The organism is Caballeronia sp. ATUFL_F2_KS9A, from assembly GCF_023630765.1.
GTDB lineage: Bacteria > Pseudomonadota > Gammaproteobacteria > Burkholderiales > Burkholderiaceae > Caballeronia > Caballeronia zhejiangensis.
Genome location: NZ_JALQEK010000020.1, coordinates 54,943 through 111,824 on the forward strand (window position 1 = coordinate 54,943; position 56,882 = coordinate 111,824).

Sequence of the window (56,882 nt, forward strand, 5' to 3'; positions counted from 1 at the left end):
GAAGCCGCGCCGCCCGCCACGCTCGACTGCCAGCGCCGCATCTGGGCGCTGGCGGAGCACGCGCGCCTGATGCCGCACGTCGTCGAAGTGGTGCCGGGCATGAACAATCTGACGATCGTGTTCGATCCGCTCGAAGCGGACTACGAAACGCTCGCCGCGCAACTCGAAAGCGGCTGGGACGCGGCCGAGACGCCCGACATGGACAGCGCCGAAATCGAGATTCCGGTGCGCTACGGCGGCGCCGACGGCCCCGATCTCGCCGCGCTCGCGCAGCACACGGGCTTGTCCGTCGATGACGTGGTGAAGCGTCATACGCAAACCGAGTACGTCGTGTTCTTCCTCGGCTTCCAGCCGGGCTTCGCGTATCTCGGCGGGCTCGATCCCGCGCTCGCGATGCCGCGCCGCGCCGAACCGCGTCTCGAAGTGCCGGCGGGATCGGTCGGCATCGGCGGGGCGCAGACGGGCATCTATCCGGCGGCGTCGCCGGGCGGCTGGCAATTGCTCGGGCGCACGGAGCTGAAGCTCTTCGATCCGGCCAGAAATCCGCCGACGCTCATGCAGCCCGGCGACCGCGTGCGCTTCAAGGCGCTGGAGGTACGCGCATGATCGACGTGATTCGCGCGGGCGTGCTCACTTCCGTCCAGGATCTCGGCCGGCGCGGCTACCGGCATCTCGGCGTGAGTTCCGGTGGCGCGCTCGACGCGCTGTCGCTGGAAATCGGCAATCGCATCGTCGGTAACAAGGCGGATGCGGCGGGCATCGAGATCACGTTCGGGCCGACCGTGCTGCGCTTCAAGCATGCGACGCGCATTGCCATCACTGGAACCGATTTCGGCGCGACGCTCGACGACGAACCGGTGTATTCGTGGTGGAGCCTGCCGGTGCGCGCGGGCCAGGAGCTGACGCTGCGCGCGGCGAAGCGCGGCATGCGTTGTTATGTGGCGATCGCAGGCGGCATCGACGTTCTGCCGATGCTCGGCTCGCGCTCGACCGATCTCGGCGCGTGCTTCGGCGGCCTCGGCGGACGCGCGCTGCGCGACGGCGATCGCCTGCCGGTCGGCGTGCCGCAGCCGCACAAGGGCATCGCGTTTTCGCCGGAAGAACCCGCGTTCGGCGTGAAAGCGCCCGCGTGGTGCAAGTTCGTGCTCGTCGACGAACCCGTGCGCCGCGGACGCCATTCGCCGAGCCTCGCGTGGGCCGCCCCGATTCGCGTGCTGCGCGGCCCGGAATACGCGAGTTTCAGCGACGCCGCGCAACAGGTTTTCTGGAACGAGGAATGGACGATCACGCCGAACAGCAATCGCATGGGCTTTCGCCTCGCGGGCACGGCGCTGGAGCGGCGCGAAAAGATCGAGCTGCTGTCGCACGCGGTGTTGCCCGGCACGATCCAGGTGCCGCCGAACGGCCAGCCGATCATCCTGATGGGCGACGCGCAGACCACGGGCGGCTATCCGAAGATCGGCGCGGTCATCAAGGCTGATTTGTGGAAGCTCGCGCAGGTGAGGTTGAACGGCGGCGTGCGCTTTATCGAGACGTCGGCGGAAGAGGCGCGTCACGCGCTCGCCGACGAACGGCAATACGTAAGCCAGGTGGAAACGGCGATCGCGATGCACGAGGAACGCATCGCGCGCGCCGGCTCTTAGCAGCAGGGCGAAAGCCGCGCGAACGACGCGGCGCATACATCCAACATCCAACGGAACGAGTGCGAAAACATCATGGAAATCGATCTCAATGCCGATCTCGGCGAAGGTTGCGGCACCGATGAGGCGCTGCTCGATCTCGTGAGTTCCGCGAACATCGCGTGCGGCTGGCATGCGGGCGGCGCCACGGCGATGCGCGATTGCGTGCGCTGGGCCGTCGAGAAAGGCGTCGCCATCGGCGCGCATCCGAGCTTCAACGATCCCGAGAACTTCGGCCGCAAGGAAATGGACCTGCCGCCGGAGGAAATTTACGCGGGCGTGCTGTATCAGCTCGGCGCGCTTTCGGCGATCGCGCAGGCCGAAGGCGGACGCATCGCGCACGTCAAGCCGCACGGCGCGCTGTACAACCAGGCGGCGAGAAGCGCGGAAATCGCCGATGCCATCGTCTCCGCCGTGCACGATTTCGATCCGTCGCTGCTCGTCTTCGGTCTCGCGAACAGCGGGTTCATCGAAGCGGCGCGGCGCGCGGGCTTGATCGCCATCGAAGAAGTGTTCGCCGATCGCGGTTATCGCGCGGACGGCTCGCTCGTGCCGCGCAAGGAGCCGGGCGCGCTGCTCGATGACGAAAACGTCGTGCTCGACCGCACGCTCGCGATGGTGCGCGATCAGCGGGTGCAGGCCGTGTCCGGCGAATGGGTGCCGCTCAACGCGCAGACGATCTGCCTGCACGGCGACGGCGCGCACGCGCTCGAATTCGCGCGGCGCATTCGCGGCGCGCTGGCGGATGCGGGCATCGAAGTCCGCGCCGCGCACGCCGACGCCTGAGCCGTCAACGCAGGTTCGAACGCCCCGCAACGCCGGGGCGTTTTAGCAAGGAAGTAGTGAATCCACGCGCCCGGTACGAGGCGTGACGTCAATATTGTTTGGAGAACTCATGGCAACCCCTGTCAATCTATGGCCGCTCATCGGTGTGGCCGTCATCATCGCGGGCTTCGTGCTGCGCTTCAATCCGATGCTGATCGTCGCGGCCGCGGCGATCATCACCGGCTTCGCGGCGCATTTTCCCATCGAGAAAATCCTGACCGCGATCGGCACCGGCTTTCTCAAGACGCGCAACATTCCGCTCATCATCCTGTTGCCGCTGGCGGTGATCGGTTTGCTCGAACGGCACGGCCTGCGCGAGCGCGCGCAAATGTGGATTTCGAGCATCAAGGCCGCGACAGCCGGGCGTCTGCTGATCGTCTATCTGTTCGTGCGTGAACTCACGGCGGCGGTCGGCCTGACGGGACTCGGCGGCCATCCGCAGATGGTGCGCCCGCTGCTCGCGCCGATGGCCGAAGGCGCCACCGAAGCGCGCTACGGCAAGCTCTCGGATGCGACGCGCTTCAAGCTGCGCGCGTACTCGGCGGCGACCGACAACGTCGGCCTGTTCTTCGGCGAGGACATTTTCGTGGCGTTCGGCGCGATCGTGCTGATGGTCACGTTCCTGAAGGAAGCGGGCATCGTCGTGGAGCCGATGCACGTCGCCGTGTGGGGCATTCCGACGGCAATCTGCGCGTTCCTGATTCACGGTTTCCGTCTGTGGCTCCTGGACCGCAGGCTCGCGCGCGAACTCGACGCGCTCACGCGCAACGTCGCGGGAGAAAAAGCATGACGCTCACGATCAACTATCTGTTCTATCTCGTCGGCATCATTCTGCTGGTCGTCGGCGGGATGATCCTCACGGACAAATCGCATCCGCGGCGTCTGACCGCTGGCGGATTCTGGCTGATCTACGCGTTGATCTTTCTCGTCGGCGACTGGCTTCCGGTGACGGTCGTCGGCGTGCTCGTCGTGGCGATGGCGCTGATCGCGGGTTTCGGCGGCGTCACCGGCGCGAAGCCGAAGATGCTTTCCGAAGACACGCGCCGCCGGAGCGCCGCGCGGCTCGGCAACAAGCTCTTCGTGCCCGCGCTGACGATTCCCGTCGTCACCGTGATCCTCACGCTCGGCGCGAAATACCTCGTGTTCGGCGGCGTGCCGCTGATCGAGCTGAAGAACGTGACGCTGATCGGCTTCGGCATCGGCTGCGTGATCGCGCTGGCCATTGCCTGCGTGATGACGCGCGACACGGTCGGCCAGTCGATGCGCGAAACGCGCCGTCTCATCGATGCGCTGTCGTGGGCTGCCGTGCTGCCGCAGATGCTCGGCATGCTCGGCCTCGTATTCTCGGATGCGGGCGTAGGCAAGGCGGTCGCGCATGTGACGACGGCTTACGTCAACATGGATTACCGGCTCGTCGCGGTGGCGGTGTATGTCCTCGGCATGGCGCTTTTCACGATGGTCATGGGCAACGGCTTCGCCGCGTTTCCGGTCATGACGGGCGGCGTCGGCGTACCGATTCTCGTCGGCGTATTCCACGGCAATCCCGCGACGATGGCCGCGATCGGCATGTTCTCCGGCTACTGCGGCACGCTGATGACGCCGATGGCCGCGAACTTCAACATCGTGCCTGCGGCGCTGCTGGAGTTGCCCGACAAGAACGCGGTCATCAAGGTGCAGGTGCCGACGGCGGTGACGTTGCTAGTCGCGAATATATTCTTGTTGAACTGGCTGATGTTTATTTGAGCGAATATTTTTATGGCGCATCTCGAGTGCGCGAATATTCGAGCGACGTTCGTCAATCAATAAAATTCGATAATCGGTTTAATGAGCGCACTCAGGAAACACCCTGAGTGCGCTTTTTTTATTTTCCAATACCCGGCTCTGGCTGTGAGCCTCCAACCGCCTGCGTTTTGAGGCAATGGATCATCGCCTTCCGAGGGTGGATCACGTTTATGAATTGCCCGAAGAGGCATGCGTCAATCATTAAACTTTGAAAAATCGCATCCATATTTCAAATATGGGTAATTAGGACGATGCTTATATCTGCCGTGTAATGGCTAATGGAGACTGTTTCACTCATGAATCTGGTTCTCCATATATTCGCCATTCACGATCGACAGGCGAGCCGGTATTCCGCCTTTGTCCGCCATGCGATTGCCGAGCTATTTCCAACTAAATAACGCACCTTCCGGCCGTGATTTACCGCTGCGACTTGTCGAAAGCGTCTTCGTCGTAGTCTGCGCAATAACCGTCCATAAGCAGACCGAGGGAAGCTCATTCGCAGCGTATCGGAGCACCGTCGTCGCACTCGCGATCATTTTCGCGTGGTGCGCAATGGACGTGCGTGGAACGTCTCGTGCCGCGCCCCGCGTAGGCGCGCTTCTGTCGGCGCTCGGGTGGGTGTTCTGCGAAGCGCTCGCCATCGGCACGGTGAAGCTGATGCATCCGGACTACCAGCCCTCGCTCGGTGCATTCGCAGGTCTGGGCGTGATGACCGCGCTCGGAATCTTTGTACTCAGGATCGCCGGTTCGCGTGGGGCGCCAATCTATTCGGTGGCTGTCGCGGGGTGCCGCGATCATTGCGCCTTCCTCGTGCGCAGCCTCGACGCCATCCGCAAGCCAATCTACCGCATCGAAGCGCAATTCGAGACGGGGGCGCCAACAGAGGCTCCGCTGAACGGCGTGCCGCGCTTTTTCGATCTCGACGCCTTTACATCGCATGTGCGTACGCGGCGGATCGACGAACTGTGGCTCGCCCTGCCGCTCACCGATGAGAAATCGCTGCGCCGCGTGCTCCATGCGTTCCGCAACGAACTGGTGAATATCCGGTTCATTCCGGATGTGACCAGCCTGTCGCGCTTCCAAAGCAGCACGGCCGATGGCAACGGCCTGCTCGCGATCAATCTCGTCGCCTCGCCGCTCAACGGTGATACGCCCGCCATCAAGACGATCTTCGATCGCGTGTTCGCCACGTGCGCGATTCTCGGAACCTTGCCGCTGCTGATCGCGATCGCGCTCGCCGTCAAGCTCTCGTCGCCGGGACCGGTGCTGTTCAAGCAGCGACGCCGCGGCGCGAGCGGGCAGCCGTTCGAGATCTACAAGTTCCGCACGATGCACCTGCACGCGGCAGACGACGGCGTCGTCCAGGCCACGCGCGGCGATCCGCGTGTCACGCGCGTCGGCGCGTTTCTGCGTCGCACGAGCCTCGACGAGCTGCCGCAATTTTTCAACGTGCTGCGCGGCGAGATGTCGGTCGTGGGGCCGCGTCCGCATGCGATCGAGCATGACGATCTCTATCAGGACATCGTCGACGACTACATCCATCGGTATCGCATCAAGCCGGGCATCACCGGCTGGGCGCAGATCAACGGATTTCGCGGCGAAACCGATTCGGTCGACAAGATGCAGCAGCGCATCGAACACAATCTCTATTACCTCGGCAACTGGTCGTTCGCGCTCGATATGCGCATCGTCCTCGCGACCATCGTGCGGGGTTTCGTTCATCGCAATGCGTATTGATGCGCAGGCCTTATCCATGAAGCAATCAACCGAACGCGTTCGCCCGGCGACCGGGCGCGCTTCGTTTCTACCAACGACGCTGACGATCGCGCTGACGTGCGCGCTGAGCGCGTGCGCGTTCGCGCCCGGCTTTCACATGAACGAAGCCGGATCGCAGGTCGAAGCCACCGCGGCGACGCCCGCGATCGCCGTTACGGAGCTCGATCTCGCGCTCGTGAAGCGCTACGCCGCGCAACGCAAGACGCGTCAGGATCAGCAGGCGAAGCAGCTTTTCGGCACGCCGGGAACGTACACGGTCGGACCGGGCGACGTGCTGCAGATCGTCGTCTGGGATCATCCGGAATTTGCCGCAGCGCTCGGCTCCGTACAGAGCCAGACGAGCGCGAAGGCAAGCGACCCCGCGCCCGGTTTCGTCGTCGATCAGCAGGGCAAGTTGCGCTTCCCGTATGCAGGGTCGCTGGCGGTCGCCGGGCTGCGCACCGATGAAATCCAGCAAAGGCTGACCAGCGCGCTTTCGACGTATCTCGTCAAGCCGCAAGTCACCGTGCGAATGGCTTCGTATCGCTCGCGCCAGGTCTTTGTCGACGGCCAGGTCCATAACCCCGGCGCGCTTGCGCTGACCGATGTGCCGCTCAGCTTCTACGACGCGATCGCGCGCGCCGGCGGCTTCAGCGACAACGCCGATCAGAGCGATGTCGTGCTGGTGCGCGGCGGCGCCTCGCACCGGATCGACGTGCCGCAACTGCTCGCGCAAGGGCTCAACCCGTCGACGCTGTATCTGAAGTCCGGCGACTTGCTGCGCGTGGCATCGCGCGACGACAACGTCGTCTATGTGATGGGCGAAGTAAGCAGGCCCGGCCGCGCCGCACCGCGCCGCGACGGCCGCATGTCGCTCGCCGATGCGCTCGCGCAGGCGGGCAGCATCAATCCGAACACGGCGGACACCGCGCAGATGTTCGTGATCCGCCCGGACGACGACGCACCGCAAGTGTTTCACCTCGACAGCCGTTCGCCCGTGTCGATGCTCGTGGCGAACGAATTCGAGCTGCAGCCTAAGGACATCGTCTATGTCGACGGCAGCGGCCTCGTGCGCTTCAACCGCGTGATCAGTTTGCTGATGCCGCTGGTCAACGCCGGCCTCACGGCGGGAGTGCTCGCGAAATGATCCGCTCCGTGCTGATGGTGTGCGAGGGGAATATCTGCCGCAGTCCGCTCGCGGCGGCGATGCTCGCGCGCGAGTTGCCGCACCTGCCGGTCGTTTCGGCGGGAACGCGCGCGCTCGCCGGGCATCCAGCCGATCCGGCCATCGCCGACATGGCCGATGCGCACGGCATCCCGCTCGACTCGCACGTCGCGAGACAGCTCGACGGCGCTCTCGTCCGCGAAGCCGATCTGATTCTCACGATGACCCTGGAACAGCGCCGCTGGATCGAGTCGACCTGGCCATTCACTCGCGGCAAGGTCTTCCGCCTTTGCGACGAAACGGGCGCGGACGTGGCCGATCCCTACAAGCGCCATCGCGCGGTGTTCGACCTGGCTTTCGCGCAGATCCGCGCGGGCGTCTCGCAATGGAGCCGCGCATTGGCGGTGCAACGATGAAAGACATTCAAGTCAAACCATCACAGACCTATTCCGACACGACAGGCAACGACGAAATTCGCCTGTTCGAGATTCTCGGCGTCCTGCGCGAGAGCCGCGGGCTCATCGCGGCCGCGACGGCGTGCACGTTTCTGATCGGTTCGCTGTACGCATTCCTCGCCACGCCGACCTATCGCGCCGACGCGCTGATCCAGGTCGATGACGACAGCGGTACGGGCTCGCTCAACGACAAGCTCGGCGATCTCGCGGCGTTGTTCCAGAACAAGGCCAGCACCGATGCGGAAATCGAACTGATGCGCTCGCGCGCGGTGATCGGCGACGCGGTCGCGCGTCTGCACCTCGATATCGATGCGAAGCCGCGTTATGCGCCGCTCGTCGGCAAGCCGTTCGTCCGTTTCCTGGCCGGCGACGGCCTCAACGGCGCGCCGCCCGGCCTGGGCGGTTATGCGTGGGGCGGCGAGCGCATCGCCGTGTCGAAATTCGACGTGCCGGCGCGCTGGCACGGGAAGCCCTTCACGCTGATCGCGGGCGACGCGGGGCGCTACGAACTGCAATCGGCCGACGGCGCCACCATCCTGCGCGGAACGGCTGGCCAGCCGGCGTCCGCGCGAACGGGCAACGACAGTGTCGAACTCACCGTGACATCGCTGCGCGCGCGGCCCGGCACGCGCTTCGACGTGACGCGCCTGTCGACGCAGCGGACCATCGCCGATCTGCAGCAGGGCCTCAAGATCGCGGAAAAGACGAAGCAGTCCGGAATCGTCGGAATGACGCTCGACGGCGCCGATGCCGAAAGCATCACGCAGACGGTCAACACGATCGCGACGCTCTACGTGCAACGAAACGTCGACCGGAAATCGGCACAGGCGCAGCAGATGCTCGCGTTTCTGGGCGATCAGTTGCCGCAATTGCGCGCCGATCTCGACCAGGCCGAAGCACGCTACAACGAATTTCGCGCGCAGCACGGTGCCGTCGATCTGGAAGAGCAAAGCAAGCTGCTGCTTCAAACCGTCGTCGAAAACAAGACGAAGATCATCGAGCTTCAGCAGCAGCGCGTCGACCTGGTTCAGCGTTACACGGCGCTGCATCCATCGGTGACGGCGGTCGACGCACGCATCGCCGAATTGCGGCGGCAATCGGATACCTACGAGCGGCAGATCGGCGAGCTGCCGTCGGTGCAACAGGACGCCGTGCGTCTTCTGCGCGATGTGCGGGTCAGCAACGACCTGTACACCAGTCTGCTCAACAGCACGCAGCAGTTACGCGTGCTCAGGGCGGGCCAACTCGGCAACGTCCGCACCGTCGACTACGCGGTCGTGCCGGAGAAGGCCGTCGCGCCCAAAAAGGCGCTCACGCTCGCGCTCTCGCTCGTGCTCGGACTTCTCGCCGGATGCGGCCTCGCGCTCGGACGGCGGATGCTCAGTCGCGGACTCGAAACGCCGGCGGAGGTCGAAGCGGCGATCGATCTGCCTGTCTATGCGCTCATCTCCCACTCCGACCGCCAGGCGTCGCTCGACGCATCGCGCGAACGCAATCCGGCGAAGCCTCGGGTGCTCGCAAGCGCGTCGCCGAACGACATCGCCATCGAAGGTCTGCGCAGCTTGCGCACGGCGCTGCAGTTCGGCGTTCTAAGGAAGCGCAACAAGATCGTGATGTTCACTGGCGCGCGCCCCGGCATCGGCAAATCGTTCATCTCGGTCAATTTCGCGAGCGTGCTCGCTGCGGGCGGAGAACGCGTGCTGCTCCTCGATGCCGACATGCGGCGCGGCGATCTGCAAGGTGTTCTGGGTCTGGCCCGCGCATCGGGCCTCGCGGAATTGATCGGCGGCGCCAGTCTGCAAAGCGTGATTCGCAGGGGCGTGCTGCCGGGGCTCGATGTCATCACGGGTGGCGGCACGCCCGATTTGCCATCGGAACTGCTGTTGAGCGGGCGCTTCGAGCAACTGTTCGAAGAGCTGCGGACGCTCTATGACTTCGTGATCATCGACTCGCCGCCGGTGCTTGCCGTCACCGATGCCGGCCTGATCGGCCGCCACGCCGATGCGACTCTCCTCGTTGTCCGGCACGGCTGCCATACCGCCGCCGAGCTGGGCCAGACCATGCGTCAGCTCACGAGCGCGGGTGTGTCGGTCGACGGGGCACTGCTTACCAACACGCCGTCCCGCGGGATGTCCTACGGGGCCTTCTCCCAGTATGGAAGCCCGAAGTCATGAAGCCATCGGACTCTTTGCATTCCTCAAGGTCAAGATTGAAAAAACTGCTCTTCACCTTCGGCACGCGTCCCGAAGCGATCAAGATGGCGCCGCTCGTCAAGCGGATGGCGCTCGAATCCGGCTTCGAATGCCGCGTGTGCGTGACCGGTCAGCATCGCGAGATGCTGGATCAGGTGCTCGCGCTGTTCGACATCCGCCCCGACTTCGATCTCAACGTCATGAAGCGCGGTCAGGATCTTTACGACGTCACCGCCGCGATTCTCGCCGGGATGCGCGACGTGCTCGCCGCGTATCGGCCGGACATGGTCCTCGTGCACGGCGACACCACGACGACGATGGCCGCGACGCTCGCCGCGTTCTATCAGCGCATTCCGGTCGCGCACGTCGAGGCGGGGCTGCGGACCGGCAATCTCGCGTCGCCATGGCCGGAAGAGGCGAATCGCAAGCTGACCGGCGCACTGGCCGCGCTGCATTTCGCGCCGACCGGACGCGCGCGGAATAACCTGCTCGCGGAAGGCGTGCGCGACGAAACCATCGTCGTGACCGGCAACACGGTCATCGATGCGTTGCTGCAGGTTCGCGAACGTCTCGCGAGCGATGGCACCCTTCGCGCGCGCGCCGATGACGCCCTGCCTTCCTTCGCGTCCGGACGCCGGCTCGTGCTGGTGACGGGACATCGCCGCGAGAGCTTCGGCGGCGGATTCGAGCGCATCTGCACGGCGCTCGCGCAGATCGCGCATGCGTCGCCGGATGCCGACATCGTGTATCCGGTGCATCTGAATCCGAACGTGCGCGAACCCGTCAACCGTCTGCTGACGGGCATCGGCAACGTGCATCTCATCGAGCCGCTCGACTATCTGCCGTTCGTGCGGCTGATGGATCGCGCCGACCTGATCCTCACCGATTCCGGCGGCATTCAGGAGGAAGCGCCCTCGCTGCACAAGCCGGTGCTCGTGATGCGCGATACCACCGAGCGTCAGGAAGCGGTCGACGCCGGCGTGGTGAAGCTCGTGGGCACCGATACCGCCGACATCGTCGACAACGTCATGCACCTGCTGCACGACGCGCGTGCGTACGCGGCGATGAGCCGTGGCGCGAATCCTTATGGCGACGGCCGCGCATGCGATCGCATCGCCGCCGTCTTGCAGGCGTTCGAGCTTCGCCCGGCTCTGGCCGCCTGATCACCTCTCGCAATAGAAGATAGAAGAAGCACAGTCATGGAATTCCAGACAATCTCCGTCATCGGTCTCGGCTATATCGGTTTGCCTACGGCGGCCGCGTTCGCCGCGCGCCGCAAGCAAGTCATCGGCGTCGATGTGAATCAGCATGCCGTCGATACCATCAATCGCGGCGAGATTCATATCGTCGAGCCGGAACTCGACATGCTGGTGCACGCCGCGGTGACGCAGGGGCATTTGCGTGCGGTGACGTCGCCCGAACCGGCGGATGCGTTTCTGGTGGCGGTGCCGACTCCTTTCACCGACGGCTACAAGCCCGACCTGTCCTATATCGAAGCGGCGAGCCGCGCCATCGCGCCGGTTCTGAAGAAAGGCAACCTGGTCGTGCTGGAATCGACATCGCCTGTCGGCGCGACGGAACAGATGGCGAAATGGCTCGCAGAAATGCGGCCCGATCTGAGCTTTCCGCAGGAGAACGGCGAGGCGTCGGACATTCGCATCGCGCATTGTCCGGAGCGTGTGTTGCCGGGACATGTGATTCGTGAACTGGTGGAGAACGACCGCATCATCGGCGGCATGACGCGGCGCTGCAGCGAAGCGGCGCGCGCGCTCTATCAAACCTTCGTCACGGGCGAGTGCGTCATCACCGACGCGCGCACCGCCGAGATGTGCAAGCTGACCGAGAACGCGTCGCGCGACGTGGGCATTGCGTTCGCGAATGAACTGTCGCTGATCTGCGACCGCCTCGATATCAATGTGTGGGAACTGATCCGGCTCGCGAACCGGCATCCGCGCGTGAATATCCTGCAGCCGGGGCCGGGCGTCGGCGGGCATTGCATCGCGGTGGATCCGTGGTTCATCGTGGATTCGGCGCCCGAGGAAGCACGCCTGATTCGCACGGCGCGCGCCGTGAACGATTCGAAGCCGCACTGGGTGGTCGAGCGCGTCAAACGCGCGGCCGCGCGGTTCAAGGAGCCGGTGATCGCGTGTTTGGGACTCGCCTTCAAGGCGAACATCGACGATTTGCGGGAGAGTCCGGCGCTGGAAATCGTAGCCATGCTCGCGGATGCGCGCATCGGCGGAATCGTCGCCGTGGAACCGAACATTTCGGCATTGCCGCAGCCGCTGCTCGGCAAGATCGAACTGATGAGCATGGCCGACGCGATCAACGCGGCGGACATCATCGTGCTGCTGGTCGATCACCGCGAGTTCACGTCGATGGACGGCAACCGGATGCTGTCGAAGGTGCTGATCGATACACGTGGAGTGCTCGCTCGTGGCTAGGCGCGGCCTTGGCCTTACCGCGGGCTATGCCGTATCCGTGACCGGAGGCGTGGTATCGCTGATGGCCTACGCACGCGTGCTCGGCCCGCAGGTCTATGGCCAGCTCGCGGTCTATCTGGCGCTCGTCGAGGCGTTTCAGGCCGTCGTTTTTCAGTGGCACAGGCTGGCCTTCGTGCGCTTCTGGACGGCCTCGGCCCGGAACGACGACGCCGATGCGTACCTGCGGACGAGTCACCTCGTCTGGCTGGCGATCGCACTCGTCGCGCTGGCCGCCATCGCTCTGGCGCTCGCGTTCGAGGCCGGCAGCCGCCAGGTGTGGCTCGCCGTCGGCGTGCTCGCGCTGGCGAAAAGCGCGGCGCTTTACACGCAGGAAATCGCGCGGGCGGGCAGCGCCGTGTTGCGATACGCATTCGCGTCGTTCCTGCTCACCGTCGGCGCGACGCTCGCGGGACTGATCGCGTGGTCACTGACGCATTCCATGACCTTGACCCTGTATGGGACCGCCGCCATCTTCGTGCTGCAGGCGATTCTCTGCGGCTTCGACAGGGTTGCGGTCATGCGTCACGCGCGCTTCAGCGTGGATCAGTTGCGCGCCATGCTGCATTACGGATTGCCGCTCATACCCGTGTTCATCGCCACGACGGCGATGACGCGCCTCGACCGTCCCATTCTGGCGATGTTCGAGCAACCGGCCGTCGTCGGTATCTACGCCGCGGCCAGCGGGCTCATCACCAACGCCATCTCGGCCGCCTGCCTGCTGATCGTGACGCCGTGTTATCCGTGGCTCTTGCGCGAGAAGGCGTCGCGGTCCGCAGCCGGGCACCGCGCGTTTCATGCCCGGCTCGGCCTGCTGATGCTGGCCTGCGTGTTCGCGGTGTCCATCGTTGTTATGGTGCTGCGTGACGTCGCGCTCCCGCTGATGCTGGGACCGTCGATCGGAAACGCGGCGCTGCCACTGGTGCTGCCGCTGCTGGCGATCGCGACGATTGCCGCGTTCAGGGCGCATTTTTTCGACCAGGCGTATCACCTGCACGCGCGGACGAAGGCGCTGATGAGCATCAACCTTCTGACGATGACGCTCGCGGTAGCCGCAACATATTTCGGCGCGCGCATGGCCGGATGCGGCGGCATGGTGCGCGGCCTTCTCGCGGTGAACGTCGTCGCGCTGCTCATCAGCGCCGCATTCGCGCGGGGCATCGTGGATCTGGGGCGCGTGGTGTGCGGTGCGATCCTCCTGTCTGCGTTCGCCGCGGCGGCTCTGGCGGCGGGCGAGCTGTCGAACGACGTGCTGAATCGCGCGGGCCATGCCGGCATATGGACGGAGTGCCTTTCCGCGATCGTCGCGCTTTCGCTCTTCGGCGGCATGTGCGTTGGCGCGAACGTGGGCTCCATTCGGGAAGCACTGAGGGGCAAGCTATGAATGGCAAGCGCGAGGTTCTGTTTCATATTCCCTGCTTGCATGGCGGAGGCGCCGAGCGCGTCGCCGTCGAAATTGCGAAGCACTTCGTCTCGAAGGGTTTCCGGCCGTTTTTCTTCGTTCACACGGAAGGAACCGCTTATCAGTTGCCGCCCGGCGTCGAAGTCGTCGTCGCGAGCAAGACCGGGCATCTCGCGCGCGTGCTCGAACTGCGTGCGTTGATCAGGAAGAGACGTCCGGAGGCCGTGCTGTCGTTTCTGCCCTATGCCAACCTGATTTCCGTATCGGCCAGACTGTTCGGCGCAAGCCGGACGCGCCTGGTGATCAGCGAGCACTCCGTCTTCGCTCCGTCCGATTCGGTGTACGGGTCTCTGCACAGGACCAGCGCGAAGGCAAAAATCAAGTGGGCGATCGCGCGATGGCTCTATCAGGCGAGCGATTCCATCGTGGCGGTCTCGACAGGCGTCGCACAGGATCTCCGGCGCAGCCTCAAAGGCCGGGCGCCGGACAAGGTGGTCGTCATTCATAACCCGTGCTTCATACCGGGCGCCGTCGCGAACGCGAAGCCGCGTGGAGCCGCCGTGCTCGCTGTGGGGCGGCTGGGCGCGCAAAAAGGCTTCGACGTTCTGATTCGCGCGTTCGCATCCGTGCTGAAGACGCGCGGCGACGCCACGCTCGTCATCGCCGGAGAGGGCAAGGACCGCGCTCGTCTGGAGGCGCTGGTCCGTGAACTGGGTTTGTCCGATAGCGTCAGTCTTCCCGGATTCGCCGGCGATGTCGCGGAGCTCTATCGCAACGCGGATCTTTTCGTGTGCTCCTCGAAGCGCGAAGGGTTCGGCAATGTGATCGTCGAGGCTTTGTCATTCGGACTGCCGGTCGTGTCCACGCGTTGCGAACATGGGCCGGACGAGATCCTCGACGGCGGAAAGTACGGACGCCTCGTGCCCGTGGACGACGAGAAAGCACTGGCAGCGGCCATCATCGAGTCTTTGACCGGCGACGTCGACAAGCCGGCGCTGATCGCGCGAGCCGGAGCGTTCTCCCTTGAAGCAATCGGAGATCGCTATCTGGAGCAACTCGGTTTGCAGGCCCACGATGACAAGGCCACTCAGGGAGCCGGAGCGTAGTCGTGAGGCTGTCCGTCTCGAACGTCGTTTCGTTCATGTTTCTCGCGGCCGTGTCGCTGGCGCTGTTCCTCAGCGGAGCCGGCCTGAATCTGCTCGGCCTCAACTATTCGGGCAACGAGGGCGCGGGTGGATTGAAGGTCCACCCTTACGTCTGGTTCACCGTCGGCGCGGTGCTCGTGCTTGTGCTCAGGCGCACGGCGGGACCGTCGGCGTGGTCTTGCCGAAGTTTCCGGACACCGATTGCGTGCTCGGTCTTCACGATAGCCGTCCTCATTCTGAAAGCGATCGTCACGGGCGCGCAGGCGCTGGGTTTCGCCGTCGACACGATCCTTGCCATGTTCTGGATAGCGGCGGTCGCGCCGTTCATGGATCAACGCACGGTGCGGCGCACCTTGCGGCTGGGTCTCGCATTCGTGATCCTCGAAAGCGCGATGGCGATTTTCGAGGTCGTCACGCAGACGCAGTTCATTCCAATCGACACATGGTACGGCAGCTATTTTCGTGCGACTGCCCTGCACGGCCATCCGCTGAATAACGCGCTGATCCTGGTCACAGTCGCCGTCGCGTTGCAACTGAGCGGCACGTCCGCGATTTCGATTCTGGTGTTCGTACTGACGACTGCGGCGCTATCGGCGTTCGGCGCGCGGGGCGCGCTCATGGTCTATCTGACCTTGAATGCGCTGATGTCCATTCGCTTCGGGCTGAGGTCCGTCGGCCGGATGGCGCTGGTGTCGCTCGGCGCGCCCTTCGCCATTGGCCTCGTCGGCTGGATGCTGGCGTCGGGCATGCTCGGCGACCGGATTGCCAATGTCGGCGCCTACGACAGCAGTTCGGGCGTCCGTTTGCAGTCCGTGGAAATCCTGAACTACCTCGACTGGAGAAGCGTCCTCGCCGGAACGGACCCGGACGCGGTGTCGCGCATGATGGATCGGGCGGATATCGGCGTGATCGAGAACTTTCTGGTCGCGTACGTGCTCATGTTCGGCCTGGGATGCACGTTACTGCTGCTCGCCTGTATCTGGATCTGTTTGCGCAGGATCGCACATGACCGGCACGCCCGGACCCGTCGTCGCTTGTCCGTAATGTTCGTCGCCTTCTTCATGACGGCGATGACCAACAACTCGCTCGCAACGAAAACGCCGGCGCTGTATCTCTGCGCCGTATTCGCCTGGGCCGCCGGCCGCGAGATGGACCGGCGCCGGCAGAAGCCGCCGCGCGCTCGCGAAGCTTTCGAAGGCGGTTTGCCCGCTTCGTCCACCGAGGATGTCCGCGACCGATGAAAGCGCTCGCGTCAACGATTTGAACTGCAAGGTAGTGAGGATGAGTGTTTCGAGGTCTGTCGGCGCGCATGGTCGCGCCGTGCAAAAGGTGCTTCACGTCGGCCCGGATATGTCGGCGCAGGGTGGTATCGCTTCCGTGATCGGCGGATATGCGCAACGCAGCGAGCTGTTCGAATCGCAGGGCTACACGCTGAGCTTCGCGGCGACATGCGGCGCCCGCGGTGGGCTGCGACGCATCCGGCAGTTTGCGCGCGCGTGGTGGAAAGTCGTGAGCGGAGCGGTCTCGCGGAATATCGACATCGTCCATATTCACACGTCGGTCCGTGGCTCGCTGCTCAGAAAGTGGCTCCTCGCCATGACGTGCATCGGCTTGCGCCAAAAGTACATCTTGCATCTGCATAACGGCGCGATGGCGCAGTACATCGAAACGCTTCCCGCGCTGTGCCGCAAGGCAGTCGGTCTCATGTGGAAGCGCGCTGCTCAGGTGATCTGCCTGTCGCGTGACATGGAAGCGTGGCTGGATCGCGACCGGCTCTGCCATCCGGAGAAGCGTCAGCTCATCTACAACGGCATTTCGGATCCCGCGTCGGACGTGGCGCTCGGCAGGTCCGGCGCGCAGCCGCCAACCATTCTGTTCCTCGGCAGGCTCGTGGAAGCCAAAGGCATCAAGGTGCTGCTCGAAGCCGCGGAACGGCTGAAACGGCTCGGCCATCCGTATCGGCTGCTTGTCGCTGGCAGCGGCGACCTCCAAGCGTTCCTGACGGACGTCGAACATCGAAATCTTTCGATGGAAGTGGAGCACCTCGGATGGGCGACGGGCGAACAAAAGGCGCAGTTGCTCGCGAATGCCGACATCTTCGTCTTGCCGTCGCGCAGTGAAGGTTTTCCGGTGGCCATCGTCGAAGCGATGGCGTACGGCGCGACGATCGTTTCCACGAACATTCCCGGCGTCACGGACGCCATCGTTCACGGGCGCGATGGATTGCTGGTGTCGCCCGATGCCGCCGATCAACTCTGCGATGCACTCGCCAAGCTGATCACGTCGCCGGCGCTGCGCACGCAGTTGGCTGCCGCAGCGAGACAACGCTTTCTCGACCGTTTCACCATCGAACGCACGGTCGAATGCCTGGTGAGCGCTTACGACAAGGCCTTGCACTGATACGACCGAACGTGTCCTCGCACTACTTCTCTCAAACATGAACCGTATAGAAATCTTTTCATGCCCGATGGACGTCGCCACCATGGACGAAACCGTCGACTGGATTCGCGCACGCGTCGAGCAGCGGGTATTCACGCAGCACGTCGTCGTGAATGTCGCAAAGCTCGTTCACATGCAGACGGACGAAGCGCTTGCGGAGTCGGTGCGCGCCTGCGACATCGTCAATATCGACGGCATGGGCGTCGTATGGGGCGCGCGGCTGCTGGGCTTCCCGGTACGCGAGCGCGTGGCGGGCGTCGACCTGTTCGGGCGTTTGCTGGAAATGGCCGCCGAGCGCGCGTTGCCGGTGTTCCTTCTCGGCGCGACGCAAGACGTGGTCGATCGCACGGCCAGCGTGGTCACGGCCCGATATCCCGGATTGCGAATCGCAGGCCGTCATCACGGCTATTTCTGGGACGACGAAAAGCGCGTCGTCGATGAGATAGGTCAGTCCGGTGCGCGGCTGTTGTTCGTCGCGATCACGTCGCCGAGAAAGGAGAATTTCATCAACCGATGGCGTGAACAACTCGGCGTCGACTTCGTGATGGGCGTCGGCGGCACGTTCGATGTCGTCGCGGGGAAAGTGCGGCGCGCGCCGGTCTGGATGCAGCGCTGCGGGCTCGAATGGCTGTTCCGGGTCTTTCAGGAGCCGCGCCGCATGTGGCGCCGCTACTTCGTGACGAACAACAAATTCGCGTTGATGCTTGCGCGGGCTTCGCTCGCTTCGATGACGCGCCGCAGAACCTGATGTCAAGTAAGCCGGTCTTGCTCGCCGCCGTTTTCGCGATGCTGCTGTCCGCGTGCTCGGTGCTCGCGGATAGCGATAGCGATCGCCCTTATGCGCTGGTTTATCGGAGCCAGTGGAGCAAAGGCGTCGATCCGCGCCTGACGATCCACACGCCGAGGCCCGAATCGCTCGAAACCGTCGCGATGCCCGTCGCTGGCGGCGTCGCCCTGAAGTTGTCGATGAGCCGTGCCGACGACTTCTCGCGCGTCGCGAACGGATCGCCGCGTGCCGAAATCGGCTTCGAGCGCATCGCGCGTTTCGCGATCGGCAAGGAATACGAGATCCGGTGGTCCACGGTCATCCCCGCGGACTATCGGCTCGATTCACGGCAACCGGAAATCACCTTCCAGTTGCATCAGGGCGCCTCCGCAGGTTCCCCGCCCGTCTCGCTGATGCTGGCCGGCGGGCGATACCGGCTCGAGATCCGTGGCGGCCCCGGGAAGCCCGTCAATGCGATCGATTTCGGCGCGCCTTCGGGCGACAGGGGAAAAGTCGTCGACTGGTTGCTGCGATACCGTCCGGACGATACGGGCCTTCATCCGCGAACCGATCTCTATATGAACGGAACGCGCGTCGCTCGGTGCGAGACTTGCGCGAATGCGTATCCGGGCGACCGGAACGCATATCTCAAGCTCGGCATTTACAAATGGTGGTGGATGACGCGACCGTCCGACGTGACCGAGCGCTCGATGTACTACGGCAACGTCGACATTCTCGAACGGGAATCGGCGCCGTCACCGGTCGCGCCGCGCCGATAACGTCGACGGCTGGCCCGGCGATCTGGCGATCACCCCGCTTCCACCACGAACCCTCGCTTTCTCAGAAGCTCGAGCACGCCCCGCGGCCCGCCGAGATGCAACGCGCCGATCGCCACGAACACCGGTTTATCCGGCGCGGCGATGGCGACGATCCGCTGCACGAACCGCTGATTCCGCTGATACACCACGCGATTGTCGACTTGCGCCGCGAGTGCCTTGTTCCGCGCCAGCTTGCTCGACTTGGCGTCGTCCCAGGCCTTGAGCGCATCCGCGTCGCCGATGCGCCACAGCCGGTGCAACTCCTTCACATCGGCGACGTTCTCCGCCGGCGTCTGCACGAGATCCTGCGCGAGCATTTCGCGTTGCTGCGCCGACGAAAGCCGCGTGAATGTCGAAATCTGCTCGTTCAGCGTTTCCAGTCCGACGATCTTCCCGCGCGCACGAAGATACACGTTCTGCAACTGCGCCTCGGTTCCGTACTCGCTTTGAAACCCGGCCTTCAACGTGTCGTAGGTTTCGATCAGCATCGATGCGAGCCATGGCCGCGTATGCCGGATCTCCTTCAGCGCCGCCGGATTGCTGCGCATGCGCGCCTCGACCTTCTTCCACATCGAGTCAGGCAAATAGTCGATCAGACACGCGCTGCGGCACATGCCATAACGATTCACATCGTCTTGAGAGAGCAGGAGATCGTCGGGGGAAATCTCGAGCGCGAGCGTAGGCGATGCATCGAGCGCCGCGAGTATCGATTTGCGAAACGGTTGCTCGGGCGGATAGTCGCTCGCGAAACCCACATGGAGCGTGCCGAGCAGATAGATGGTCGTCGTGCCCTTGGTCGCGACGTAGAACGGCATGCGCGGCGGCTGCGCGCGCACCGGGCCGCTCGCGGTCGTGCCGGTCGAGCGGTCCGTGCGCGGCGGCGGAGCGGGATTGGCAGGCGCGGCGGCGGACCCCGCATCGCCCGCGGCCTGCGGCGTGCGCGATCCGACCACCGCGAAGCCCGAAGGCGACACCGAGACACCCGCCGTAAACAGCAAGAACGACAGCACGAGGGCTGTCGTTTTGGCGAACGCCGCGCGCGAAAAGCGCGGCTTGACGGTTGAATCCTGCACGATCGACATCTTAAAACATTCGCGTGACGCGTCGTGCAGCCTTCCGGCGAGATTCAGACTTCGGCTTCGCCGACCTCCTCGGCGCGATGGCACGACACCTGACGTCCATCGACCACGCGCAGTTTCGGCTCTTCGACACGGCATCGCTCGATCGCATACGGGCAGCGCTGATGGAACGTGCAGCCCGATGGCGGATTGAGCGGCGACGGCATCTCGCCCTGCAGCTTGATCTTGATGCGCCGGTCTTCCTCGAAGATCGCGGGCGTCGCGGACATGAGCGCGCGCGTGTACGGATGGCGCGGCTTCGCGAAAATCGTCTTCTTGTCGCCGACTTCCGCGACGCCGCCGAAGTACATCACCATCACGTCGTCGGCGATATGCTCCACCACCGACAAATTGTGCGAGATGAACACGTAGCTCGTGCCGAACTGCGCCTGGAGATCCATGAACAGATTCAGGATCTGCGCCTGAATCGACACGTCGAGCGCGGACACCGGCTCGTCGGCGACGACGATCTGCGGATCGAGAATCATCGCCCGCGCGATCGCCACGCGCTGACGCTGCCCGCCCGAAAACATGTGCGGATAACGCGACGCGTGTTCCGGCCGCAAGCCGACGGTACGCATCATCTTCGCGATGCGCTCGGCGCGCTCCGTCGACGAGAGCTTCGTGTTGATCGCGAGCGGTTCGCCGAGCGTCTGCTCGACGGTCTTGCGCGGATTCAGCGACGCGAAAGGGTTCTGGAACACCATCTGCACGCGCTGACGCAACTCGGCGATCTTCGCACGGCTCGCGCCCGCGACATCGTCGCCTTCGATCAGCAGACGGCCCGACGTGGGCGCTTCGATCATCGTCAATTGACGCGCGAGCGTGGACTTGCCGCATCCCGATTCGCCGACGACCGCAAGCGTGCGCCCGCGCTTCAATTCGAACGACACGCCGTTCAACGCCTTCACCGTGCCGTGCTTGAACGCGCTGCGTTTCACGTCGTAATGCTTCGTGAGCTTGTCGGCGGCGAGCACGATGTCCTGATTCGATTCCTTCGGTACGGCGTTCATCGCGCGCCTCCTTCCACGACCACATCGATGTTCAACGGCTTGATGCAGCGCGCCCGCACGGCCGGATCGTTCTTGTCGAGCTGATACAGATTCGGCCGCGCCTTCCGGCAATCGTCGACGACATATTTGCAGCGCGGCGCGAAGAGACATCCGCTCGGGCGATCGTCCTTGCCCGGCACCATGCCCGGCAGCGCCGCGAGACGTTCCGCGCCGCGCGAATGTTCGGGAATCGCCGCGAGCAGCGCTTCCGTGTACGGATGATGCGGCTCGCTGAAGATCGTCGGCACATGATTCGTTTCGATGATCTCGCCCGCGTACATCACCGCGACGCGCTGCGCCACTTCGGACACGACCGCGAGATCGTGCGAAATCAGCACGAGCGCCATGCCGCGTTCCTTCTGCAGCTTCACGAGCAGTTCCATGATCTGCGCCTGGATCGTCACGTCGAGCGCGGTGGTGGGCTCGTCGGCGATCAGCAGCTTCGGATTGCATGCGACCGCCATCGCGATCATCACGCGCTGATTCATGCCGCCCGACATCTGATGCGGAAACGAATTGATGCGGTTCTTCGCGTCCGGAATGCCGACCTGATCGAGCAGTTCGAGCGCGCGTTTGTCGAGCGCATCGCCGCGCAGACCTTCGTGCAGCTTCAGCACTTCCTTGATCTGATAGCCGACGGTGTAGCTCGGGTTCAGGCTCGTCAGCGCGTCCTGAAACACCATCGCGATGTCCTTGCCGATGATCCTGCGACGCGCGCGCGCCGACGCCTTCAGCAAATCCTTCCCGTCGAACGTGACCTGATCGGCGGTTACTTTGCCCGGTGCGTCGATGAGGCCCATCAGCGCCATCATCGTGACGCTCTTGCCCGAGCCGGATTCGCCGACGACGCCGACGACTTCGCCCGGCTTCACGGACAGATCGATGCGATCGACGGCCTGCGTGCCGCCGAACGTCACCTGCAAATTGCGGATAGTCAGAAGATCGTTCATGTCAGCCCATCCGTTTGAGTTTCGGATCGAGCGCATCGCGCAGACCGTCGCCGAGCAGATTGATGACGAGCACCGAGATCAGGATCGACAGGCCTGGCATCGTCACGATCCACCATGCGCTTTCGATGTAATCGCGCGCCGATGCGAGCATCGCGCCCCACTCCGCCGCCGGCGGCTGCACGCCGAGGCCGAGAAAGCCGAGCGCGGCAGCATCGAGAATCGCGGACGAGAAACCGAGCGTCGCCTGCACGATCAGCGGCGCGGCGCAGTTCGGCAGCACTTGCGAGAACATCAGGCGGACGGTGCCCGCGCCCGCGACGCGCGATGCCGTCACGTATTCCTTCTGCAATTCGCCGAGCGCCGACGCGCGCGTGAGACGCACGTATCCCGGCAGCGCGACGATGGCGATGGCGAGCATCGTGTTGACGAGCCCCGGCCCGATGATCGCGACGACCGCGACCGCGAGCAGCAGCGAAGGCAACGCGAGCAGCACGTCCATCACGCGCATGATCGGCGTATCGAGCCAGTGGAAGAACGCGGCCATCAGACCGAGCACGACGCCCGGAATCAGCGCGAGCACGACCGACACGAAGCCGATCCAGAACGACAGCCGCGCGCCGTACATGAGACGCGAGAGAATGTCGCGGCCGGCTTCATCGGTGCCGAGCAGGAACATGCGGTTGCCGCCTTCGAGCCACGCGGGCGGAATTTTCACGTAATCGCGATATTGCTCGATCGGGCTATGCGGTGCGATCAGCGGCGCGAGCAGCGCGACGAGAATCAGCACGAGCACGATCACGCCCGCGACGACGGCGCCGCGATTGCGCGAGAAATTCGCCCAGAATTCGCGCGCCGCGACCATGCGCCCGGACGGCGGCGTGAGCGCGCCCGGCGGGAGATTGTTTTGAACGTCAGCCATTCGTTATGCCTCGCGCCGAGCGGCCTCAAGCGAGGCATGCGCCCCCTTGGGGGGCAGCGAACAAGTGTGAGCGTGGGGGTACATGTTTTCCTCAGCGAGTATGGCGAATGCGCGGATTCAACACGCCGTACAACAAATCGACGACCAGGTTCACGACGATCACGAGCGTCGCGATCATCAGAATGCCGCCTTGCACGACCGGATAATCGCGGCGCGAAATGGCGTCGATGAGCCACTTGCCGACACCCGGCCACGAGAACAGCGTCTCGGTCAGCACCGCGCCCGCGAGCAGCGTGCCGACCTGCAGGCCGATCACGGTCACGACAGGAATCAGCGCGTTGCGCAGCGCATGCACGACGACCACGCGCAGCGGCGACAAACCCTTCGCGCGCGCCGTGCGGATGTAGTCCTCGCGCAGCACTTCGAGCATCGACGAGCGCGTCATGCGCGCGACGACCGCCAGCGGAATCGTGCCGAGCACGATGGTCGGCAGAATCAGATGCGACACCGCCGACGTGAACGCGCCTTCGTCGCTGGAGAAGAGCGCGTCGATCAACATGAAGCCGGTGACGTGCGGAATGTCGTATTCGACCGCGATGCGGCCCGACACCGGCGTCCATCCGAGCTTCGCCGAGAAGAACATGATGAGGATCAAGCCCCACCAGAAAATCGGCATCGAATAGCCCGTGAGCGCGGTGCCCATCACGCCGTGATCGACGACCGTGCCGCGCCTGAGCGCCGCCGCGACGCCCGCCGGCAAGCCGACGACGAGCGCGAAGATCATCGCGCAGATGGAGAGTTCGACGGTCGCCGGAAAGCGCGCGAGGAACTCGCCCATCACGCTGGTATTCGTGATGATCGACGTGCCGAGATCGCCTTTCAGCGCGTGCCCGACGTAGGTGAGGTATTGGACCGGCAGCGGCTGGTCGAGACCGAGGCGCTTCATGGCTTCGGCGTGCATCGCGGGATCGACGCCACGCTCGCCCATCATCACTTCGATGGGGTCGCCGGGAATCAGGTGGATGAGCGCGAACGCGAGAATCGTAATGCCGATGAACGTCGGTATCACCATTCCTATGCGTCGCAAAACGAATCGGAACATGGATCGTCCTTTTCGGTATTGGGAGGACTCAAAACGTGACCGGCGGCTTGGATCTTGTGGACCCGCGCCGCCGGACCTGTTCGATTAACTATGGTTTAGTGCAAAAAGCGTTCCGTAGACAAACTTTATTGCATGCCGACGCCATCGAAGCGAACGTAGCCGAGCGGCTCGATCTTCATGTTCGTCACCTTCTTGCTCACCGGCTGATACACCGTCGAGTGCGCGATCGGCGAGAACGGCAGTTGCTGCGCGAAGATCTGCTGCGCATCGGTGTAAGCCTTTGTGCGCGCGGCGACATCGGTCGTCGAACGGCCCTTCACGACGAGTTCGTCGAACGGCTTGTAGCACCACTTCGAGAAGTTGCTGCCCTTCACGGCGTCGCAGCCGAGCAGCGTGCCGAGCCAGTTGTCGGGGTCGCCGTTGTCGCCGGTCCAGCCGATCAGGAGCGCATCGTGTTCGCCCGCGTGCGCGCGCTTCAGATACTCGCCCCACTCGTACGAAACGATGTTCGCCTTCACGCCGATCTTCGCCCAGTCGGCCTGGATCATTTCCGCCATCAGCCGCGCGTTCGGGTTGTACGCGCGTTGAACCGGCATCGCCCAGAGCGTGATTTCGAAGCCGTTCGGGAAGCCCGCCTTCGAGAGCAGTTCCTTCGCCTTCGCGGTGTCGTATGTCTGGCCCTTCAGGTTCTTGTCGTAGGACCACTGCGTCGGCGGCATCGGTGCGGTGGCCGGCTGGCCCGCGCCCTGATACACGGAATCGATGATCGCCTTCTTGTTGATCGCCATGTCGAGCGCGCGGCGCACGTCGGTGTTGTCGAGGCCCTTCTTCGTCACGTTGTACGCGACATAGCCTTCGTTGAAGCCCGCCTGTGACGGCGTATCGACATTCGATGCCGACTTCAGCGCGGCGATATCGCCCGGACGCGGATAGCTCATCACCTGGCATTCGTTGTTCTTCAGCTTCTGCACGCGCACGGCCGCGTCCGGCGTGATCGAGAAGATCAGCTTGCTGATCTGCACGGCGTTCGGCTTCCAGTAATCAGGATTGCCGTCGAAGCGGATGGTCGCGTCCTTCGTGTAGCTGCGGAAGATGAACGGACCCGTGCCGACCGGCTGCTGGTTGATGTCGGCGGCCTTGCCGTCTTTCAGCAGCTTGTCCGTGTACTCGGCGGACAGGATCGACGCGTATTCCATCGCCATGTTCTGGATGAACGGCGCGCTGACTTCCTTCAGCGTGAACTTCACGGTGTACGGATCGACCTTCTCGATCTTCGAGATCAGCTTGTCCATGCCGAGGTCCGTGAAGTACGGAAACTGGACGTTGTACGCCTTGCGGAACGGATTGTTCGGATCGAGCATGCGGTTGAACGTGAAGATCACGTCATCCGCGTTGAATTCGCGCGTCGGCTTGAAGAACGACGTCGTCTGGAACTTCACGCCGTGACGCAGATGGAACGTGTAGCTGAGGCCATCCGACGACACGTCCCACTTTTCGGCGAGACCGGGCTCGACTTTCGTGCCGCCGCGCTCGAATTCGACGAGACGGTTATAGACGGTGAAGGTGTTCGCGGTGAAATCTGTGCCGGTGGTGTATTGCGCCGGATCGAAGCCGGCCGGGCTGCCTTCCGAGCAATAGACGAGCGTCTTGTTCGGGATTCCCGCGGCGTGTGCCGCGGTTGCTGCAAAGAGCGTCGCGGTGGCGACGGCGCCTGCGAGCGCCGATCCGCGGATGGCTCGCAACAGGCTGTTTTTGTTCATGTTTCCTCCAAGTCGATGCCGGCTTCTGGCCGACGTAGCGCGAGTGTACTTGATCGCGCCGCCCCGCTTTTTTCGAAGCACACGCGCAAAGTGGGCGCTACCCTAGCACGAACAAAAGTGACACGTGTACTTGGTTTTCCCCACTAGAGTTTGTCGTCGGTGGCGCTCCGATAAGGGTAGGTTATCGGGCATGTTTGAACGTGATAAGCGGTACACGGATCTTGGGAATCGCGGCGGGCTCAAGCGCCGCTCCTTGATTTCCACTTTGATTGCTCCGAAAGGCTGCCACTCGGCAGGATGCGACACTATTTTTCCACTGGTTGAGCACGCGCATGCTAAAAAAAACGAGCACGCCGAACTGGGCGAATCCAGCCGAACGGAGCAAAAATTGAACGAAAAGATGACCGGGCGAGATACGCCCGACCAGCGGGAAGGCGCCGCGTCTGACGATGCGCAACCAAAACGCTACAAATTAGAAACCGCCACTTGCGTTGTGCCGATGCAGGCCGACGTCTTCGGGCGGCCGTTTTGGGAGTCCTACATGACACCTGAAAGTTATCAGGTGTATGCCGAGTGTCGTGTTCCGCCGGCTTTGCCGGGCGTCGTTATCTTCGTGCATGGCGTTAACTCGGAAGGGGAATGGTACGAAGCGGCGGAGAAGGCGCTATGTGAGGGGTTGAATGCGAGATTGGGGCGGAAGGACCTCAAGTCGAACGACTACACGACCAGTGACGGTAAAGGTGGTGTGTCCGTGCGACGGATCGCGAACGGCGGGTATTCCCCGGTGATTCGCTTTTATTGGGGCTATCGCGCTCAAGAAGGCAAGGAGCATAAATGGCGTGTGCCGCTAAAAAACATCCGTGACGAGGATGGCTGGAAAACCAGGGACTTGAAGGATTCAGGGCCGTGGTTTTGGGGCGGCGGTCCCTTTCAGAACGGCACGAACAACCTCCAGCAACTGTGGAGCGAAACCGGCTTCTCACCCAGAATTGCCAAAGTATTCAACCTCCAATGGTTCAACACCGAATGGGACCGGGAACTGCACGACGCTCCTGGCCGTCAGTACTACGCCCACGCGGCGCAACGCCTCGCGAATTTGATTGACAAGATCCGCACGCGCTGTCCGGACGATACGATCACCGTTATGTCGCATAGTCAGGGAACGATGATCAGCATGGCGGCCACGCTCATGTGCAAGACGCGCGCGCCCGATTCGCTGGTGGTAATGAACTCGCCTTTTTCGCTGGAAGACAAATCCACAGACGCGTTGACGTGCTGGCACAGTCGCCCCACAACGCAGGCGCGTGTCAATACATTCCGCAACGTGGCGGAACGCATTAAGAAGGATAAAAAGGTCTTTACCGACGAAGAACATGGAATGCTTCATGTGGGCGCGACGCAGGAAATGGAACTGTGGCATGTCAATGCCGTAAACAACGGAATCAAGGAACGTGACAATCACGGGCGCCTTTACGTGTACTTCAATCCGCACGACCGGGTGATGGGCAGCAAAGCCCTTCAAAGCATCGGCTGGCGAGGCGTGAGTGACGCATTGATCGATGAACTGGGCGATACCGTCAAACAGCGGATGCTGGCGCGAGGCACGTCCTGTGGGGACGCGCCGGCGACGACGAACTTTGGTACCTTGCCGCCGATTCCTAATCCTGAGCCTGGCGTAAAGCCGGGCGATTTCTGGAATGGCAACCGAACAGCGGCTGGAGTCGAGCTATGGACGGTGCCGGGCAAGAATCAGAAGGTCAATATCAATGCCGAGCAAGTACCTCATCCTATTACGGCTGAGGAGATGTCCAAGAAGCAACAACGTATTGTCACGCGGGTCCAAGCAGGCCAGACGGTAGAAAGCAAGCAACCGGTTGAACGGTACTTCGAGGAAGCGTTGAGCGATCAGGATGCGCTCGGCGCAAAAGATAAGCGTGGAAATTATCTGGATCCTGGCGTTCCTTACCTCGAATCCATACATCGCCTGGAAAAGCAGGTCATGAACGATCCCTATGCGCAGGGCCCGCTAATGCGTACGGAAAACCACGCGGAAATGATCAAGCGCATCGAAGAATATCAACCGATGCCGACGAATCACAGCACCTTGCCGCAACATCATGAATTCATGAGTCGGGTGGTGGCGTGGGATTTGCCGATCGGTTTCTGCGAGTCGCACGACTCGCTCGATTTCTGGCTCAGTCTGATCAAAGACGCGGATTGGACGCAGATCGGTGACGAATACTTCGATAAGGGAACGCTCAATGTTCCTCCCATACCCAAAGGAATTGATCCTGAAACCATTACGGATGAAATCGTAGCCGCAGAAGCGGAACGCCAAAAGATCAACAAACCGGTGTACGAGCAATGAAACGACTGAGGACAATCGTGTTGTTACTGCTGACGTTCCTTGCTGGATGTCAGCAGATGAGTGCACGTGAATTTGAAACAGGTCGGGTTGTGCCGAGCGATCTGCCGAAAAAACAGTATGACTCGCCTGTGCAGGTGATCTATCGGATCGACGATTATCGTTTTGTGACTCTCGAAAATTACGACCATTGCTTCGGTGACACTTGGTACAACGACACGCATACAGGCGTGCGGACCTTGGTTGACGACATGTGGGTCGGCGGTTTTCTCGGCAAACTGATCATCGACGACCCAACGGGCATGAACGTAGTGATCCCAAAAGTATCAACAAACCTGTGCGGTGATCGCGGATGCATGAATTACGCGGCATATTCGACCGACGGCGGACGGACGTTTAATTGGATGCAGTATGACCGCGACCATATTTCGTACGACTCGGTCGAAGCGTCGAAGGAATATACCTTTTCCGTTACGGCTGATTCGCTATATATAACGAGAAAATGGGGAAATTTCGGAGACACACTGACGGATCGCTATCCGTTAGGACCGGGTTATGTCTACGGTAAAAATGCGAGGTTGCCGGAAGGCGTAACCATTCTATTCAGCACAACTTTGCCTAAGGGATTGCACTCCCCTTCCGGCCAAGACCACTACGTCTGCGACGCGTCAATTCGCCCAACGAATAGACATTGAGCGACTAAGTTAGAAACAAAAACGGTACGTAAATGAATGAGACAGTAGATAGGACTTGCTCTGCTGCTGTTGGCCGCATGCCAGCAAGCACGTCAAGTAGAAATCGTCCGATACGACCAAGCCGTTGTCACGTTTCGTGACATTAGAAAGCTACGACAATTGCGCGGGAGAGACCTAGTACAACGACATGCGGTCGAGTTAGTGCGAAGCCATCGCATCCAGAAGCGGCGAACGAAAAATGACCTCGTCCGTCCGAGAAATGCACTGAGTCCCCCGCTTCGAATGCCTCGACCAGGAACCGCGCGGCGAGCGCCGCGCGGGTGAACATTGATGCTGATCAGACGCTCTTGAAGCCGAGACGTTCGCAAACGGTCTTCGACGCCCACGCGCCGTTGAGCGTGTAGAAGTGCAGACCCGGCGCGCCATCATCGATGAGACGGCGGCACAGGCCCGTCACCACGTCGACGCCGAACGCGCGGATCGACTCGCGATCGTCGCCGAAGCTTTCAAGCCGCCGCGCGATCCACTTCGGCACTTCGGCGCCGCACATGTCGGAGAAGCGCATCAGTTGCGAGAAGTTCGTGATCGGCATGATGCCCGGCACGATCGGCACGTCGACGCCGAGCTTGCGTGCTTCCTCGACGAACTTGAAGTAGGAATCGGCGTTGAAGAAGTACTGCGTGATCGCCGAGTTCGCACCCGCCTTCACCTTGCGCGCGAAGTTTTCGAGATCGGCTTTCGGCGACCTCGATTGCGGATGAAACTCCGGATACGCGGCCACTTCGATGTTGAACCAGTCGCCGTGCTCCTGACGGATGAACGCCACCAGTTCCGACGCATAGCGCAACTCGCCGACTTCGCCCATGCCCGAAGGCAGATCGCCGCGCAGCGCGACGATGTGGCGAATACCGTGCTCGCGGTACTGCAAGAGAATGGCGCGCAGACTGTCCTTCGACGAGCCGATGCACGAGAGATGCGGCGCGGCCTCGAAGCCTTCCGCGGCCATTTCGAGCACGGTGTCGAGCGTGCCTTGCTGCGTGGAGCCGCCCGCGCCGAACGTCACGGAGACGAACTTGGGCGAGAGCTTCTTCAACTCGGCGCGGGACGCGCGCAGCTTGTCCACGCCTTCCTGCGTCTTCGGCGGGAAAAACTCGAATGAGAGTTCGATCGGTTTCATGATGTTTTTTGACGCACGGCAGCGCGCGGTCCAACGTCAACCGAAGTTGCGATTCCCGAAGATCAGCGCCGACAGCAGCCACGACACGATGCTGTAGAGAATCGAGCCGAAGAACGCGGACCAGAAGCCCGATACTTCGAAGCCCTTCAACAGCGACGAGCACAGCCAGAAGCACAGCGCATTCACGACGAGTATGAAGAACCCGAGCGTGACGATCGTCACCGGCAACGTGAGGATGATGAGAACAGGCCGGATGATCGCGTTGATGAGACCCAGCACCACCGCGATGATGAGCGCCGTGCCGAAACTGCGGATATGAATCGAAGGCACGAGGTAGGTGATGATCAGCAGCGCGAGCGCGTTGATCAGCCATGTCAGCAGCACGGTCATCGAGAAATCTCCGGTTGATGCGTTGAATCGCGCGGGCGTGGTCGTCACGCCCGCGCCTGTTACGGCTGCCGTCAGCGTTTAATAGCGGTAGTGGTTCGGCTTGAACGGGCCGTTCTTGTCGACGCCGATGTAGCCGGCCTGCTCGTCCGACAGCACGGTCAGTTCCGCGCCGATACGGCCGAGGTGCAGGCGCGCGACCTTTTCGTCGAGATGCTTCGGCAGCACGTAGACCTTGTTCTCGTACTTCTTGCCCTGCGTGAACAGTTCGATCTGCGCGAGCGTCTGGTTCGTGAACGAGTTCGACATCACGAAGGACGGATGGCCCGTCGCGCAGCCGAGGTTCACGAGACGCCCTTCAGCCAGAATGATGATCTTCTTGCCGTCCGGGAAGACGATGTGATCCACCTGCGGCTTGATGTTGTCCCACGTGTATTGACGCGTCGACGCGATATCGATTTCCGAATCGAAGTGGCCGATGTTGCAGACGATCGCGTTGTTGCGCATCGCCTTCATGTGATCGTGGTTGATGACGTGATAGTTGCCCGTCGCGGTGACGAAGATGTCGGCGCGGCTCGCGGCGTATTCCATCGTCACGACGCGGTAGCCTTCCATTGCGGCTTGCAGCGCGCAGATCGGATCGATTTCCGTGACCCACACCGTCGCGCCCAGACCGCGCAGCGATTGCGCGCAGCCCTTGCCCACGTCGCCGTAACCCGCGACGACCGCGATCTTGCCGGCGATCATCACGTCGGTCGCGCGCTTGATGCCGTCGACGAGCGATTCGCGGCAGCCGTACAGATTGTCGAACTTCGACTTCGTGACCGAATCGTTCACGTTGATGGCGGGGAACGGCAGGCGTCCTTCCTTTTCCATCTGATACAGGCGATGCACGCCCGTCGTGGTTTCTTCCGTCACGCCCTGAATGTGCGAAAGGCGCGTGGAGTACCACGTCGGATCGGCGTCGAGGTGCTTCGCGATCGACTTGTAGAGCGCGATTTCTTCTTCGTTCGTCGGCTTGGCGATGACCGAGCGGTCCTTTTCCGCCTTCGCGCCGAGGATGAGCAGCAGCGTTGCATCGCCGCCGTCATCGAGAATCATGTTGGCGAATTCGCCGTTCGGCCATTCGAAAATGCGATGCGAGAATTCCCAGTATTCGTCGAGCGATTCGCCCTTGAACGCGAACACCGGCGTGCCGCCCGCGGCGATCGCTGCAGCTGCGTGATCCTGCGTCGAGAAGATGTTGCACGATGCCCAGCGCACGTCCGCGCCCAGCGCCGTGAGCGTTTCGATCAGCACGCCCGTCTGAATCGTCATGTGCAGCGAGCCGGCGATGCGCGCGCCCTTCAGCGGCTGCTGCGCCTTGTACTCTTCGCGCGTCTGGATGAGACCCGGCATTTCCGTTTCGGCGATGTCGAGCTCTTTGCGGCCCCATGCGGCAAGCGACATGTCGGCAACGATGTAATCCTTGGAACCGTTGGAATCGAGAACTGCGGCGTTCATCACGCCCTCCTTTTCTAAAAAGACTAGAAATGTTGACGTGAGCGCCGTTCGATGCGGTGGCTCAGCGGGCGCCTTGACTGCCTGGCGCTTTCGAACCGTCCGGATTGAATGCTTCCGAGCCTGGCGGGCGGATTCGATGAATCGCCCGTCGCAACGCTCCTCGGAAACGAGCGTCGATTGTAGCAAAGTCTCGTGTGGCGAATGCGTTTTCGAGACGCCGAAGAGGGACTTTCGCGGCGCGCGCAAGCGCTCAGAAAGGCAGTACGGAAAGCACTGGCGCGAGCAGCACCATCACGACACCGGCGATCATCATCGTGAGACTCGCGACGACGCCCTCTTCGCTCCCCAGTTCGCGCGCCTTCGCCGTGCCGACGCCATGCGCCGCCGCGCCGAACAACGCGCCGCGCGCGAGCCGCGTGCGCAGCGGCACGAGCGCGAGCACGATTTCGCCGAAGAGCATGCCGCAGACGCCCGTCGCGATCACGAAGAGCGCGGTGAGGTCTTTGGGCGCGTGGATCTTGTCGGAGACGGCGAGCGCGAACGGCGTCGACACGGAACGCGTCGCGAGGCTGCGCTGCAATTCCGGCGACAGATGCAGCAGCTTCGCGAGCGCGAGCGAACCGCCGACCGCCACCAGAATGCCGACCGTCACGCCGACGGTCAGCGAAATCCAGTGCCGCTTGATGAGTTCGCGGTACTCATAGATCGGCACCGCGAACGCGACCGTCGCCGGTCCGAGCAGCCACATGAGCCAGCGCGTGTCGGTGTAATAGACCGAGTACGGAATGCGCGCAATCACGACGATGACCGCGAGCACCGCCGGCACGGCCAGAAGCGGCGTGAGCCACGGCCGCCGGAAGCGCGCGTACAGATGCTTGGCCGCGAAGTACAGCGCGACGGTCAGCACGAAGCAGCCGGCCGCGATGAGGCGCGCGGCGTCGTCTTCGAGAAGCGAGGCAAAGAAGTGGTTCATGTCCGCTCGCTCAGGCGCGGGCCGCGTGTCGCGCGACGAGCACACGGCGCAGGGCGAGACGGCGTTCCAGGCGCGCCGCACGGTCGACGGCGAACGCCACGGCCACCATCACCATCAACGTTCCGCCGACGACCACGAGCGCGAGCCGCCAGCCGTCTTCCATGAACAGGCCGCCGTACTGGACCGCCGCGACCGCCGCCGGGATGAAGAAGAGCAGCATGTCGGACAGCAGCCAGTCCGCGCCCGCCTTGACCCAGCGCGGCGCGACGCCGCCGCAGAACAGCAGCGCGAGCAGCGCGACGAGGCCGATCACGCCGCCCGGCACGGGCAGCGACAGCTTGCGCGCGACGAAATCCGCTACGACCCAGATCCCCGCGAGCGCGGCGGACTGCACCGCGACGCGCAGGAAGCGGGCGAAGGCGGACGGCGTTTTGATCGGCAGGGCGGTGGACATGGCGGCTCTCGTGGGCTGAAGGCGACTGATTAGGGTTATCCCGTAGGCTGAGTATATGGGCGCACCTTGCATAATAAAAATGACTTAACCTTATTCGAATCATTCCAAACTGGAATTCGGAGCCGACGATGGAATTGCGTGCCTTGCGGTACTTCATCGAAGTGGTGAAGCAGAAGAGTTTCACCGCTGCCGCCGAACACATGTTCGTGACGCAGCCGACCATCAGCAAGATGGTGAAGGCGCTGGAGGACGAGGTCGGCTCGCCGCTGCTTCTGCGCGAGGGGCGTCAGATGGTGCTGACCGACGCCGGCCAGATCGTCTATCAGCGCGGCGTCGAGGTGCTGGCGGCGCACGCGCGTCTGGAAGCGGAGTTGAACGATCTCGGCACGTTCGGGCGCGGCACGCTGACGATCGGTATTCCGCCGATGGGCGGATCGCTCTTCACACCGGCCATCGCCGCGTTCCGTCGCCGTTATCCGAAAGTTGAGCTGAAGCTGTTCGAGCGCGGCTCGAAGGCGATCGAGGCGGCGCTCATCGACGGGGAGCTCGAACTGGGCGGCGTCTTGCAGCCGGTCGACACCGCGATGTTCGACGTCCTACCCGTGAGCCGGCAGATTCTCTGGCTCGTCGCGCCGAAGGGTTCGCGCTGGGACGACGCCCGCGAAGTCGCGCTCACCGATCTCGCCGCCGAACCGTTCGTGTTCTACGGCGAGAGCCTCGCGCTCAACGACGTCGTGCTCAACGCGTGCCGTGAGGCGGGTTTCGCGCCGACGATCGTCGGCCGCAGCGGGCATTGGGATTTCATGGCGGCGCTCGTGCAGGCAGGCATCGGCATCGCGCTGCTGCCCGCGCCGTACTGCCGGCGTCTCGACGCGAACGCGTTCACCTGCCGTCCGGTCGTCGCGCCCGAGATTCACTGGGACATGGCGCTCGGCTGGCGGCGCAACGGTTATCTGTCGCACGCGGCGCGCGCGTGGATCGAGGTCGCGCGGGAAATGCTGCCCGCGAATCTGGATCAGGATTTCATGGCCGATGGCTTTCCGCGAAACCGGTGACATCCACGCAAAAAAAACGCGCCGGCCCGCGATGAGCGGACCGGCGCGTCATTTACAGCGGCTCGCGCGATTCCCGAATCAGTTCAGTTCCTTGAATTCGATTCGCCGATTCGCCGCGCGGCCTTCGCGCGTGGCGTTGTCGCCGATCGGATGCGCGTCGCCGAAACCTTCCGCCGTCAGCGTGTCGGCCGGCACGCCACGCTGGATCAGATACGAACGCACGGACCGCGCGCGCTTTTCCGACAAGTGGAGATTCACCGCCGGATTGCCCGAACTGTCCGTGTAGCCGCCGATCTGCAGCTTGATCGGCTTGCCGTTCGCGTCGCAATCCTTCAGCCCCTTCGCGGATTCGGCGAGTTCGTTCAGCGCCGCGCGCGGCAACTCGTTTGACGCGAAGCCGAACTTGATCGGACGCAGATTCAGATTCTTCGCGACGTCGGCGGCACTGCAATTCGCGGCAGCGTCCGACGCGGCGAGCGTTTTTGCGGCGGCGGTCGTGTCGGTTGCGCCGATCGTCCAGCCGTCGCCGAAGAACGCCTTCAGCTTGTCCAGCCAGCCGAGCTTCGAATCGCCCGCGCGGCCGCTCAGGTCGATCTTGTCGCCAACCACGCGCACTTGCGCGCCCGGCAGCGTCATGACCGGGAGCAGGCCGTCGAGTTTCGCGATCCACGCGGCGGGCTTCGTGTCCGGATCGACCGCGATGTCCGCCTTGAACTTGTCCGCGCCGAGCTTCGCGGCGAGCGTGTCGAGCAGTTCGCGGCGTTCGTGCTCGTCGTGGACGGTCGCGGTCAGCGTCGGAACGCCGGATGCGTCGACGACGAAGGACATCGTTGCGTCCTTGGAAGGCAGCGCGGCCGGCGCAGACGCCTGATCGGCCGCGGCGGCCGTCGCGCCCGTTGCCGTCTCGGCGCTCGCGTCGGAAGCGGCGTCCGGCTTCGCGACGGGCGCGGCGTCTTCCGGCTTGTTGTCCGTCGAGCAGCCGCGACCGGCCAGAACCGCGAACATCGCGAGCGCGGCAGCGGATGCGATCCACCACCATTTCTTCCGGCCCGCGTCTTCCTTCACGGCGTGATCGGCGGCGGCGGGCGCTTCCTGCGGCTGCGCGAACACGGCGGCTTCCTGCGTCGCCGGATGTTCCAGATGCGCCGACACCGCCTTCAGCCGCGATGCGACACCCGCGAGAAACGCGCCGACCGAACCGAGACCGAGCGCGTTGGCGAACGCGTCGGTCATGTTCGCGCGCACGACCGGCAACTGATGGCCGAGCAGCGTCGGAAGCTGGCTGGGATTGCCGTTGTGCTGCGTGAGATAGCGCTTGAGCACGCCGAAGAGCGTCGCGCCGACCACGCCGGTCAGCGTGCGCGTGGCGCTCGCCGCGACGCCCGTGTATTCGGCGATGCGCTCGGCGAGCAGATTGAGATTGTCGCGCGAGGCGATTTCGGCATCGGCTTTTTCGCTGCTGTCGACGAGCGTCTTGAAACCCTCGTCCTGCACGACGAAGTGCGGCAGTTCTTCGGCGATCAGCGCGTTGGTCGCCGGCGACATGATCGCCGCGAACAGATGACGCGCGCCTTCGAGCGACGACGCCTTGTTCATCATCGCGCCGATCAGCGCCGGCCCGCACAGCGACACGACGCGCCGCGCGGATTCCGGCGCGCAGCCGATGCGCCCGGCGACATGCTGCAACACGCTTTCGGTCAAAGCGCCCTGGACAAGTTGATTGAGGTTGATGCTCATTGAGAATGCTTCCGTGAAAGGCGTTACTGCAATCGCCGGAATTAGGCGTGCCGATTATAGGTTCGGGTTCCGGCGCGTCATCGGGGCGGGATTAACAATCGGATTTATCTCAGTGAGCGGCGCTTTAGGAGCGCGCATCAAAAATTCCCGATCGATCCCGAAAAGAACGGTGCCTCTACACGGCCGATCCGTGCGCGGCCTATGATTCCTGAATTCGAGATGACGCCCGGACGGCCGATCCGCCGAAAGCGCTGTTGCGCGCGTCCGACAGCGACGAATCACCGCAGAAGGAGAGCGACGATGTCCGATCCCGCCGATCGCCCGTTCGGGCAAACCCACGACGTCACGAATCAGGCCTCGCCGCTCGTCGGCTATGACGCGTTCGCCTTCGATCCGGCGCTCGTCGCCGCCGTCGGACGCGAAGGCGCGCATTGGCATGTGCAGACGCTTTCGCGCGACGGGATGGCGCTGACGCAGCCGGACGTCGTCGCGCTGGCCGAGCTCGCCAACCGCCACGAGCCTGAACTCGCGACGCACAGTCCGCGCGGCGAGCGCATCGACGCCATCGCGTTTCATCCGGCGTGGCATGAACTGCTGCGGCGGCTGCGCCATGAGGGATTGCACGCGATGCCGTTCGAGCCGTCCGCGCGCGCCGGATCGATGGCCGCGCGCTGCGCCGGCTACTATCTGCACGGCCAGCTCGAATCGGGCTCGCTGTGCCCGATCACGATGACCTTCGCGAGCATCCCCGTTCTGCGCAACGAACCCGACCTGTTCGCGCGCGTTTCGCATGCGCTGCTTTCGCGCGAACACGATCCGCGCGACATTCCGCTCGAAGCCGGCAAGCATTCGATGATGATCGGCATGGGCATGACCGAGAAACAGGGCGGCTCCGACGTGCGCAGCAACCGCACGCGCGCGCACGCCATCGACAGAAACGGCGCGACGGGACGCGGAGGCGCTTATCGGCTGGTCGGTCACAAGTGGTTCTTCTCCGCGCCGCAATGCGACGCGCATCTCGTGCTCGCGCGCACCGCCGACGAAGGCGGCCTGTCGTGCTTCTACGTGCCGCGTTTCGCGCCGGACGGCCGCAAGAACGCGGTCCAGATCCAGCGCCTGAAGGACAAGCTCGGCAACCGCTCGAACGCGAGCAGCGAAGTGGAGTTTCTCGATGCTTACGGCGTGATGATCGGCGACGAGGGACGCGGCGTGCCGACCATCATCGAGATGGCGAATTTCACGCGGCTCGATTGCGTGATCGGCAGTGCGGCGCTGATGCGCGCGGCGCTCGTCCAGGCGATTCATCACGCGCGGCAGCGCAGCGCGTTCGGCGCGCATCTCGTCGATCAGCCGCTGATGCGCAACGTGCTCGCCGATCTCGCGCTCGAATCCGAAGCCGCGACGGTGCTGTTCATGCGGCTCGCGGGCGCGTTCGAGCAGAGCGCCGCGCCAGGCGGAGCGCTCGCCGAACGCGCGTGGCGGCGCATCGTCACGCCCGCCGCGAAATTCTGGGTCTGCAAGCGCGCGCTCGAATTCACCGGCGAAGCGATGGAAGTCTGGGGCGGCAACGGCTATGTCGAAACCGGACCGATGGCGCGTTTCTATCGCGAGGCGCCGGTCAATTCGATCTGGGAAGGCTCGGGCAACGTGATGTGCCTCGACGTCCTGCGCGCGTTCGAGCGCGAGCAGGACGCCGCGCACGCGCTCATCGACGACTGGAAGACGACGGCGGGCGCGCATCCGGCGCTGGCGGGCGCGCTGTCGTCGCTGATTGCGATGCTGACGGACGATCCGTCGATCCGGGAAGCGTCGGCCCGGCGCATCGCGCAGCAATTGACGTTGTGCGCGCAGGGCGTGCTGCTCGCGCGGCACGCGCCGCAGGATGTCGCCGATGCGTTCATCGAATCGCGTCTTGGCGACGCGCGCGGCGAAAACGGGCGCGTGTACGGCACGCTGCCCGGACGCTTCGATCACGCGGCGATCGTCACGCGGGCGTTCGCCGCCTGAGAAAGCGTCAGCGGATGGCCCGCCCCGCTTCCCTCAACGGCTCCTCGTTCTCCAGCCGATACACCCACGACAGCAATTCCGCGACCGCCTGATACAAGGCGGGCGGAATGTGCGCGTCGAGATCGACCTGCATCAGCAGCGACACCATTTCCGGCGATTCGTGCACGTACAGCCCCGCTTCCTTCGCGCGCTGCACGATCATGTCCGCGACGATGCCGTAGCCCTTCGCGACGACGCGCGGCGTCGCCTCGCGATTGCCCGCGTCGTAGGCGAGCGCCGTCGCCTGCCTGCGCGTGTACGGCGGATGATCCTGGCCGCTCATGTTTCACTCCCATCGCCGTGCGGCGGGTGGAACAGATGTTCGAGCGGCGAGCGCACCGGCTTTTTCGCGGCGGTCTTGTCGCCGGAAAGCGCGAGATCGGTCGTGCCGTCCATCGAACGCACGGACAGCGACGCGAGCGCGATGCCCGCCGCTTCGAGCTGACGCGCGAACGCGGCGCCGTCGGCGGCGAGACGGCGCGCGCCCGCGTCGCCCGCCTTGATGCGCGTGACGAGCTTGTCGCCCGACAGCACCAGTTCGGCGTCGACGGTGCCGAGCGCGGGCAGCGACAGCGTGATGCGCGTGCGCCAGGCGCGTTCGTCGGCGGCGTCGTCGGAAGCGCGCTGATCGCGCGGTTCGCGGGCGACTTCCCACTCGAAGCGCGTGCCGGGCCACGCCTCGCCCTGCCAGCGGAATTGCTCGTTCGCGAGCACGTCGAGTTGCTGACGCACGACATTGAGCGTCGCCGGATGGATGCCCGCCGCGAGCGACGCCTGCAGCGCCGATTCGTGCCGGCTCGGTTGCGCCGTCTGCGCGTTGGCGCCGTTCGCGGTTCCGTTCTGCGAATTCGAGAGCTCGGACGGCGACGCATCGCGCACCGACGCCGCGAGCGCGGCCGCCTGCTGCGGCGTCTGCGGCGTCGCGATCGGGCGGCCGTGGAAATCCGGCAGATCGGGCGCGAGCTGCGGCGCGCGGGCATCGTCGAGGCCGGTGTCGGCCGGCGTGACGGCGTTGGCGAGCTCGAACGGCAGGGACATCGAACGGGCATCGACGCGCGCCTGCGGTTCGTTGCCGAGCGACGCCGCGCTGCGCTGGCCCGCGAGCCATTGCACCAGATGCGATTCGTAGAAAAGCCCGCTTTCGCCGACGGTCCTTGCGAGCGCCGTCGCCAGCGCGGCGGCGGGCAGCGGCGGCAGATTCTGCGTCGCGGCGCGCGCGGCCGCCACGGCGGCGGCATTGGAGGAGAAAGCGGTATCGAAGAGGCCGGTCGTGAGCGCGGCGAAGGCGCTCGCGGGGCGCGGCGGCGTCGGCCAGAGCGGGGCGTCGCCGGTCAGCGCGGGCGTCGCGCCGCCGAAGCGCGAAATCACGTCGAGCGTGCGCGCGACGCTGGAAAGCTCGGTTTGCGCCGACGCCGCCGGTCCCGCCGCCACGGCGGGCGCGCCGACGGTCTGCGGCATGTCCGGCTGCGTCGTCTGCCCGACGCTCGTGCCCGTCACGCCGCTGCCGCTCACGCCGCCCGGCGCGCGAATCGCGGACATCAGGAGCTCGGTGCGGCTGGCGAGCAACGATGCGATCGCAGAATCGAGTCCAGTCATGCCCCCATCCTCGTAAGCGCCGGCCGGATCGTCCGGCGGGCGCGGAACCGCGGCTAGCGCAGTCCGATCATTTTCTTCAGTACGCGGGCCGGGCTGTTGACCGTGAAGAGCGCGGACAGGCGCGCGAGACTCGGCGAGGTCAGATCGCGGATCGCGGCGTCGTCGGCGAGAATCTTCTTCACGAGGTCCAGCTTGCGTGCGCGGGCGGTTTCGTCGAGATCCGAACCGGTATCGACTTCCTTCAGCCGGTCGACCAGCTCGCGATAGGTGCCCTGCAACGCCTTCAGCTCGCTCCATTCGCCACCGCGCGCGGCCACCAGCATCTGACCGGAAACCGCCGCAATGGCCTCGTAGTGGGCGAAATATTCTTGTGTCGTCTTCATTCTTTCGAGGCAGTCGACGCTCATACCCGTCATGCGGGCACGGCGGTCATTTGCGCCACTTCCTGTCCAATTCCGACCCAGGCTTCTTCCAGCGTCGCGAGCAGGCCGTCGACTTCGACGAGCATCGACTCGTTCTGCTTGATGTTCGCCTCGAGCAGCCGGCGCGTCATATACGTGTACAGCGCGTCCAGCCGTTGCGCGATCTCGCCGCCCGCATCCTTGTTGAGCGCCTGCTGCAATCCGCTCTCGATGATGCTGATGGCCTTGCCGATCGCCGCGCCGCGCGCGCCGACGTTGTTCTGCTGCAGATGCATGCGCGCCTGCGCGATCGCCTGACGCGCGCCTTGATACAGCATCACGATCAGCCTGTGCGGGCTCGCTCCGATCACCCCTGTCTGAACGCCCACGCGTGCGTAGGCGCTGGCTCCTGCGTGTCCTGGGGAATACATCTCTCGGGTTCTCCTTATGCGATGCCGCAGCGTGCGCGGGCTTCAAGCGGACGCCGTGCCGCTCGTCCTGATCCGTGTGGGTCCGGTAAAACCGGTGAGAGACGAGCGTGCCGCCCGCCTCAAGCGGGCGAACCATCGTTCGCCGTGCCGTTACCGGGGTTATCGGAAAAACGCGGCAAAGCTTTAGGACTCAAGGCTCTAGAGCAATCGCGAGGATCGAGGGACGGATCGTGTGAAGACCGTCAGACGGAGATCTGCATGATGTCGTTGTAGGCCGACACCAGCTTGTTGCGCACCTGCAGGCCGAACTGCAGGCCGACGTTCGCCTTCTGCATGTCGACCATCACGTCGTTGAGCGACACGTTCGGCGCGCCGATTTCGAATGCGTGCGCCTCGCCGAGTGCCTTGTTCTGGTTGTCGCTGATCTTGTCGATGGACGATTTCAGCGCGTCGGCGAAGCTGCCGGCGCTCGCCGCGCCCGATGTCCCGCTCTGCCCCATGACGGCGCCCGACGCGACGGACGCGGCGTTTGCGGCGCCGGTGCCGCCGGCGGCTTGCGACGCCATCGACTGAATGGCCGACATAGCCGAGGAAAGCGGATTGATCGGAAAGTTCATGTTGACTCCGGATGACAGGAAATAACGGGTGCCGCTCGTGGCGGAGACCCGATGCCCGGCCCGCATTTGCGGAGGTTCGCCGAGTACGAAAAAGATTAGCAGCCGGCGGTTTTTCAAAGCGCGGGAAGAACGGGGAAAACCCCGCTCTATTCGCCGAATCGACTTGCAATCTTCTGCGGATAATCCCCATCGTGAAAAGTCCTCCACCGCCGCTTACATGGAAGCGGGAAGCGGCGGAGGGGAACCTCAGGATTCGGAGCTTCGACGCTAAATGGAAACGCCCAACAACTCACTCATCACGCCCGACGCCAGAATGGGCCTGGCGGGCGCACAGCCGGGCGCAGCCGGAACGGCCACCGCCGGCGCGAGCCTCGCGGGCGGCGCGGGAGCCGACTTCGGCGGCTTCGCGCAGCGCATGCCGATGCTCAACCAGTTCCGCTCGAATCCGCGCGTGCCGCTCATCGTGGCCGTCGCGATTCTGGTGATGGTGGTCGCGGGCCTCGTCATGTGGTCGCGCCAGCCGGACTATCGCGTGCTCTTTTCCAATCTGTCCGACCGAGACGGCGGCGCAATCGTTGCCGCGCTCCAGCAGGGCAACATTCCGTACAAGCTCTCCGACGGCGGCGGCGCCATTCTCGTGCCGGCCGAGCAGGTGCACGAAACGCGTCTGCGTCTCGCGAGCCAGGGCTTGCCGAAGGCCGGCTCGGTCGGCTTCGAGCTGATGGACAACCAGAAGTTCGGCATCAGCCAGTTCGCCGAGCAGGTCAACTATCAGCGCGCGCTGGAAGGCGAGCTGGAGCGCACGATCGGCTCGATTTCGTCGGTGAAGTCGGCGCGCGTGCATCTGGCGATTCCGAAGCCTTCCGTCTTCGTGCGCGACAAGGAACTGCCGACCGCCTCCGTGATGGTCAATCTGTACCCCGGCCGCGTGCTCGACGAAGGCCAGGTGGTGGCGATCACGCACATGGTGGCGTCCGGCGTCGCGGACATGCCGGTCAAGAACGTGAACATCGTCGATCAGGACGGCAACCTGCTGACGAGCCAGAACGCCGCGAACGGCCTCGACGCATCGCAACTGAAGTATGTGCAGCAGATCGAGCACAACACGCAAAAGCGCATCGACGCGATCCTCGCGCCGCTCTTCGGCGCCGGCAACGCGCGTTCGCAGGTCAGCGCCGACATCGACTTCTCGAAGCTCGAGCAAACCGCCGAAAGCTACGGCCCGAACGGGAACCCGCAGAACACGGCGATCCGCAGCCAGCAGTCGAGCGAGTCGAGCGAATCCGGCGGCAGCAGCATCGGCGGCGTGCCGGGCGCGCTGTCGAACCAGCCGCCGCAGCCGGCATCCGCGCCGGTCGACGCAGCGGCATCGGGCGCGGCGGGCGCATCGGCGAAAACGGGTCCGCAGAATCAGCGCAAGGACACGACGACGAACTACGAAGTCGATCGCACCGTGCGTCACTACGAGCAGGCGACGGGGGGGATCAAGCGTCTGTCGGTGGCGGTGGTCGTGAACTACGAGAAGAAGGTCGATGCGAAGGGCAACGTCACGATGACGCCGCTTGCCGCCGACAAACTCGCGCAGGTCCAGCAGCTCGTGAAGGACGCGATGGGCTTCGACGACAAGCGCGGCGACTCGGTGAACGTCGTGAACAGCGCGTTCTCCGCCGATCTGAACGCGACGCCCGACGTGCCGTGGTGGAAGACGCCGGAATCGATCGGCATGGGCATTCAGGCGGCGAAGTATCTGGGCATCGGCATCGTCGGTCTGTTCCTGTACTTCAGCATGGTGAAGCCGGCGATGAAGCGCGCCTTCCCGCCGCCGCCCGAAGCCGCGCCGACGCTCGCCGTACCGGACGAACTCTCGCTGCTCGACGGCCCGTCGCTCGACGGCGGCGGCACGGCGAAGCTGGAAGACGAAGACAAGGATGCCGAGGTGAGTCTCCTCGGTCATGAAAGCAAGAAAGCCAAATTCGACCGCAATCTCGACTACGCGCGCATGGTCGCGCGTCAGGATCCGAGAATCGTTGCGACGGTCGTAAAGAACTGGGTGTCCGATGAACGCTGAAGGCCTGAATAAAGCCGCTCTCCTGCTGATGTCGATCGGCGAGGAAGAAGCCGCCGAAGTTTTCAAGTATCTCGCCCCGCGCGAGGTGCAGAAGATCGGCGCGACGATGGCGGCCCTGAAAAACGTGACGCGCGAGCAGCTCGACAACGTGCTGACCGAATTCGTGAGCGAAGCCGAGCAGCACACGGCGCTTTCGCTGGATTCGAGCGAGTACATCCGCTCCGTGCTGACGAAGGCGCTCGGCGAAACCAAGGCCGGCGCGCTGATCGACCGTATCCTGCAGGGCAGCGATACGAGCGGCATCGAAGGCCTGAAGTGGATGGACTCGGGCGCGGTCGCGGAACTCATCAAGAACGAGCATCCGCAGATCATCGCGACGATCCTCGTTCACCTGGACCGCGATCAGGCGTCGGAAATCGTGTCGCTGTTGTCCGACCGCCTGCGCAACGACGTGCTCCTGCGCATCGCGACGCTCGACGGCATCCAGCCCGCCGCGCTGCGCGAACTCGACGACGTGCTGACGACGCTGCTCTCCGGCAGCGACAACCTGAAGCGCGCGCCGATGGGCGGCATCCGCACGGCGGCCGAGATTCTCAACTTCATGTCGAGCAATCACGAAGAAGGCGTCATCGCGAACGTGCGCGAATACGACGCCGAGCTCGCGCAGAAGATCATCGACCAGATGTTCGTGTTCGAGAACCTGCTCGATCTGGAAGACCGCGCGATCCAGCTTCTGCTGAAGGAAGTGGAATCGGAAACGCTGATCGTGTCGCTGAAGGGCGCGCAGCCGGCGCTGCGCCAGAAGTTCCTGTCGAACATGTCGCAGCGCGCGGCCGAACTGCTCGCCGAAGACCTCGATTCGCGCGGTCCGGTGCGCGTGTCGGAAGTCGAGCAGCAGCAGCGCAAGATTCTGCAGATCGTCCGCAATCTCGCGGAAAACGGTCAGATCCAGTTAGGCGGCAAGGCCGAGGACGCATATGTCTAACACCCGCGCGCAAAAGGCTCCGGTCTCGGCGTATCAGCGCTGGGAAATGGCGTCGTTCGATCCCGTCGAGATCAAGGTCGACAACAGCGCGGCGGAACAGGCCGCGCTCGAAGCGCACCTGCGCCGCGTCGAGGACGACGCGTATCAGCAAGGTCTCGCGAAGGGGCACGTCGCGGGGCAGGCGCTTGGGTATCAGGCGGGTTACGAGCAAGGTCAGGCGAAGGGTTTCGAGGACGGCCGCAAGGAAGCGCTCGCGCAGGCCGCGCGTCTCGCCGAGATCGCCGATGCGTTCAAGACCGCGCTGCAAGCCGCCGATGCGGCCATCGCGGAATCGCTCGCGGAACTCGCGGTCGATATCGCGCAGCAGGTCGTGCGCCAGCATCTCGCACTCGATCCGACGGCGCTCGTCGCCGTGGCGCGCGAAGTCATCGCGTCCGAGCCGGAGTTGTGCGGCGCGCCGACGCTCATCGTCAATCCGGCCGACATGGCTATCGTCGATGCGTATCTGAAGGACGAACTCGAAGCCGCCGGCTGGACCGTGCGGCCCGATCCGGAAGTCGAGCGCGGCGGCTGCAAGGCGCACGCCGCAACCGGTGAAATCGATGCGACCAACGTGTCGCGCTGGGAGCGCGTCGTGGCCGCGTTGGGGAGAAGCAAGCCGTGGTAAATCAACGGATCACGCAGGACGGTCTGAGCGAACTCGAACAGGAACTCGCGCGCGCGTCGTTCGGCCCGCTCGCCGAAGAGCGCGCGGAAGACGAATCGCCCGACGAACTCGCCGCGCGCACCATCGCCGAACTGGCCGGTATCGCGGGCAATCCGCACATCGACACGTGGCGCGACAAGCTCGACGCGCTGCGCTCGCGCAATGCGATCGCGAAGCCGCTGCGTCCCTGCGGACGTCTCACGCGCGCCGCCGGTCTCGTGCTCGAAGCGGTCGGCCTGAAGATGGGCGTCGGCTCCGAATGCATCATCGAGCTGCCGCCGGGCAGCGCGATTCCGACCGCCGAAGCCGAAGTCGTCGGTTTCGCGGGCGACAAGCTCTTTCTCATGCCGACGACCGAAGTCGCCGGCCTGTTGCCGGGCGCGCGCGTGTATCCGCTGGAAAGCGCGCCGATCAACGATCCGATGGCGGGCGCGAAGCGTCTGCCGGTCGGCTGGGAAATGCTCGGCCGCGTGGTCGACGCGTCCGGCCGTCCGCTCGACGGGCTCGGCCCGCTCGGCGCCAAGGTCGATGCGCCGCTGGCGGGTCCGGTCATCAATCCGCTGAATCGCGAGCCGATCCACAAGGTGCTCGACGTCGGCGTGCGCGCGATCAACTCGCTGCTGACGGTCGGACGCGGCCAGCGCATGGGCCTGTTCGCGGGTTCGGGCGTCGGCAAGTCGGTTCTGCTCGGCACGATGGCGCGCTACACGAGCGCGGAAGTCATCGTGATCGGGCTGATCGGCGAACGTGGCCGCGAAGTGAAGGAATTCATCGAGCAGATTCTCGGCGAGGACGGACTCGCGCGCTCGGTCGTCGTGGCCGCGCCTGCCGACGTGTCGCCGGTGCTGCGGATGCAGGCCGCCGCGTACACGACCTCGCTCGCCGAATATTTCCGCGATCAGGGCAAGCACGTCCTGATGCTGATGGATTCGCTCACGCGTTACGCGATGGCCCAGCGCGAGATCGCGCTCGCCATCGGCGAGCCGCCCGCGACCAAAGGCTATCCGCCGTCGGTGTTCGCGAAGCTGCCGGCGCTCGTCGAGCGCACCGGCAATGGTCCCGAAGGCGGCGGCTCGATCACGGCGTTCTACACCGTGCTCACCGAAGGCGACGATCAGCAGGATCCGATCGCCGACTCGGCGCGCGCGATTCTGGACGGCCATATCGTGCTGAACCGCTCGCTCGCGGAAGCCGGGCACTATCCGGCGATCGACATCGAGCAGTCGATCAGCCGCGTGATGACGTCGATCATCGACGACAAGCACCTCGAACGCGTGCGTCTCTTCAAGCAGATGCTGTCGCGCTATCAGCGCAACAAGGATCTCATCAACGTGGGCGCGTATTCGAGCGGACGCGACCAGTTGCTCGACCGCGCCATCGCGCTGTATCCGCGCATGGAGTCGTTTTTGCAGCAAGGCTTTCGCGAAGAGGCGCCGTTCGAGCCGAGCATCGCGATGTTGAATCAACTGTTCGAATAGTTTTCGACTAGTATCCGAAGCATTCGTCACAAGAAAGCACAAAGACCTCACGGGACCGCCACGCCATGTCGAAGAATCTGCCGATCAACACCCTCATCGAACTCGCCGAAGAGGAACTCGATAACGCCACGAAGAAGCTCGGCAAGCTTCAGCAGGAACGCAACGAGATCGAAACGCAACTGAACGCGCTCGTGACGTATCGCGACGAGTATCACGCGCGTTTCACGGCGTCGGCGCAGCAAGGCACGACGGCGCAGACGCTGCGCAATTTCCAGGCTTTCGTCGATACGCTCGACAGCGCCATCGCGCAGCAGCGCACGCTGCTCCTGATGGCCGATCAGCGCATCGAGGCGGCGAAACCCGACTGGCGTCTCAAGAAACAGAAGCTCGGCAGCTACGAAGTGCTGGCCGCACGCGGCGAGGCGATCCTCGCGAAGAAGGCCGCGCGCGTCGAGCAGCGCGAATCCGACGAACACGCCGCCAAGGTGCTGCGCATGCGCGCCGAGCGGGCTTCGTCGTAATCCATTCATCGATATTTCCAGAGGCTCAGCATGTCCTCCGTTTCTCTTCTCGGCGCGCTTTCCGGCGCCACGTCATCGGGCAACTCCGCGGCGCAGCGCGCGGCGAGCGCCGGCGCGTCGTTCGGCAAGACGCTCCAGGGCATCACCGACCGCGCCAACGCCGACGCGCAAGCGGCTCAGGCGTTCGCGGATTCGTCCGCCGACACATCGAGCGTGCACGACGCGCCGAAGCCTTCCGACGACGCATCGAAGAGCGACGACGCATCCGATGCTCAGGCCGCCGCGAAGCCCGACGAGACAGACGCGCCGAAAGAGGCATCGAAGCCTGCGGACAAGACGAATACGGCCGACGCGTCGAAGCCGGCGTCGGGCTCGTCATCGGATGCGGCCGCCGCTGCGCAAGCGAAAGCCCGCGCGGACGCCGCGAACGAAGCCGACGCCGACTCGGACGATACCGAGTCCGCGCTCGCCGATGCGGCCGACGCTGCATCGCTCGTCACGACGACCGCATCGACCGACGACGACAAAGCGACGGACACGACGCACAAGAGCAGCGATGCGAAGTCGGCGCAGGACGCGCTGGCCGCCGCGCTCGCCTCGATGAACAACACGCAGCCCGCGAATGCCGCGGCGAACGGTTCGGTCGGGACGGCGCGCGAGGGCGGGAAAGGCGACGATCAGGGCGGCCTCTTCGCGAAAGGCGGAAAGGGCGCGAGCCTGCCCGGGCTGACGGCGAATGCGAAGGCCGGCGACAAGGCTGTCGACGCAGCCGCGCTCGCATCCGCGCAAACCGCGCCGGCGATATCCGCCGACGCCGCGACCGCCGCCTACAAGCAAGCCGCCGACGCGGCCGCGCACGCGGTCGCGATGCAGACGGCATCGGCGGGTTCGGCGGTGTCGAGTCCGCAGGGCGCGATGGCATCGGCGACCAGCGCCGCGATCGCACCGCACGTTGGCGGCTCCGGCTGGGACGACGCGTTCAGTCAGAAGGTCGTGTTTCTGTCGAAGGCGGATCAGCAAAGCGCGGAATTGACGCTGAATCCGAAAGATCTCGGGCCGTTGCAGGTGACGCTGCAGGTCTCCGATAACCACGCGCACGCGCTGTTCGTGTCGCAGCATGCGCAGGTGCGCGAAGCGATCGAAGCCGCGATGCCGAAGCTGCGCGAAGCGATGGAAGCGAACGGCATCAGTCTCGGAAGCGCGTCCGTCGCCGATGGCTTCACGCGCCAGTCGCAGCAACAAAGCGGTGACGGCCGCTCGGGATCGGGCGGCGGCGGCCGTGCGTCGGGCGGAATCGGTGGGCTGGGCGGCGTGAGCGCCGACGATTCCGTTGCGGCGAGTATCAACGTGCCCGCGCGACGCACGGTCGGACTCGTCGATACGTTCGCCTGATCCTTCTCAGCGCCTCACGCCGCACATTCGGCGCGCAGGCGCTCGACGACGACGATGTAATGCCGGGGGCATCGTCCGTTGAAAGGCCACCGGCGTGGTGACGAACATGCCGACGAAATGCGCGACGCCGCGCAGCGGCGCGTTCATCGGGAAGTCGAGCACATGCGACGACGCCGACGTGATGTCGATGCCGCACGCGAGCACGCTGGAGACGAGCGCCGCAAAAAGCAGCGCGCGCAGGAGATAGAGGCCGCGCAGCGGGACGTGCGTGAAACGCACGACGATGCCGACCGCGATCGCGGGTGCGGCGATGAGCAGAAGCGCGGCGAAAAGCGCGTGCAGCACGCTCCTCCGATGCAGCACGCCGACGAGCGTCTGCGCGCCGGCGAGTCCGCCGATGACCGCAGGCCAGCCGCACGGCGCGTCAGCATGAGAGCCGCCATCGCGACGCCCAAAGGCGGCCAGATCGACGCGGCGCTCGCCAGATGGAAACCGGCCGAGGCCAGTCAATCGCGACTCAAACGACGATCAGCGTTCTCCCAATTGGCGGACTTTTCTCAAAGTCTCGGCATTGTCCTGAGACAGGACACAGCATGAATGCAACATTTAGTATTCCTCTGATGGCGGTCTGAAGGGCGCTCCTAGAATCTGCGCGACTCGTCTCCTTTGCCGCCGCGCAGCAACATGCGCGACGCTTTGTCATGCGCGCATTCGTTTCACTGCTGCTGGCTTTCTGCCTGCACGTCCCTTTTTCCGACGCCTTCGCCCAAGGTTCGTCATCGCCCGTAATCGACGCCGCGCCCAAGTCCCGGCCGCGGATCGCGCTGGTTTTGCGACTATGTCCGGCGGGCGCTGGATCTCAACGAAGGCGATGCCTACGACGCGCACGAAATCAACGAACGCCTCGCGCGCCTCGAAACGAGCGGCTACTTCAAGAGCGTCTCGCACGAATTCGTCCACGAGGACGGCGTGAACCGCCCGCGCGTGAACCCGGCGGAAAAGAGCTGGGGATCCAACTTCCTGCTGTTCTCGCTCGGCGGCCTCCGACATCTGGCGGCGTATGGCGTCAATCAGTTCTCCGGGAACTACGTGTTCTACAGCCAGCAGACGTACCAGTTTCGCGTGGCGTCGCCGAAAGGAACGGCGGTGAACGACGTGTATCTCGGCACGATGGCCGAAGCCGGCAACGCAACGTTCGAGCGCAGCGCACTTCGCATGGGCGATCTGAAGAAGAGCCTCAGCGTGTTCGTCGGCGCGACGACCGCTCGGCCCGGCCTATCACGGCTACGCGATCGCGCCGGGCGGCATTCCAAGCGTCTATCTCCAGTTCGGCGCGAAGTTCTGAGGCCGACGTGGCCCGCGCGCGCATTTCTTACAACAACAACCACATGACTTCATGAACAAGACCTGGCTTGCATCGTATCCATCCGGCGTGCCTGCCGAGATCGAATCCGACCGATACCGCTCCGTCACCGACCTGCTCGAGCAGAGCTTCCGCCTTTACGCCGGGAAACCGGCGTTCGCGTGCATGGGAGCGTCCATCAGTTACGCGAAGCTCGACGCGCTTTCGCGCGACCTCGCCGCGTGGCTGCAGTCGACCGGCCTGCGCAAAGGCGCGCGCGTCGCGATTATGATGCCCAACGTGCTGCAATATCCGGTCGCGCTCGCGGCGATCCTGCGCGCGGGCTACGTCGTCGTGAACGTGAATCCGCTCTACACGCCGCGTGAGCTCGAACATCAGCTGAAGGACAGCGGCGCCGAAGCGATCATCCTGCTCGACAACTTCGCGGCGACGCTGCAAGCGGTCGTGCACGAGACGACGATCAGACACGTAGTCGTCGCGACGCTGGGCGACTTGCTCGGCGCGAAAGGATGCCTCGTGAACTTCGTCGCGCGGCATGTCAAAAAGCTGGTGCCCGCATGGAACCTGCCCGGCCACACGGCGTTCAACGCGGCGCTCGCCCGCGGCAGGCACATGGCGTTCACGCCGGTCGAGCAGCAGCCGGACGACATCGCCCTTCTGCAGTACACGGGCGGCACGACGGGCGTGGCGAAGGGCGCCGTGCTGCCGCATCGCAGTCTGATCGCCAACATGCTGCAGACGCAGGCGTGGCTCGAACCGGCCCGCGCGCAGCGGCCCACGTCCGGACAACTCACGACGGCCATCGCGTTGCCGCTCTATCACGTCTTCGCGCTGACGGCGTGCGGACTGCTGACGATCCAGACCGGCGCATTGGGCGTGCTGATCCCGAATCCGCGCGACATCGGCGGCATGATCCGGACGCTGCGGCGCTATCGCATCACGATGTTCCCGGCGGTGAACACGCTCTACAACGCGATGCTCGATCACCCGGATTTCGCGCAGCTCGATTGCTCGCGGCTCTTCGCGGCTGTCGGCGGCGGTGCGCCGGTGCAGCAGGCCGTGGCGCAGCGCTGGCTCGAAAAGACGGGCGTGCCGATCATCGAAGGCTACGGCCTGACCGAGACGACCGCGTGCGTGACTTGCAACCCGGCGGACTCGACGCAGCGTGGCGGCACGATCGGCTTGCCGCTGCCGTCGACGGAAGTTTCGATCCGCGATGACGCAGGCAACGAAGCCGCGCCCGGCGAACCCGGCGAGTTGTGCATTCGCGGGCCACAGGTCATGGCGGGCTACTGGAATCGTCCGGACGAGACGGCGCACGTCATCACGGCCGACGGCTTCTTCAAGTCGGGCGATATCGCCGTGATGGATGAACACGGCTTCCTGAAGATCGTCGATCGCAAGAAAGACATGATCCTGGTCTCGGGCTTCAACGTCTATCCGAACGAGATCGAGGACGTGGTCGCCGCGCATCCCGGCGTGTTCGAGGCGGCGGCGGTCGGCGTGCCCGACCGTCATTCCGGCGAGTCCGTGAGGATTTTCGTCGTGCGGCGCGACCCGGCCCTCACCGAGGCCGATCTGATCGCGCATTGCAAGGAGCGCCTGACGGGCTACAAGCGGCCCAAGGCAGTCGAGTTCCGCGAGAGTCTGCCCAAGAGCAATATCGGAAAGGTTTTGCGCAGGGAACTGCGCGATGGAACCGCGTGAGCGCGGAAGGAAGAAAGACGTGAAGCAATTCGTTTCGATGAAAGAGGTTGCGGCGGTGGCCATGCTGGCGCTCGCACGCCATGCCCGCGCCGACGACGCGCCGCCGCTAACGCCGCAAACGCAGGAAGCGCGAGCGCGCCGGCCGAATCGCCGTGGAAGGCTTCGATCGGCTTTCGCCGCGCTGAATTACCGCTTCTGAGCGGTTCCCCGGCGCGCCACTGCGCCGGGCTCTCCCTTCCCTTTTCTTTCCCCGCGCGGGCGCAATGCCCGCGCCGGCCTCAAGTTTTCCGTCCGAAAAGCCGAGATAGGTATCGAAGAGCGGGTCCGCGCAGGCCCGGAGCAATCGAACGGAATAGCCAGAAAACCCCCCTCTGTTCGACCCATCGCTTTACACCGCGATAGCCAACAATTCACCCTATCGAAAGAGGCACGCATTTTCATGGCTACCACGACCGCAAACCAGCAACCCATCGTTCCCGCGAAAGGCGGGAAGCTCAAAAAGATCCTGATCATCGCCGTCGGCGCGATCGTGCTGCTCGGCGCGGGCGCCGGTGGCGCGTACTTCTTCGTCGGGAAGAATCATGGTCCGGCCAAGCCGGCGCCGGAGCCGCCGCCCGTGTTTTTCCCGCTCGAATCGCTGACGGTGAATCTCCAGTCGGACGACGGCGCCATGCACTATCTCCGCGCCGGCCTCACGCTCAAGCTGAAGGACGAAAAGGTCCAGTTGCTCGTCACCGAGCACATGCCGGAAGTCCGCAGCCATGTGCTGCTTCTGCTTTCCGGCAAGCGCCCGGACGATCTCGCGACCGTCGACGGCAAGAAGCAGCTTGCCAACGAACTGCGCGCGTCGGTCGAAACCGCGGCGAGCACGGCGGAGAAACCGGTGCGCGTCGAGGAAGTGCTGTTCACCGAATTCGTCGTTCAGTAACGCCGGATCAGCGAGTAAAGAGTCATGGGCCACGAAGAGTTCATGTCGCAGGAGGAGGTCGATGCCCTCCTCAAGGGCGTCACCGGCGAGATCGATCAGGAAGCTGACGAGAAAAAGCCCGCCGGCGTACGTCCGTACAACATTGCGACGCAGGAACGCATCGTCCGCGGCCGGATGCCCGGCCTCGAAATCATCAACGACCGCTTCGCGCGCCTCATGCGCGTGGGCATCTTCAACTTCATGCGGCGCTCGGCGGAAATTTCCGTCGGTCCGGTGAAGGTGCAGAAATACAGCGAATTCACGCGCAATCTGCCGATCCCGACCAATCTGAACCTGGTCCATGTGAAGCCCTTGCGCGGCACGTCGCTGTTCGTGTTCGACCCGAATCTCGTGTTCTTCGTGGTCGATAACCTTTTCGGCGGCGACGGGCGTTTTCATACACGCGTCGAAGGCCGCGAGTTCACGCAAACCGAGCAGCGCATCATCGCGAAACTGCTGAATCTCGTGTTCGAGCATTACGCGACGTCGTGGCGCAGCGTGAAGCCGCTGCAGTTCGAATACATGCGCTCGGAGATGCACACGCAGTTCGCCAACGTGGCGACACCGAACGAAATCGTCATCGTGACGCAGTTCACGATCGAGTTCGGCTCGACGGGCGGCACGCTGCACATCTGCATGCCGTACTCGATGATCGAGCCGATCCGCGACGTGCTTTCCTCGCCGATTCAGGGCGAAGCGCTCGAAGTGGACCGCCGCTGGGTGCGCGTGCTGTCGCAGCAAGTGCAGTCGGCGGAAGTGGAACTGACGGTGGATCTCGCCGAGATCCGCTCGTCGTTCGAGCAGATTCTGAACATGCGCGTAGGCGATGTGCTGCCGATCGACATTCCGGAGCAGGTCGTCGCGAAGGTGGACGGCGTGCCGGTGATGGAATGCGGCTACGGAATGTTTAATGGTCAATACGCGCTGCGCGTGCAAAAGATGATCAGCGCGAGCGATACGATGAAGGAAGGTGGATATGAGTGACCTGATGCAGAACGACGCGCCCGGCGCGCCGGAAAAAGGTGAAGAGCTGATGCTGGACGACTGGGCGAGCGCGCTCGCCGAGCAGAACGGCAACGAAGCGCCGGTGGCCGCGAGCGCGGGCGTGTTCCAGCCGCTGTCGAAGGCCGCGGCGCCGTCGACGCGCAACGACATCGACATGATTCTCGACATCCCCGTGCAGATGACGGTGGAACTCGGGCGCACGAAGATCGCGATCCGCAACCTGCTGCAACTCGCGCAAGGCTCGGTCGTGGAACTGGACGGCCTCGCCGGCGAACCGATGGACGTGCTCGTGAACGGCTGCCTCATCGCGCAGGGCGAAGTGGTCGTCGTCAACGACAAGTTCGGCATTCGCCTGACCGACATCATCACGCCGTCCGAACGCATCCGGAAGTTGAATCGATGAAACGCCTGGCCGTTGCGCTGCTCTTCGCCGCGCCTCTTTTCGCCCATGCCGCCGACATGAACGCGGTGAACCACGCCGCGCAGATCGCCTCGGGCGTCGGCGCGGGCACCGCGGTGCCATCGCTCGGTTTCGGCGCGGTGTTGCAGACGCTGCTCGGACTCGTGATCGTGATCGGCTTCGTGTTCGGCTGCGCATGGCTCGCGCGCAAGTTCGGCTATCAGGGCGGCAAGCGCAGCGGTCTCGTGAAGGTCGTGGGCGGCGCATCGCTCGGCAACAAGGAACGCGTCGCGGTCGTCGAAGTGGGCGATACGTGGCTCGTGCTCGGCGCCGGTCCTGGCAACGTGCGTCTGTTGCACACGATGCCCGCAGGCTCGGCGGAAGTGGAAGGCGTCGGCGTTCCCGCGCAATCGTCGCCGCCGGCGGGCAACTTCGGGCAGCGCTTTCGCGACGCCCTCGCCGGCGAAGCGAACAAGCGGCTCCAGAAGTTCGTTTCTCCCGGCAAATAAGTCAGTCTTGCCGATGCATCGGGCGCGGTTCGCGAGGACCGCGCCCGATGTGCGTTTACGGCGCACGTTCGCAATAGAACGAGTTGGCGCGGGTTTCCCCCTCTTTTCGCCCCATCGTCCCATGCCGCGATAGCCGAGAATTCACGCTATCGAAAGAGGCAGGATTCCATGGTCATCACGTTCGTCGTTCATCAAGGTCAGCGCATTCTCGATGCCCTCGCAAGCATCGTCGGCGGGAGCAAGTAATGCAGGTGAGTCGTAACATCGTGCGCGGCGTGAAGCTCGCGCTGCCCGTCGCAATCGGCCTCGCGCCGTATCTGGCGTTCGCGCAAAGCACGGCGGGGCTGCCCGCCTTCAACACGAGTCCCGGCCCGAACGGCGGCACGACGTACTCGCTCAGCGTGCAGACGATGCTGCTGCTGACGATGCTCTCGTTCCTGCCCGCGATGGTCCTGATGATGACGAGCTTCACGCGCATCATCATCGTGCTGTCGCTGTTGCGGCAGGCGCTCGGCACCACGAGCACGCCGCCGAACCAGGTGCTCGTCGGCCTCGCGCTGTTTCTGTCGTTCTTCGTGATGTCGCCGGTTCTCGACAAGGCTTACACCGACGCATACAAGCCCTTCTCCGAAGGCCAGATCGCGATGGATCAGGCGATGACGCGCGGCGTCGCGCCCTTCAAGCAGTTCATGCTGAAGCAGACGCGCGAATCGGATCTCGCGCTGTTTGCGCGCATCTCGCACGCCGCGCCGATGAACGGACCGGAAGACGTGCCGCTTTCGCTGCTCGTGCCGTCGTTCGTCACGAGCGAATTGAAGACGGGTTTCCAGATCGGCTTCACGATCTTCATTCCGTTTCTCATCATCGACATGGTGGTGGCGAGCGTGCTGATGTCGATGGGCATGATGATGGTTTCGCCTTCGACGATCGCGCTGCCGTTCAAGCTGATGCTGTTCGTGCTCGTCGATGGCTGGCAGTTGCTGATCGGCTCGCTCGCGCAGAGCTTCGTTTCCTGATTTCGTGAGACTTTGAAATGACGCCAGAATCCGTCATGACGATGGCGCATCAGGCGATGTACGTCGCCTTGTTGCTCGCCGCGCCCTTGTTGCTGGTCGCGCTCGTCGTCGGTCTCGTGGTGAGCCTGTTCCAGGCGGCCACCCAGATCAACGAATCGACGCTCTCGTTCATTCCGAAGCTGATCGCGGTGGCGGTGACGCTCGTGATCGCCGGTCCGTGGATGCTCTCGACGCTGCTCGACTACATGCGCCACGTTTTCACGATCACGCCTGCGATCACGGGCTGAGTTTCGTTCGATGTTCTCCGTCACCTATGCGCAGCTGAACGGCTGGCTCACGGCGTTTCTGTGGCCGTTCGTGCGAATTCTCGCGCTGATCGCCACCGCGCCCGTGCTGAGCCACATGGCGATTCCGATGCGCGTGAAGATCGCGCTTGCGGCCTTCATCTCGCTGATCGTCGCGCCGACGCTGCCCGCGATGCCGCAGGCGACGGTGTTTTCGGCGGCGGGCGTGTGGATCATCGTGAATCAGTTTCTGATCGGCGCGGCGATCGGCATGGTGATGCAGATCGCGTTCGCGACCGTCGATGCAGCCGGCGAGTTCATCGGGCAGCAGATGGGCCTCGGTTTCGCGACGCTTTACGATCCGCGCGCGGGTGGCAATGCGGTGGTCGTGTCGCGCTATCTGAACACGCTGGCGATGCTCGCGTTTCTCGTCTTCGATGGCCATCTGCAGTTGATGAGCGCGCTCGTGGCGACTTTTCAGAGCGTGCCGATCGAGGCGAATGTGGTGGCGTCGGCTTCGCATGCGCAGGGATGGCGCGTGTTGGTCGGGTATGGCGCGAGCGTGTTTTCGACGGGCTTGCTGCTGGCGTTGCCGATCGTGGCGGCGCTGCTTATCGCCAATCTGGCGCTCGGCGTTTTGAATCGCGCTGCGCCGCAGATCGGGATATTTCAGGTCGGGTTTCCGGTGACGATGCTCGTCGGGCTGCTTTTGTTGCAGCTCATGGTGCCGAATCTGATGCCGTTTTTTCAGCGGGTTTTCGATGTGGGGATTGCGCAGATTGGGCGGGTTGCGGGGGCGCTTTAGTCGCTAAAGAAGCGCCTGCTGCAAGGGCGCCCGATGCTCATGCACTTTGATGATTCGATACTCGTTTTTCAACGCGCCAGCTTCGATCGATTGAATTTGGCGTAGATCGACGACGAGGACGTCGCCTTTTCCAAAGCGTTCGCCGCTATTCACTTTGCTCAGAAATACTTCGTCGTCCAATGCGGCGAAAAAAGGATATTGGCCGTCGTGAACGCGCCATTTGTTTCCGTCCTTGAATACGACGGATTCCACCAGCAGGACTTTTCTCGCAACGAAGTCCGAGACCACTTCGCCGCTGTCATTGTCGGATGATGCAAATGACGCAAGCTCATCGTCTTCGATGATGAGTTCCACTTTCTCGCCGCGCACGATACCGAAGTTCGATATGCCTTCGCGCTCGAGAGGCGACAGGGTCTTGCTAAGACTCGAGCGCAC

General features: G+C 63.9%; 55 protein-coding genes and 1 riboswitch (2 of these 56 only partly in view). Of the genes, 36 read left to right on the forward strand and 19 right to left on the reverse strand.

What is annotated here, in order from left to right:
• The 17 genes from pxpB to NCS67_RS12410 form a co-directional block, all read left to right on the forward strand.
• A protein-coding gene (pxpB, locus tag NCS67_RS12330) for a 5-oxoprolinase subunit PxpB (protein ID WP_008352630.1) crosses the window boundary here: on the forward strand, positions 1–606 show its 3' portion. Its footprint begins 48 nt before the window's first position; the window shows 606 of its 654 coding nt (coding positions 49–654); the start codon falls outside the window, past its left edge; the stop codon is at positions 604–606.
• On the forward strand, positions 603–1,643 hold the full coding sequence (locus NCS67_RS12335) for a 5-oxoprolinase subunit C family protein (RefSeq protein WP_008352628.1): 1,041 nt from the start codon (positions 603–605) through the stop codon (positions 1,641–1,643). Before pxpB ends, NCS67_RS12335 begins: the two co-directional genes overlap by 4 nt.
• 72 nt (positions 1,644–1,715) lie before the next feature.
• Entirely contained in the window at positions 1,716–2,465 is a 750-nt protein-coding gene (pxpA, locus tag NCS67_RS12340; RefSeq protein WP_008352625.1) for a 5-oxoprolinase subunit PxpA, read from the forward strand.
• Positions 2,466–2,574: 109 nt separating this feature from the next.
• The gene (locus tag NCS67_RS12345; protein WP_008352624.1) at positions 2,575–3,294 is read left to right on the forward strand and encodes a DUF969 domain-containing protein; all 720 of its coding nucleotides are present in this window, start codon (positions 2,575–2,577) and stop codon (positions 3,292–3,294) included.
• Positions 3,291–4,247 carry a DUF979 domain-containing protein gene (locus tag NCS67_RS12350; RefSeq protein ID WP_175979618.1) on the forward strand — a complete coding sequence of 319 codons (957 nt, stop codon included), beginning with the start codon at positions 3,291–3,293 and terminating at the stop codon, positions 4,245–4,247. Before NCS67_RS12345 ends, NCS67_RS12350 begins: the two co-directional genes overlap by 4 nt.
• Positions 4,248–4,652: 405 nt before the next feature.
• Positions 4,653–6,023, forward strand: coding sequence for an undecaprenyl-phosphate glucose phosphotransferase (locus NCS67_RS12355; RefSeq protein ID WP_250435331.1), 1,371 nt, complete (start codon positions 4,653–4,655; stop codon positions 6,021–6,023).
• 16 nt (positions 6,024–6,039) lie between these two features.
• Positions 6,040–7,188, forward strand: a complete 1,149-nt coding sequence (locus tag NCS67_RS12360) for a polysaccharide biosynthesis/export family protein (RefSeq protein WP_250435306.1) — start codon at positions 6,040–6,042, stop codon at positions 7,186–7,188.
• On the forward strand, positions 7,185–7,622 hold the full coding sequence (locus NCS67_RS12365) for a low molecular weight protein-tyrosine-phosphatase (protein ID WP_250435307.1): 438 nt from the start codon (positions 7,185–7,187) through the stop codon (positions 7,620–7,622). Before NCS67_RS12360 ends, NCS67_RS12365 begins: the two co-directional genes overlap by 4 nt.
• A complete protein-coding gene (locus NCS67_RS12370) occupies positions 7,619–9,835 on the forward strand; it encodes a polysaccharide biosynthesis tyrosine autokinase (protein WP_250435308.1) in 2,217 nt (738 codons plus the stop codon). The genes NCS67_RS12365 and NCS67_RS12370 overlap by 4 nt, the downstream gene beginning before the upstream one ends.
• A 35-nt stretch (positions 9,836–9,870) precedes the next feature.
• Positions 9,871–11,016 (forward strand): non-hydrolyzing UDP-N-acetylglucosamine 2-epimerase, encoded by a 1,146-nt coding sequence (wecB, locus tag NCS67_RS12375; RefSeq protein ID WP_208456978.1) that lies wholly within the window; start codon positions 9,871–9,873, stop codon positions 11,014–11,016.
• 36 nt (positions 11,017–11,052) lie between these two features.
• Entirely contained in the window at positions 11,053–12,297 is a 1,245-nt protein-coding gene (wecC, locus tag NCS67_RS12380; RefSeq protein WP_250435309.1) for a UDP-N-acetyl-D-mannosamine dehydrogenase, read from the forward strand.
• Positions 12,290–13,717: a lipopolysaccharide biosynthesis protein gene (locus NCS67_RS12385; RefSeq protein ID WP_250435310.1), complete on the forward strand. Its 1,428-nt coding sequence runs from the start codon at positions 12,290–12,292 to the stop codon at positions 13,715–13,717. Before wecC ends, NCS67_RS12385 begins: the two co-directional genes overlap by 8 nt.
• Complete coding sequence (locus tag NCS67_RS12390) at positions 13,714–14,841, forward strand: glycosyltransferase (RefSeq protein WP_250435311.1); 1,128 nt, start codon at positions 13,714–13,716, stop codon at positions 14,839–14,841. The genes NCS67_RS12385 and NCS67_RS12390 overlap by 4 nt, the downstream gene beginning before the upstream one ends.
• Before the next feature lie 2 nt (positions 14,842–14,843).
• Entirely contained in the window at positions 14,844–16,121 is a 1,278-nt protein-coding gene (locus NCS67_RS12395) for a VpsF family polysaccharide biosynthesis protein (RefSeq protein WP_250435312.1), read from the forward strand.
• A gap of 79 nt (positions 16,122–16,200) precedes the next feature.
• A complete protein-coding gene (locus NCS67_RS12400; protein WP_250435313.1) occupies positions 16,201–17,280 on the forward strand; it encodes a glycosyltransferase family 4 protein in 1,080 nt (359 codons plus the stop codon).
• 37 nt (positions 17,281–17,317) lie between these two features.
• A complete protein-coding gene (locus NCS67_RS12405) occupies positions 17,318–18,067 on the forward strand; it encodes a WecB/TagA/CpsF family glycosyltransferase (RefSeq protein WP_250435315.1) in 750 nt (249 codons plus the stop codon).
• On the forward strand, positions 18,067–18,864 hold the full coding sequence (locus NCS67_RS12410) for a heparin lyase I family protein (RefSeq protein ID WP_250435316.1): 798 nt from the start codon (positions 18,067–18,069) through the stop codon (positions 18,862–18,864). The genes NCS67_RS12405 and NCS67_RS12410 overlap by 1 nt, the downstream gene beginning before the upstream one ends.
• Positions 18,865–18,893: 29 nt before the next feature.
• Here NCS67_RS12410 and NCS67_RS12415 read toward each other — a convergent pair whose 3' ends face one another.
• From NCS67_RS12415 to NCS67_RS12440, 6 genes are all read right to left on the reverse strand, one after another.
• The gene (locus tag NCS67_RS12415) at positions 18,894–19,985 is read right to left on the reverse strand and encodes a TraB/GumN family protein (protein WP_175979630.1); all 1,092 of its coding nucleotides are present in this window, start codon (positions 19,983–19,985) and stop codon (positions 18,894–18,896) included.
• A 44-nt stretch (positions 19,986–20,029) separates the two neighbouring features.
• Positions 20,030–21,034, reverse strand: a complete 1,005-nt coding sequence (locus NCS67_RS12420; protein ID WP_175979631.1) for a peptide ABC transporter ATP-binding protein — start codon at positions 21,032–21,034, stop codon at positions 20,030–20,032.
• Entirely contained in the window at positions 21,031–22,023 is a 993-nt protein-coding gene (locus tag NCS67_RS12425; RefSeq protein WP_175979632.1) for an ABC transporter ATP-binding protein, read from the reverse strand. Before NCS67_RS12425 ends, NCS67_RS12420 begins: the two co-directional genes overlap by 4 nt.
• Position 22,024: 1 nt before the next feature.
• A complete protein-coding gene (locus NCS67_RS12430; RefSeq protein WP_008352613.1) occupies positions 22,025–22,942 on the reverse strand; it encodes an ABC transporter permease subunit in 918 nt (305 codons plus the stop codon).
• Positions 22,943–23,033: 91 nt separating this feature from the next.
• Positions 23,034–24,044, reverse strand: a complete 1,011-nt coding sequence (locus NCS67_RS12435; RefSeq protein ID WP_008352611.1) for an ABC transporter permease subunit — start codon at positions 24,042–24,044, stop codon at positions 23,034–23,036.
• Between the two features lie 125 nt (positions 24,045–24,169).
• The gene (locus NCS67_RS12440) at positions 24,170–25,804 is read right to left on the reverse strand and encodes an ABC transporter substrate-binding protein (protein ID WP_008352609.1); all 1,635 of its coding nucleotides are present in this window, start codon (positions 25,802–25,804) and stop codon (positions 24,170–24,172) included.
• A 190-nt stretch (positions 25,805–25,994) separates the two neighbouring features.
• Between NCS67_RS12440 and NCS67_RS12445 the strand changes: the two genes are divergently transcribed.
• Positions 25,995–28,172: a T6SS effector phospholipase Tle3 domain-containing protein gene (locus NCS67_RS12445; RefSeq protein ID WP_250435318.1), complete on the forward strand. Its 2,178-nt coding sequence runs from the start codon at positions 25,995–25,997 to the stop codon at positions 28,170–28,172.
• A gap of 17 nt (positions 28,173–28,189) precedes the next feature.
• The gene (locus NCS67_RS12450) at positions 28,190–28,864 is read left to right on the forward strand and encodes a T6SS immunity protein Tli3 family protein (protein WP_250435319.1); all 675 of its coding nucleotides are present in this window, start codon (positions 28,190–28,192) and stop codon (positions 28,862–28,864) included.
• Between the two features lie 337 nt (positions 28,865–29,201).
• Here NCS67_RS12450 and metF read toward each other — a convergent pair whose 3' ends face one another.
• The 5 genes from metF to NCS67_RS12475 all read right to left on the reverse strand — a co-directional run bounded on the left by metF (position 29,202) and on the right by NCS67_RS12475 (position 33,358).
• Positions 29,202–30,041 (reverse strand): methylenetetrahydrofolate reductase [NAD(P)H], encoded by an 840-nt coding sequence (gene metF, locus NCS67_RS12455; protein ID WP_008352607.1) that lies wholly within the window; start codon positions 30,039–30,041, stop codon positions 29,202–29,204.
• Between the two features lie 36 nt (positions 30,042–30,077).
• Positions 30,078–30,431, reverse strand: a complete 354-nt coding sequence (locus NCS67_RS12460) for a phage holin family protein (RefSeq protein ID WP_008352606.1) — start codon at positions 30,429–30,431, stop codon at positions 30,078–30,080.
• 78 nt (positions 30,432–30,509) lie between these two features.
• Positions 30,510–31,931, reverse strand: a complete 1,422-nt coding sequence (gene ahcY, locus NCS67_RS12465; protein WP_008352605.1) for an adenosylhomocysteinase — start codon at positions 31,929–31,931, stop codon at positions 30,510–30,512.
• Between the two features lie 32 nt (positions 31,932–31,963).
• Positions 31,964–32,099, reverse strand: a riboswitch (S-adenosyl-L-homocysteine riboswitch).
• An 82-nt stretch (positions 32,100–32,181) separates the two neighbouring features.
• Complete coding sequence (locus NCS67_RS12470; protein WP_008352604.1) at positions 32,182–32,904, reverse strand: LrgB family protein; 723 nt, start codon at positions 32,902–32,904, stop codon at positions 32,182–32,184.
• A 10-nt stretch (positions 32,905–32,914) separates the two neighbouring features.
• Positions 32,915–33,358 (reverse strand): CidA/LrgA family protein, encoded by a 444-nt coding sequence (locus NCS67_RS12475; protein WP_034473259.1) that lies wholly within the window; start codon positions 33,356–33,358, stop codon positions 32,915–32,917.
• 128 nt (positions 33,359–33,486) lie between these two features.
• Between NCS67_RS12475 and NCS67_RS12480 the strand changes: the two genes are divergently transcribed.
• Entirely contained in the window at positions 33,487–34,413 is a 927-nt protein-coding gene (locus tag NCS67_RS12480) for a LysR family transcriptional regulator (protein ID WP_008352602.1), read from the forward strand.
• 78 nt (positions 34,414–34,491) lie between these two features.
• Here the strand turns inward: NCS67_RS12480 and NCS67_RS12485 are convergent, their stop codons facing one another.
• Positions 34,492–36,150, reverse strand: coding sequence for an OmpA family protein (locus NCS67_RS12485; protein WP_034473261.1), 1,659 nt, complete (start codon positions 36,148–36,150; stop codon positions 34,492–34,494).
• A gap of 300 nt (positions 36,151–36,450) precedes the next feature.
• Between NCS67_RS12485 and NCS67_RS12490 the strand changes: the two genes are divergently transcribed.
• Positions 36,451–38,157: an isovaleryl-CoA dehydrogenase gene (locus NCS67_RS12490; RefSeq protein WP_250435320.1), complete on the forward strand. Its 1,707-nt coding sequence runs from the start codon at positions 36,451–36,453 to the stop codon at positions 38,155–38,157.
• Positions 38,158–38,164: 7 nt separating this feature from the next.
• Here NCS67_RS12490 and NCS67_RS12495 read toward each other — a convergent pair whose 3' ends face one another.
• The 5 genes from NCS67_RS12495 to fliE form a co-directional block, all read right to left on the reverse strand.
• Positions 38,165–38,479: an EscU/YscU/HrcU family type III secretion system export apparatus switch protein gene (locus tag NCS67_RS12495; RefSeq protein WP_008352596.1), complete on the reverse strand. Its 315-nt coding sequence runs from the start codon at positions 38,477–38,479 to the stop codon at positions 38,165–38,167.
• A complete protein-coding gene (gene fliK, locus NCS67_RS12500) occupies positions 38,476–39,792 on the reverse strand; it encodes a flagellar hook-length control protein FliK (protein ID WP_008352594.1) in 1,317 nt (438 codons plus the stop codon). The genes NCS67_RS12495 and fliK overlap by 4 nt, the downstream gene beginning before the upstream one ends.
• 53 nt (positions 39,793–39,845) lie before the next feature.
• Positions 39,846–40,175, reverse strand: a complete 330-nt coding sequence (locus tag NCS67_RS12505; protein WP_033536661.1) for a flagellar protein FliT — start codon at positions 40,173–40,175, stop codon at positions 39,846–39,848.
• Positions 40,176–40,204: 29 nt separating this feature from the next.
• Positions 40,205–40,624 (reverse strand): flagellar export chaperone FliS, encoded by a 420-nt coding sequence (gene fliS, locus NCS67_RS12510; protein WP_033536660.1) that lies wholly within the window; start codon positions 40,622–40,624, stop codon positions 40,205–40,207.
• Between the two features lie 242 nt (positions 40,625–40,866).
• Positions 40,867–41,241 (reverse strand): flagellar hook-basal body complex protein FliE, encoded by a 375-nt coding sequence (gene fliE, locus NCS67_RS12515; protein ID WP_008352588.1) that lies wholly within the window; start codon positions 41,239–41,241, stop codon positions 40,867–40,869.
• 271 nt (positions 41,242–41,512) lie between these two features.
• Here fliE and fliF point away from each other — a divergent pair, with 271 nt between their 5' ends.
• The 6 genes from fliF to NCS67_RS12545 all read left to right on the forward strand — a co-directional run bounded on the left by fliF (position 41,513) and on the right by NCS67_RS12545 (position 48,391).
• The gene (fliF, locus tag NCS67_RS12520; RefSeq protein WP_008352586.1) at positions 41,513–43,309 is read left to right on the forward strand and encodes a flagellar basal-body MS-ring/collar protein FliF; all 1,797 of its coding nucleotides are present in this window, start codon (positions 41,513–41,515) and stop codon (positions 43,307–43,309) included.
• Positions 43,299–44,294: a flagellar motor switch protein FliG gene (fliG, locus tag NCS67_RS12525; RefSeq protein WP_008352584.1), complete on the forward strand. Its 996-nt coding sequence runs from the start codon at positions 43,299–43,301 to the stop codon at positions 44,292–44,294. The genes fliF and fliG overlap by 11 nt, the downstream gene beginning before the upstream one ends.
• Positions 44,287–44,961: a flagellar assembly protein FliH gene (gene fliH / locus NCS67_RS12530; RefSeq protein WP_008352582.1), complete on the forward strand. Its 675-nt coding sequence runs from the start codon at positions 44,287–44,289 to the stop codon at positions 44,959–44,961. Before fliG ends, fliH begins: the two co-directional genes overlap by 8 nt.
• Positions 44,955–46,478, forward strand: coding sequence for a flagellar protein export ATPase FliI (gene fliI, locus NCS67_RS12535; protein WP_008352580.1), 1,524 nt, complete (start codon positions 44,955–44,957; stop codon positions 46,476–46,478). Before fliH ends, fliI begins: the two co-directional genes overlap by 7 nt.
• Before the next feature lie 65 nt (positions 46,479–46,543).
• Complete coding sequence (gene fliJ / locus NCS67_RS12540; protein ID WP_008352578.1) at positions 46,544–46,999, forward strand: flagellar export protein FliJ; 456 nt, start codon at positions 46,544–46,546, stop codon at positions 46,997–46,999.
• A gap of 30 nt (positions 47,000–47,029) precedes the next feature.
• Positions 47,030–48,391 carry a flagellar hook-length control protein FliK gene (locus NCS67_RS12545; protein WP_250435321.1) on the forward strand — a complete coding sequence of 454 codons (1,362 nt, stop codon included), beginning with the start codon at positions 47,030–47,032 and terminating at the stop codon, positions 48,389–48,391.
• Positions 48,392–48,397: 6 nt separating this feature from the next.
• Here NCS67_RS12545 and NCS67_RS12550 read toward each other — a convergent pair whose 3' ends face one another.
• Positions 48,398–48,901 (reverse strand): hypothetical protein, encoded by a 504-nt coding sequence (locus NCS67_RS12550; protein ID WP_250435322.1) that lies wholly within the window; start codon positions 48,899–48,901, stop codon positions 48,398–48,400.
• Between the two features lie 459 nt (positions 48,902–49,360).
• On the opposite strand from NCS67_RS12550, the gene NCS67_RS12555 reads away from it, so the two are divergent.
• The 9 genes from NCS67_RS12555 to fliR all read left to right on the forward strand — a co-directional run bounded on the left by NCS67_RS12555 (position 49,361) and on the right by fliR (position 56,447).
• Entirely contained in the window at positions 49,361–49,783 is a 423-nt protein-coding gene (locus tag NCS67_RS12555; RefSeq protein ID WP_250435323.1) for a hypothetical protein, read from the forward strand.
• Between the two features lie 4 nt (positions 49,784–49,787).
• Positions 49,788–51,461: a long-chain-fatty-acid--CoA ligase gene (locus NCS67_RS12560; protein ID WP_250435324.1), complete on the forward strand. Its 1,674-nt coding sequence runs from the start codon at positions 49,788–49,790 to the stop codon at positions 51,459–51,461.
• Between the two features lie 439 nt (positions 51,462–51,900).
• Positions 51,901–52,389, forward strand: a complete 489-nt coding sequence (gene fliL / locus NCS67_RS12565; RefSeq protein ID WP_034473275.1) for a flagellar basal body-associated protein FliL — start codon at positions 51,901–51,903, stop codon at positions 52,387–52,389.
• A 24-nt stretch (positions 52,390–52,413) separates the two neighbouring features.
• Positions 52,414–53,412: a flagellar motor switch protein FliM gene (gene fliM, locus NCS67_RS12570; protein ID WP_008352571.1), complete on the forward strand. Its 999-nt coding sequence runs from the start codon at positions 52,414–52,416 to the stop codon at positions 53,410–53,412.
• A complete protein-coding gene (gene fliN / locus NCS67_RS12575; RefSeq protein ID WP_008352569.1) occupies positions 53,405–53,836 on the forward strand; it encodes a flagellar motor switch protein FliN in 432 nt (143 codons plus the stop codon). The genes fliM and fliN overlap by 8 nt, the downstream gene beginning before the upstream one ends.
• Positions 53,833–54,342, forward strand: coding sequence for a flagellar biosynthetic protein FliO (fliO, locus tag NCS67_RS12580; protein ID WP_008352567.1), 510 nt, complete (start codon positions 53,833–53,835; stop codon positions 54,340–54,342). Before fliN ends, fliO begins: the two co-directional genes overlap by 4 nt.
• 245 nt (positions 54,343–54,587) lie before the next feature.
• The gene (gene fliP, locus NCS67_RS12585) at positions 54,588–55,358 is read left to right on the forward strand and encodes a flagellar type III secretion system pore protein FliP (protein WP_033536657.1); all 771 of its coding nucleotides are present in this window, start codon (positions 54,588–54,590) and stop codon (positions 55,356–55,358) included.
• A 17-nt stretch (positions 55,359–55,375) separates the two neighbouring features.
• Entirely contained in the window at positions 55,376–55,645 is a 270-nt protein-coding gene (fliQ, locus tag NCS67_RS12590) for a flagellar biosynthesis protein FliQ (protein WP_008352562.1), read from the forward strand.
• 10 nt (positions 55,646–55,655) lie between these two features.
• Positions 55,656–56,447: a flagellar biosynthetic protein FliR gene (gene fliR, locus NCS67_RS12595; RefSeq protein ID WP_008352560.1), complete on the forward strand. Its 792-nt coding sequence runs from the start codon at positions 55,656–55,658 to the stop codon at positions 56,445–56,447.
• A 3-nt stretch (positions 56,448–56,450) separates the two neighbouring features.
• On the opposite strand, the gene NCS67_RS12600 is transcribed toward fliR, so the two are convergent.
• Positions 56,451–56,882 carry the 3' end of an LAPAL motif-containing putative phage structural protein gene (locus NCS67_RS12600; RefSeq protein WP_250435325.1) on the reverse strand. 534 nt of this gene lie beyond the right edge of the window, so the window shows 432 of its 966 coding nt (coding positions 535–966); the start codon falls outside the window, past its right edge; the stop codon is at positions 56,451–56,453.

Excerpts from the sequence above, each read along its gene's own strand:
- NCS67_RS12345 (WP_008352624.1), top strand. The coding sequence starts at position 2,575 with ATGGCAACCCCTGTCAATCTATGGCCGCTCATCGGTGTGGCCGTCATC.
- NCS67_RS12420 (WP_175979631.1), bottom strand. The coding sequence starts at position 21,034 with ATGAACGCCGTACCGAAGGAATCGAATCAGGACATCGTGCTCGCCGCC.
- fliF (WP_008352586.1), top strand. The coding sequence starts at position 41,513 with ATGGAAACGCCCAACAACTCACTCATCACGCCCGACGCCAGAATGGGC.
- NCS67_RS12440 (WP_008352609.1), bottom strand. The coding sequence starts at position 25,804 with ATGAACAAAAACAGCCTGTTGCGAGCCATCCGCGGATCGGCGCTCGCA.
- NCS67_RS12505 (WP_033536661.1), bottom strand. The coding sequence starts at position 40,175 with ATGAAGACGACACAAGAATATTTCGCCCACTACGAGGCCATTGCGGCG.
- fliG (WP_008352584.1), top strand. The coding sequence starts at position 43,299 with ATGAACGCTGAAGGCCTGAATAAAGCCGCTCTCCTGCTGATGTCGATC.
- NCS67_RS12460 (WP_008352606.1), bottom strand. The coding sequence starts at position 30,431 with ATGACCGTGCTGCTGACATGGCTGATCAACGCGCTCGCGCTGCTGATC.
- NCS67_RS12405 (WP_250435315.1), top strand. The coding sequence starts at position 17,318 with ATGAACCGTATAGAAATCTTTTCATGCCCGATGGACGTCGCCACCATG.
- NCS67_RS12480 (WP_008352602.1), top strand. The coding sequence starts at position 33,487 with ATGGAATTGCGTGCCTTGCGGTACTTCATCGAAGTGGTGAAGCAGAAG.
- NCS67_RS12390 (WP_250435311.1), top strand. The coding sequence starts at position 13,714 with ATGAATGGCAAGCGCGAGGTTCTGTTTCATATTCCCTGCTTGCATGGC.
- NCS67_RS12360 (WP_250435306.1), top strand. The coding sequence starts at position 6,040 with ATGAAGCAATCAACCGAACGCGTTCGCCCGGCGACCGGGCGCGCTTCG.
- fliS (WP_033536660.1), bottom strand. The coding sequence starts at position 40,624 with ATGTATTCCCCAGGACACGCAGGAGCCAGCGCCTACGCACGCGTGGGC.
- NCS67_RS12415 (WP_175979630.1), bottom strand. The coding sequence starts at position 19,985 with ATGTCGATCGTGCAGGATTCAACCGTCAAGCCGCGCTTTTCGCGCGCG.
- NCS67_RS12425 (WP_175979632.1), bottom strand. The coding sequence starts at position 22,023 with ATGAACGATCTTCTGACTATCCGCAATTTGCAGGTGACGTTCGGCGGC.
- NCS67_RS12445 (WP_250435318.1), top strand. The coding sequence starts at position 25,995 with ATGTTTGAACGTGATAAGCGGTACACGGATCTTGGGAATCGCGGCGGG.
- fliM (WP_008352571.1), top strand. The coding sequence starts at position 52,414 with ATGGGCCACGAAGAGTTCATGTCGCAGGAGGAGGTCGATGCCCTCCTC.
- fliO (WP_008352567.1), top strand. The coding sequence starts at position 53,833 with ATGAAACGCCTGGCCGTTGCGCTGCTCTTCGCCGCGCCTCTTTTCGCC.
- NCS67_RS12335 (WP_008352628.1), top strand. The coding sequence starts at position 603 with ATGATCGACGTGATTCGCGCGGGCGTGCTCACTTCCGTCCAGGATCTC.
- fliN (WP_008352569.1), top strand. The coding sequence starts at position 53,405 with ATGAGTGACCTGATGCAGAACGACGCGCCCGGCGCGCCGGAAAAAGGT.
- pxpA (WP_008352625.1), top strand. The coding sequence starts at position 1,716 with ATGGAAATCGATCTCAATGCCGATCTCGGCGAAGGTTGCGGCACCGAT.
- NCS67_RS12355 (WP_250435331.1), top strand. The coding sequence starts at position 4,653 with ATGCGATTGCCGAGCTATTTCCAACTAAATAACGCACCTTCCGGCCGT.
- NCS67_RS12495 (WP_008352596.1), bottom strand. The coding sequence starts at position 38,479 with ATGAGCGGCCAGGATCATCCGCCGTACACGCGCAGGCAGGCGACGGCG.
- NCS67_RS12545 (WP_250435321.1), top strand. The coding sequence starts at position 47,030 with ATGTCCTCCGTTTCTCTTCTCGGCGCGCTTTCCGGCGCCACGTCATCG.
- NCS67_RS12365 (WP_250435307.1), top strand. The coding sequence starts at position 7,185 with ATGATCCGCTCCGTGCTGATGGTGTGCGAGGGGAATATCTGCCGCAGT.
- NCS67_RS12435 (WP_008352611.1), bottom strand. The coding sequence starts at position 24,044 with ATGTTCCGATTCGTTTTGCGACGCATAGGAATGGTGATACCGACGTTC.
- NCS67_RS12350 (WP_175979618.1), top strand. The coding sequence starts at position 3,291 with ATGACGCTCACGATCAACTATCTGTTCTATCTCGTCGGCATCATTCTG.
- NCS67_RS12470 (WP_008352604.1), bottom strand. The coding sequence starts at position 32,904 with ATGAACCACTTCTTTGCCTCGCTTCTCGAAGACGACGCCGCGCGCCTC.
- fliE (WP_008352588.1), bottom strand. The coding sequence starts at position 41,241 with ATGAACTTTCCGATCAATCCGCTTTCCTCGGCTATGTCGGCCATTCAG.
- NCS67_RS12430 (WP_008352613.1), bottom strand. The coding sequence starts at position 22,942 with ATGGCTGACGTTCAAAACAATCTCCCGCCGGGCGCGCTCACGCCGCCG.
- NCS67_RS12410 (WP_250435316.1), top strand. The coding sequence starts at position 18,067 with ATGTCAAGTAAGCCGGTCTTGCTCGCCGCCGTTTTCGCGATGCTGCTG.
- wecC (WP_250435309.1), top strand. The coding sequence starts at position 11,053 with ATGGAATTCCAGACAATCTCCGTCATCGGTCTCGGCTATATCGGTTTG.
- NCS67_RS12560 (WP_250435324.1), top strand. The coding sequence starts at position 49,788 with ATGAACAAGACCTGGCTTGCATCGTATCCATCCGGCGTGCCTGCCGAG.
- NCS67_RS12475 (WP_034473259.1), bottom strand. The coding sequence starts at position 33,358 with ATGTCCACCGCCCTGCCGATCAAAACGCCGTCCGCCTTCGCCCGCTTC.
- metF (WP_008352607.1), bottom strand. The coding sequence starts at position 30,041 with ATGAAACCGATCGAACTCTCATTCGAGTTTTTCCCGCCGAAGACGCAG.
- fliP (WP_033536657.1), top strand. The coding sequence starts at position 54,588 with ATGCAGGTGAGTCGTAACATCGTGCGCGGCGTGAAGCTCGCGCTGCCC.
- fliL (WP_034473275.1), top strand. The coding sequence starts at position 51,901 with ATGGCTACCACGACCGCAAACCAGCAACCCATCGTTCCCGCGAAAGGC.
- fliJ (WP_008352578.1), top strand. The coding sequence starts at position 46,544 with ATGTCGAAGAATCTGCCGATCAACACCCTCATCGAACTCGCCGAAGAG.
- fliK (WP_008352594.1), bottom strand. The coding sequence starts at position 39,792 with ATGACTGGACTCGATTCTGCGATCGCATCGTTGCTCGCCAGCCGCACC.
- fliQ (WP_008352562.1), top strand. The coding sequence starts at position 55,376 with ATGACGCCAGAATCCGTCATGACGATGGCGCATCAGGCGATGTACGTC.
- NCS67_RS12490 (WP_250435320.1), top strand. The coding sequence starts at position 36,451 with ATGTCCGATCCCGCCGATCGCCCGTTCGGGCAAACCCACGACGTCACG.
- NCS67_RS12485 (WP_034473261.1), bottom strand. The coding sequence starts at position 36,150 with ATGAGCATCAACCTCAATCAACTTGTCCAGGGCGCTTTGACCGAAAGC.
- fliR (WP_008352560.1), top strand. The coding sequence starts at position 55,656 with ATGTTCTCCGTCACCTATGCGCAGCTGAACGGCTGGCTCACGGCGTTT.
- NCS67_RS12370 (WP_250435308.1), top strand. The coding sequence starts at position 7,619 with ATGAAAGACATTCAAGTCAAACCATCACAGACCTATTCCGACACGACA.
- ahcY (WP_008352605.1), bottom strand. The coding sequence starts at position 31,931 with ATGAACGCCGCAGTTCTCGATTCCAACGGTTCCAAGGATTACATCGTT.
- fliH (WP_008352582.1), top strand. The coding sequence starts at position 44,287 with ATGTCTAACACCCGCGCGCAAAAGGCTCCGGTCTCGGCGTATCAGCGC.